The 57,671-nt window shown below is 68.9% G+C and carries 46 protein-coding genes and 1 tRNA gene (2 of these 47 cut by a window edge); 30 read left to right on the top strand and 17 right to left on the bottom strand.

Translation table 11 applies throughout. The features are described from left to right. Positions 1-1,466 carry the 5' portion of a sensor histidine kinase gene (locus tag VMT40_RS14100; protein WP_326358424.1) on the bottom strand. It extends 781 nt beyond the left edge of the window, so only the first 1,466 of its 2,247 coding nucleotides appear in the window; the start codon lies at positions 1,464-1,466; the stop codon falls past the left edge of the window. Positions 1,467-2,019: 553 nt separating this feature from the next. On the opposite strand from VMT40_RS14100, the gene VMT40_RS14095 reads away from it, so the two are divergent. Together VMT40_RS14095 and VMT40_RS14090 are read left to right on the top strand one after the other, a co-directional pair. Next, positions 2,020-3,468, top strand: coding sequence for a lipase maturation factor family protein (locus VMT40_RS14095; RefSeq protein WP_326358423.1), 1,449 nt, complete (start codon positions 2,020-2,022; stop codon positions 3,466-3,468). A gap of 6 nt (positions 3,469-3,474) precedes the next feature. Beyond that, positions 3,475-4,230 (top strand): hypothetical protein, encoded by a 756-nt coding sequence (locus VMT40_RS14090; protein ID WP_326358422.1) that lies wholly within the window; start codon positions 3,475-3,477, stop codon positions 4,228-4,230. A 4-nt stretch (positions 4,231-4,234) separates the two neighbouring features. Here the strand turns inward: VMT40_RS14090 and VMT40_RS14085 are convergent, their stop codons facing one another. After that, the gene (locus tag VMT40_RS14085; protein ID WP_442789983.1) at positions 4,235-6,424 is read right to left on the bottom strand and encodes a phosphocholine-specific phospholipase C; all 2,190 of its coding nucleotides are present in this window, start codon (positions 6,422-6,424) and stop codon (positions 4,235-4,237) included. A 211-nt stretch (positions 6,425-6,635) separates the two neighbouring features. Here VMT40_RS14085 and VMT40_RS14080 point away from each other — a divergent pair, with 211 nt between their 5' ends. From VMT40_RS14080 to efeB, 3 genes are all read left to right on the top strand, one after another. Next, on the top strand, positions 6,636-7,130 hold the full coding sequence (locus tag VMT40_RS14080) for a GtrA family protein (protein WP_326358421.1): 495 nt from the start codon (positions 6,636-6,638) through the stop codon (positions 7,128-7,130). A 64-nt stretch (positions 7,131-7,194) separates the two neighbouring features. After that, positions 7,195-9,291 carry an iron uptake transporter permease EfeU gene (efeU, locus tag VMT40_RS14075; protein WP_326358420.1) on the top strand — a complete coding sequence of 699 codons (2,097 nt, stop codon included), beginning with the start codon at positions 7,195-7,197 and terminating at the stop codon, positions 9,289-9,291. 17 nt (positions 9,292-9,308) lie between these two features. Beyond that, complete coding sequence (gene efeB / locus VMT40_RS14070) at positions 9,309-10,541, top strand: iron uptake transporter deferrochelatase/peroxidase subunit (RefSeq protein ID WP_326358419.1); 1,233 nt, start codon at positions 9,309-9,311, stop codon at positions 10,539-10,541. On the opposite strand, the gene VMT40_RS14065 is transcribed toward efeB, so the two are convergent. From VMT40_RS14065 to VMT40_RS14050, 4 genes are all read right to left on the bottom strand, one after another. Then, entirely contained in the window at positions 10,538-11,524 is a 987-nt protein-coding gene (locus tag VMT40_RS14065) for a lactonase family protein (RefSeq protein WP_326358618.1), read from the bottom strand. The two genes, efeB and VMT40_RS14065, sit on opposite strands and share 4 nt — an antisense overlap. Positions 11,525-11,529: 5 nt before the next feature. Next, positions 11,530-12,915, bottom strand: coding sequence for a sugar porter family MFS transporter (locus VMT40_RS14060; protein ID WP_326358418.1), 1,386 nt, complete (start codon positions 12,913-12,915; stop codon positions 11,530-11,532). A gap of 173 nt (positions 12,916-13,088) precedes the next feature. After that, positions 13,089-13,892: an NAD-dependent epimerase/dehydratase family protein gene (locus VMT40_RS14055; protein ID WP_326358417.1), complete on the bottom strand. Its 804-nt coding sequence runs from the start codon at positions 13,890-13,892 to the stop codon at positions 13,089-13,091. Positions 13,893-13,909: 17 nt separating this feature from the next. Continuing rightward, the gene (locus tag VMT40_RS14050) at positions 13,910-14,734 is read right to left on the bottom strand and encodes an IclR family transcriptional regulator (RefSeq protein WP_326358416.1); all 825 of its coding nucleotides are present in this window, start codon (positions 14,732-14,734) and stop codon (positions 13,910-13,912) included. Positions 14,735-14,951: 217 nt separating this feature from the next. Between VMT40_RS14050 and VMT40_RS14045 the strand changes: the two genes are divergently transcribed. Genes VMT40_RS14045 through VMT40_RS14025 form a run of 5 tightly spaced genes read left to right on the top strand, consistent with a single transcriptional unit; the run spans position 14,952 to position 20,699 of the window. Then, positions 14,952-15,830: a LysR family transcriptional regulator gene (locus VMT40_RS14045; protein ID WP_326358415.1), complete on the top strand. Its 879-nt coding sequence runs from the start codon at positions 14,952-14,954 to the stop codon at positions 15,828-15,830. A gap of 18 nt (positions 15,831-15,848) precedes the next feature. Next, positions 15,849-16,763, top strand: a complete 915-nt coding sequence (kdgD, locus tag VMT40_RS14040; protein WP_326358414.1) for a 5-dehydro-4-deoxyglucarate dehydratase — start codon at positions 15,849-15,851, stop codon at positions 16,761-16,763. Between the two features lie 10 nt (positions 16,764-16,773). Beyond that, positions 16,774-17,937, top strand: coding sequence for an L-talarate/galactarate dehydratase (locus VMT40_RS14035; protein WP_442789962.1), 1,164 nt, complete (start codon positions 16,774-16,776; stop codon positions 17,935-17,937). Between the two features lie 18 nt (positions 17,938-17,955). Then, positions 17,956-19,434, top strand: a complete 1,479-nt coding sequence (locus VMT40_RS14030) for an aldehyde dehydrogenase (NADP(+)) (protein ID WP_326358412.1) — start codon at positions 17,956-17,958, stop codon at positions 19,432-19,434. Then, positions 19,431-20,699, top strand: a complete 1,269-nt coding sequence (locus VMT40_RS14025) for an enolase C-terminal domain-like protein (RefSeq protein ID WP_326358411.1) — start codon at positions 19,431-19,433, stop codon at positions 20,697-20,699. The genes VMT40_RS14030 and VMT40_RS14025 overlap by 4 nt, the downstream gene beginning before the upstream one ends. Here the strand turns inward: VMT40_RS14025 and VMT40_RS14020 are convergent. Then, positions 20,680-22,137 (bottom strand): FAD-dependent oxidoreductase, encoded by a 1,458-nt coding sequence (locus VMT40_RS14020; protein WP_326358410.1) that lies wholly within the window; start codon positions 22,135-22,137, stop codon positions 20,680-20,682. The two genes, VMT40_RS14025 and VMT40_RS14020, sit on opposite strands and share 20 nt — an antisense overlap. A gap of 520 nt (positions 22,138-22,657) precedes the next feature. On the opposite strand from VMT40_RS14020, the gene VMT40_RS14015 reads away from it, so the two are divergent. The 10 genes from VMT40_RS14015 to VMT40_RS13970 are packed head-to-tail and all read left to right on the top strand — an operon-like array spanning position 22,658 to position 35,130. Further along, on the top strand, positions 22,658-25,171 hold the full coding sequence (locus VMT40_RS14015; protein WP_326358409.1) for a sensor histidine kinase: 2,514 nt from the start codon (positions 22,658-22,660) through the stop codon (positions 25,169-25,171). Next, complete coding sequence (locus VMT40_RS14010) at positions 25,168-25,593, top strand: roadblock/LC7 domain-containing protein (protein ID WP_442789961.1); 426 nt, start codon at positions 25,168-25,170, stop codon at positions 25,591-25,593. Before VMT40_RS14015 ends, VMT40_RS14010 begins: the two co-directional genes overlap by 4 nt. Then, positions 25,590-25,946 (top strand): DUF742 domain-containing protein, encoded by a 357-nt coding sequence (locus VMT40_RS14005; RefSeq protein ID WP_326358408.1) that lies wholly within the window; start codon positions 25,590-25,592, stop codon positions 25,944-25,946. Before VMT40_RS14010 ends, VMT40_RS14005 begins: the two co-directional genes overlap by 4 nt. Further along, positions 25,927-26,511, top strand: a complete 585-nt coding sequence (locus VMT40_RS14000; protein ID WP_326358617.1) for a GTP-binding protein — start codon at positions 25,927-25,929, stop codon at positions 26,509-26,511. Before VMT40_RS14005 ends, VMT40_RS14000 begins: the two co-directional genes overlap by 20 nt. A 14-nt stretch (positions 26,512-26,525) precedes the next feature. After that, positions 26,526-28,307, top strand: a complete 1,782-nt coding sequence (locus tag VMT40_RS13995) for a gamma-glutamyltransferase family protein (protein WP_326358407.1) — start codon at positions 26,526-26,528, stop codon at positions 28,305-28,307. A 57-nt stretch (positions 28,308-28,364) separates the two neighbouring features. Then, the gene (locus VMT40_RS13990) at positions 28,365-30,002 is read left to right on the top strand and encodes an ABC transporter substrate-binding protein (protein ID WP_326358406.1); all 1,638 of its coding nucleotides are present in this window, start codon (positions 28,365-28,367) and stop codon (positions 30,000-30,002) included. 5 nt (positions 30,003-30,007) lie between these two features. Next, the gene (locus tag VMT40_RS13985; RefSeq protein ID WP_326358405.1) at positions 30,008-31,654 is read left to right on the top strand and encodes an ABC transporter substrate-binding protein; all 1,647 of its coding nucleotides are present in this window, start codon (positions 30,008-30,010) and stop codon (positions 31,652-31,654) included. Between the two features lie 6 nt (positions 31,655-31,660). Continuing rightward, complete coding sequence (locus VMT40_RS13980) at positions 31,661-32,617, top strand: ABC transporter permease (protein ID WP_326358404.1); 957 nt, start codon at positions 31,661-31,663, stop codon at positions 32,615-32,617. A gap of 16 nt (positions 32,618-32,633) precedes the next feature. Continuing rightward, the gene (locus VMT40_RS13975) at positions 32,634-33,488 is read left to right on the top strand and encodes an ABC transporter permease (RefSeq protein WP_326358403.1); all 855 of its coding nucleotides are present in this window, start codon (positions 32,634-32,636) and stop codon (positions 33,486-33,488) included. 10 nt (positions 33,489-33,498) lie between these two features. Then, on the top strand, positions 33,499-35,130 hold the full coding sequence (locus VMT40_RS13970; RefSeq protein WP_326358402.1) for an ABC transporter ATP-binding protein: 1,632 nt from the start codon (positions 33,499-33,501) through the stop codon (positions 35,128-35,130). Here the strand turns inward: VMT40_RS13970 and VMT40_RS13965 are convergent. Both VMT40_RS13965 and VMT40_RS13960 read right to left on the bottom strand, forming a co-directional pair. After that, positions 35,114-35,887 carry an EI24 domain-containing protein gene (locus VMT40_RS13965; RefSeq protein WP_326358401.1) on the bottom strand — a complete coding sequence of 258 codons (774 nt, stop codon included), beginning with the start codon at positions 35,885-35,887 and terminating at the stop codon, positions 35,114-35,116. The genes VMT40_RS13970 and VMT40_RS13965 overlap by 17 nt on opposite strands. Positions 35,888-35,903: 16 nt before the next feature. Next, on the bottom strand, positions 35,904-36,416 hold the full coding sequence (locus VMT40_RS13960; protein ID WP_326358400.1) for an STM3941 family protein: 513 nt from the start codon (positions 36,414-36,416) through the stop codon (positions 35,904-35,906). Between the two features lie 125 nt (positions 36,417-36,541). Here VMT40_RS13960 and VMT40_RS13955 point away from each other — a divergent pair, with 125 nt between their 5' ends. From VMT40_RS13955 to VMT40_RS13945, 3 genes are all read left to right on the top strand, one after another. Beyond that, positions 36,542-37,276 carry a spermidine synthase gene (locus tag VMT40_RS13955; protein ID WP_326358399.1) on the top strand — a complete coding sequence of 245 codons (735 nt, stop codon included), beginning with the start codon at positions 36,542-36,544 and terminating at the stop codon, positions 37,274-37,276. Between the two features lie 146 nt (positions 37,277-37,422). After that, a complete protein-coding gene (locus VMT40_RS13950; RefSeq protein WP_326358398.1) occupies positions 37,423-37,632 on the top strand; it encodes a hypothetical protein in 210 nt (69 codons plus the stop codon). A 73-nt stretch (positions 37,633-37,705) separates the two neighbouring features. Next, positions 37,706-38,521, top strand: coding sequence for an alpha/beta fold hydrolase (locus VMT40_RS13945; protein WP_326358397.1), 816 nt, complete (start codon positions 37,706-37,708; stop codon positions 38,519-38,521). On the opposite strand, the gene VMT40_RS13940 is transcribed toward VMT40_RS13945, so the two are convergent. Together VMT40_RS13940 and VMT40_RS13935 are read right to left on the bottom strand one after the other, a co-directional pair. Then, the gene (locus tag VMT40_RS13940; RefSeq protein WP_326358396.1) at positions 38,490-39,332 is read right to left on the bottom strand and encodes an MmyB family transcriptional regulator; all 843 of its coding nucleotides are present in this window, start codon (positions 39,330-39,332) and stop codon (positions 38,490-38,492) included. The genes VMT40_RS13945 and VMT40_RS13940 overlap by 32 nt on opposite strands. Before the next feature lie 389 nt (positions 39,333-39,721). After that, positions 39,722-39,803: transfer RNA gene (locus VMT40_RS13935), tRNA-Leu, on the bottom strand. Between the two features lie 389 nt (positions 39,804-40,192). On the opposite strand from VMT40_RS13935, the gene VMT40_RS13930 reads away from it, so the two are divergent. After that, entirely contained in the window at positions 40,193-49,537 is a 9,345-nt protein-coding gene (locus VMT40_RS13930; protein WP_326358395.1) for a polyketide synthase, read from the top strand. A 148-nt stretch (positions 49,538-49,685) separates the two neighbouring features. Beyond that, positions 49,686-50,108 carry a holo-ACP synthase AcpS gene (acpS, locus tag VMT40_RS13925; protein WP_326358394.1) on the top strand — a complete coding sequence of 141 codons (423 nt, stop codon included), beginning with the start codon at positions 49,686-49,688 and terminating at the stop codon, positions 50,106-50,108. A gap of 17 nt (positions 50,109-50,125) precedes the next feature. On the opposite strand, the gene VMT40_RS13920 is transcribed toward acpS, so the two are convergent. After that, positions 50,126-50,764: a TetR/AcrR family transcriptional regulator gene (locus tag VMT40_RS13920; RefSeq protein WP_326311905.1), complete on the bottom strand. Its 639-nt coding sequence runs from the start codon at positions 50,762-50,764 to the stop codon at positions 50,126-50,128. A gap of 290 nt (positions 50,765-51,054) precedes the next feature. On the opposite strand from VMT40_RS13920, the gene VMT40_RS13915 reads away from it, so the two are divergent. Further along, positions 51,055-52,380: a hypothetical protein gene (locus VMT40_RS13915; protein ID WP_326358393.1), complete on the top strand. Its 1,326-nt coding sequence runs from the start codon at positions 51,055-51,057 to the stop codon at positions 52,378-52,380. Between the two features lie 91 nt (positions 52,381-52,471). Here the strand turns inward: VMT40_RS13915 and bcp are convergent, their stop codons facing one another. Next, the gene (gene bcp, locus VMT40_RS13910) at positions 52,472-52,945 is read right to left on the bottom strand and encodes a thioredoxin-dependent thiol peroxidase (RefSeq protein WP_326358392.1); all 474 of its coding nucleotides are present in this window, start codon (positions 52,943-52,945) and stop codon (positions 52,472-52,474) included. 162 nt (positions 52,946-53,107) lie between these two features. On the opposite strand from bcp, the gene VMT40_RS13905 reads away from it, so the two are divergent. After that, entirely contained in the window at positions 53,108-53,332 is a 225-nt protein-coding gene (locus tag VMT40_RS13905; protein ID WP_326358391.1) for a DUF3618 domain-containing protein, read from the top strand. Between the two features lie 188 nt (positions 53,333-53,520). On the opposite strand, the gene VMT40_RS13900 is transcribed toward VMT40_RS13905, so the two are convergent. Further along, the gene (locus VMT40_RS13900) at positions 53,521-53,826 is read right to left on the bottom strand and encodes an excalibur calcium-binding domain-containing protein (protein ID WP_326358390.1); all 306 of its coding nucleotides are present in this window, start codon (positions 53,824-53,826) and stop codon (positions 53,521-53,523) included. Positions 53,827-54,215: 389 nt separating this feature from the next. Here VMT40_RS13900 and VMT40_RS13895 point away from each other — a divergent pair, with 389 nt between their 5' ends. Then, entirely contained in the window at positions 54,216-54,680 is a 465-nt protein-coding gene (locus tag VMT40_RS13895) for a MarR family winged helix-turn-helix transcriptional regulator (protein WP_326358389.1), read from the top strand. A gap of 3 nt (positions 54,681-54,683) precedes the next feature. Here VMT40_RS13895 and VMT40_RS13890 read toward each other — a convergent pair whose 3' ends face one another. Next, the gene (locus VMT40_RS13890) at positions 54,684-55,715 is read right to left on the bottom strand and encodes a crotonase/enoyl-CoA hydratase family protein (protein WP_326358388.1); all 1,032 of its coding nucleotides are present in this window, start codon (positions 55,713-55,715) and stop codon (positions 54,684-54,686) included. 51 nt (positions 55,716-55,766) lie between these two features. Then, positions 55,767-56,081 carry a hypothetical protein gene (locus tag VMT40_RS13885; protein ID WP_326358387.1) on the bottom strand — a complete coding sequence of 105 codons (315 nt, stop codon included), beginning with the start codon at positions 56,079-56,081 and terminating at the stop codon, positions 55,767-55,769. A 129-nt stretch (positions 56,082-56,210) separates the two neighbouring features. Between VMT40_RS13885 and VMT40_RS13880 the strand changes: the two genes are divergently transcribed. After that, positions 56,211-56,600 carry a VOC family protein gene (locus tag VMT40_RS13880; RefSeq protein WP_326358386.1) on the top strand — a complete coding sequence of 130 codons (390 nt, stop codon included), beginning with the start codon at positions 56,211-56,213 and terminating at the stop codon, positions 56,598-56,600. Positions 56,601-56,627: 27 nt separating this feature from the next. Beyond that, positions 56,628-57,485 (top strand): GNAT family N-acetyltransferase, encoded by an 858-nt coding sequence (locus VMT40_RS13875; protein ID WP_326358385.1) that lies wholly within the window; start codon positions 56,628-56,630, stop codon positions 57,483-57,485. Positions 57,486-57,536: 51 nt separating this feature from the next. Here the strand turns inward: VMT40_RS13875 and VMT40_RS13870 are convergent, their stop codons facing one another. Then, positions 57,537-57,671, bottom strand: partial view of a MarR family winged helix-turn-helix transcriptional regulator gene (locus tag VMT40_RS13870; protein WP_326358384.1) — the final stretch only. 312 nt of this gene lie beyond the right edge of the window; 135 of the gene's 447 nt are visible here — the last part of the coding sequence; its start codon lies beyond the right edge, outside the window; its stop codon occupies positions 57,537-57,539.

The following is a 57,671-nucleotide window of genomic DNA, read 5'->3' as shown; positions in this document are numbered from 1 at the left end:
ACGGCCCAGCCGGACGCCCCGATGGACCAGTTCGCCCCCGCCAGCACGGCATCCACCGGCAGCCACGCGGTGAGCACCAGGGAGGCCGCGATGGCGACACCCATGAGCGCCACCGTGACCGGCTCGCGGCGACGCGGAACGAGTGCGGCCAGCGCGCATCCCACGGTGACGGCGACGAGAACCGCGTTGACCGCGGGTGGCGGGGTCGCGGCTGCCGTGGTGAGTGTGGATTGCAGGAGCGTGTCGGCCACCGCGATGCCCACCATGCCGTGCCCGAAACTCCGGCCGAGCCGGTCGATTCCGGCCGCTGCCTCGGTCTCGTCGAACGAGTCGTCCCCGGCGGCAAGGGATTCGGCGACCGGCCAGCGCAGCCGGATCTCGGTACCGCTCCCGGGAGTGCTGGTGATCTCGGCGTCGCCGCCCACCTCGCGCAAGCGCTCGACGATCGAGTGCCGAATGCCGTGGCGGTCCTGCCCGGGTGTTCCGTCGAACCCGACGCCGTCGTCGGCAATGACCAGACGGCCCGCGTCGGCCTCGACGACGACAGCGCTGGCGTGCGCGTGCCGATCGATATTCGTGAGCGCCTCCCGGGCAGCGGCGGTGACCGTCCACGCCAGCCCGCGGGGGATCGGTAGCGGCCCGTCGATCCGCAGTTTCACCGGTGTCGCGCACTCGGCGGCCAACTCGCGCAACGATTCCGACAGATCGGCCTCGGACTCGTCGCCCGGCACCGGGATACCGGACTCCAGCACGGTGAGGTCGCGCGCCGCCTGCCGCGCGATTCGCTCGGGATCCGCGGCCGCGCCCTGCCCGACCATGAGCAGGGTGGCCGCCGCGGTGTCGTGCATGACCGCCCACTGCTCGTGCTCGTAACGCCGCCGCGCCGCCGCCACCTGGCTCGCGACGCGGGAGTCGGCGGCCGCGGACACGGTCTGATCGTGCACGGTCGCGGCGCGCAGCACGACCCGGCGCACACCCACCGCCAGCAGCCATTCCACCAGCAGATAGGCGACGGCCAGATCGGAGAGGAAACCCCACGGCGTCAGCCCGGGCGTCTGGCGATTGGCGTAGTAGAGCAGCAGCAGGACCAGCACGGTCACCGCGGCCGACACCCGGACCCGCTCGGCGATACCCACCGAGATGACCGTCGCCGCAACGACCTTGACATCGATGAGGTCCTTGGTGCCGATGCCCGAGGCGGCGACGCTGACCGTGCCCAGCAAATAGGTCGCCACCACCGCGATATCGGCCGCGGTCCACCACGGCCCGAGCCGCCGCCCCCACAGTCGGCTGGCGGACCACACCGCCAGCAGGATCGTGACCGCCCGGCCCACCGCCGGATCCGGGACCCCGCTCGCCAGATGCACGACCGTGAGCAGCAGACAGGCCGCGTGTCGGAATCGAATGGCCAGCCATCTGGCCTCCTGCGCGACCGCGGCGTGGGTCGGGTCGGCGTCGCGCAGCACCCGGTCACGGTACCGGACCGCATTCGAACCAGCATCGCATCCGCGGACCCGGATCGCTGTCCGTCGAATGTCGGACAGACAAGGACGGTCCGATTACGGAATGGTCGATCGTGCAGACCGGTGTGCGGGTCCGGCCCGCCCCGCCGCTGCGCCCGCGGCCGTTGGCGGGCGGGGAGTCAACGGCCGCCGGGGTCGACACTGTGTCATGGGTAAGCGCCGTAGCCGTGACCTCGCCGCGACCCCGCCGGGCGATCCCATGGGCCCGGCCTCCCGGATCTCGCGCCGTCGACCGCATAGGCTGTCCAGTGATTTCGCACAGGTAGTCCTCCCTATCACGACGCTGTCTTAGGAAGAGGCCCCGATGAGTTCCGAAATCCTGTCGCTCGGTTCGTCCGCGTTGAATCTCGCGAGCACCGTCACCGGCATCGTCGCGAATGTGGTCGGCATCATCAGAGCGTTCATTCCGATCTGATCCATGCCGACCGGTACCCGTACCCGTCCGAAAAACGGGTATGTGAGATGAGATGACACAGACCGGCCCGGGAGGCACGGGATGGAGTGGTTCATCGCACCGGAGTACTGGTTCGCGCGGCAGGTGATCGAGCGCGGGGTCGCCGCGATCTACGTGATCGCGTTCGTCGCGGCGGCCCGGCAGTTCAAGGCGCTGCTCGGTGCGCACGGTATGACGCCGGTCCCGCGCTATGTGGCGCGGCGGCCGTTTCGGCTGTCCCCGAGCCTGTTTCACCTGTACTACTCCGACCGGTTCTTCGCGTCGGTGGCGTGGGTCGGCGCGTTGGTGTCGGCCGCGCTGGTGGGCGGTGTCGCGGATCTGCTGCCGCTGTGGGCGGCCATGGGCGTCTGGCTGCTGGTGTGGGTGCTGTACCTGTCGATCGTCAATGTCGGCCAGGTCTGGTATTCGTTCGGCTGGGAGTCGCTGCTGCTCGAAGCCGGGTTTCTGGCGGTCTTCCTCGGCAATGACCGGGTGGCCCCGCCGGTGCTGGTGGTGTGGCTGGCGCGGTGGCTGGTGTTCCGGGTGGAGTTCGGGGCCGGACTGATCAAGCTGCGCGGCGATCGGTGCTGGCGGGATCTGACCTGCCTGTTCTACCACCACGAGACCCAGCCCATGCCGGGGCCGCTGAGCTGGTTCTTCCACCATCTGCCCCGTCCCCTGCACCGAATCGAGGTGGCGGCCAACCACTTCGCGCAATTGGTGGTGCCGTTCGGGTTGTTCGCACCGCAGCCGGTGGCGAGCGTGGCGGCGGCGATCGTCATCGTCACGCAGCTGTGGCTGGTGCTGTCGGGCAATTTCGCGTGGCTGAATTGGTTGACGATCGTGCTGGCCTGGTCCGCGGTCTCGAATTCGAGTGTGGTGAAGGTGTTTCCGATTCCGGACACGCCTGAGCTGCCGGACTCACCGCTGTGGTTCACGGTGCTTGTGTTCGTCTTCGCGGGCTGCACGGTGGCGCTGAGCTATCTGCCGGTGCGCAATATGTTGTCGAGTCATCAACGGATGAATCAGTCCTACAATCCTTTTCACCTCATCAACACCTTCGGTGCCTTCGGCAGCATCGACCGCATCCGCTACGAGGTGGTCGTCGAGGGAACATCCGACCTCGAGCTCACCGAGCGCACGCACTGGCGCGAGTACGAGTTCAAGGGCAAACCCGGTGATCCGCACCGACTTCCACGCCAGTGGGCCCCTTACCATCTGCGTCTGGACTGGCTGATGTGGTTCGCGGCCCACTCGCCGACCTATGCCCGTCCCTGGTTCGGTCCCTTCCTGGAGCGCCTGCTGCGCAACGACCGCGCCACCCTGCGCCTGCTGCGCCGCAATCCGTTCCCGGACGCGCCGCCCCGCTTCGTGCGCGCCCGCCTCTACGAGTACCGCTTCACCACCGCCCGCGAATGGCGCGAGACCCGTGCCTGGTGGGTGCGCAGCGTGGTGGGCGACTATGTGCCACCGATTTCTCCGGGGCGCGCATCCCTCGCGCGGCGGACATAATGCGGCATGGGATTTTTCCGTCCGCGCGCTCCGGTGGACGAGCTGGAGCGGATCTGGATCGAGGAGATGCTGCGCTGGTGCGCGGCGGAATTCGGGCCGCGCACGCTGAGCACGCCGGTGATCCTGCCGACGGACGACTATTTTCCCGGGGCCTACAGCGGAACGGAATCGCAGGTGCGGGCGGTGGTTCAGCGAGTGGCCGGATACATGGGGGTCGGCCGGGATCGTTTTGTGGTGGAGTTCGATTCGGCGACCGACGCGATGCCCCCGGACCTGCCCGCCTTCCTGCACGTGCCCAGCCACGGCGAGGCCGGACACTATCGGCTCGAGCACGGGCGCGCGGTGGTGTCGCTCGAGCTGTCCCGCATGCGGTCACCGGTCACCCTGGTGGCGACCGTCGCGCACGAACTGGCGCACGAGCGGCTGCTGGGGGAGCGGCGCATCGATGCCGATCGACACGACGGCGAACAGCTCACCGATCTGACGACGGTCTATCTGGGCCTCGGCGTCTTCAATGCCAATGCGGCGTTCCAGTTCTCGCAGAACCATCGCGGGTGGGGCTGGCAGCGCCTCGGGTACCTGTCGCAACCCATGTACGGCTACGCGCTGGCCTGCTGGACGGTCATGCGCGGGGATCCGAAACCGACGTGGGCACACCACCTCGACACGAATCCCCGCGTCTACATGAAACAGTCCCTCAAATACCTGCGCGCCAACCCCGACGCGCTACCCGAATGGCATTCCGCCGCCTTCGAGTCCTGATCGGCTAGCCGGTACTGCTGGGGCGGCCGTTCTCCAGGTGACCGGCGAAGTGTCTGCGCCAGTGGGAGTTTCCGGAAACGGTCAGGGTCAGGTCGTACCAGCCCTCGTCGAGTGGTGCGGGGAAGTCGTGTGTGGATCCGGCATCGATGGTCGTCTTGGATCCGCTCACCTCGATCGTCACCGCCGAGGATCCGGTATTGCTCACCGTCACAACGAACGTGGGCCGATCGGCACTGCCGCCCACCGCCGCCGTCGCGCCGATGCCCGCGGTGTCGGCCCCGCCCGTCGCCTCGACGAGGAAGCCGTTGGGCGCGTGGACCGCGAAGTCGTACGCGCCGCCGAGCTGGAAGCGTTCCTGCGCGGTGCCACCGGGATCCACGACGGTCTGACGCACCGAATTGTCGTGGTAGGCATAGGTTTGGAACGGCATGGCCACCCTGCCCTGATTGCCGAACCGGACCGTCGCGCCGCCCGCGCTCGCCTCCACCCACGCGACCGGCTGATACGGCAACGCGCGCGCCTTCGCCCGCCCGCCGTCCTGGACCGGCATCCGCTGCCCGGCCGGTGACGGCGGGGTCGCCTTGGGCAGATTCTTCTGCCCGGCCGCCCGGGCCCGTTCGGCATTCGCGTCGGGCAGGGTGGGAATGCTGTTGTCGCGCTTGCCGAAATCGAAACAACTGGTCAGATCGCCGCACACGGCCCGCCGCCAGGCGGAGATATTCGGCTCGGCCACACCCGTCCACTGCTCGAGGAATTGCAGCACCGAAGTATGGTCGAACACTTGGGAATTCACCCAGCCACCCCGGCTCCACGGCGAGATAACCAGCATCGGCACCCGCGGCCCCAGCCCGATCGGGGCCTGACCACCCAGCAGCGCGCCCGCCCGGCTGATGAGGGTGTCCATCACGGCCGAACCGGAACCCGAACCCGAGCCCAGACCCAACGTCGCCGATCCCGAATTCAGGTCGCCGCCGGTGATTTCCAGCGCGGCCAGGATCTCGTCGGGGGTGCCGGGCGGCGCGGTGGGCGGCACCACGTGATCGAAGAAGCCGTCGTTCTCGTCGTAGTTGACCAGCAGGACCGTGGACTCCCACAGTTTCGGGTTGTCCCACAACGCCTTCAGCACCCGCTGCAAATACGCGGCACCGTCGGCCGGGCGGTAGGCCGGATGCTCGGAGTACCCGGCGGGCGCGACCACCCACGACACCTGGGGCAGCTTGTTCGCGGCACAGTCGGAAATGAACTGCTGCAGAACATAATCGACATCGGTGCCGTCGGTGCCCGCGGGCGCGGGCGTCATACCCGTGGTGGTCACATTGGCGCGCTCGGCCAGCTGCCGAATCGCCGGGTCGGCGGACTTGGCGGCGTCGTGATAGGCCTGGAACAGCCACAGCGGATTGTCCCCGAAGTCCGCCAGGAAGTCGCCGCCGCTGTGATTGTCGGCGTACACCTGCCACGAAATCCCGGCCTGCTGAAGGCGTTCCGGATAGGTGGTCCAGCGATACACGGGCCGATAGTCGGGCGGATTACTGACCGCGGGCCCGCCCAGGCTCCCGCGCGGATCGATGGTGCCGGTCCAGTGGAACAGTCGATTCGGAGTCGTCGGACCCTGAATCGAACAGAAGTAGTGGTCGCAAATGGTGAAGGCCGCGGCCAGCGCCCGATGGAACGGAATGTCGGCCTCGGTGAAGTAACCCATCGTCATCTTGGACTTCGACGCGATCCACGAGTGATAGGCCCCGTCGGCCCACGCCAGATGTGTGGTGTTCCAGTCGTGCGCCAGATCGCCGAGGTCTTGCCCGTCCACGCGCGTGGTGTCCACATGCCACGGCAGCAGGAATCCGGTGCTGCTGAAGGCATCCGGCTGATGGAACGCGTCCCGCGTCCCGGCCCCGCCACCGCTCCCGCTGTCCGCCGAGCCACTGCTGCTCCCGCTGGCGCTCCCGGTCCCCGCCGACCCGCTCGCCAGATCGGTGCCGACGCCCGCGCCCGCCGCAGTGTCCATCGCCAGCTGCAGCACCGGGTCGTACCCGCCCGACGGCAAGCGCACCGCCCGCTTGTCCCCGAAACCTCTTACGCCGCTCATGGTCCCGAAGTAGTGATCGAAGGACCGGTTCTCCTGCATGAGGATCACCACATGCTCGATCTGCCCGAGCGTGCCCGCGCGCCGGGGTTCCGCCAACGCCTCCGCCATGCCCTCCGGCAACCCGGCCACCCCGGCCGCGCCCGCGGCCAGCATCGAACCCAGCACCGTCCGCCGATTCGTCTCGGCGAATCTTGGCCTCATCACTTCTCCGATCGGTCACCTGTTCCCAGCCACTCTCGGCGCGGGAGACGCTACCGGGGCGGCACGGAATTGGTCCGGTGATCACCTGGGGGTCATCTGGCGATGCGACGGTGATCCGGTGACGACGCAAGCGGTGGCGAGACCGGGTCGGGCGGTCCGGTGGTTTCACCGGGCGTGCGAGGTGGTGGTCGCGGCGCTGCCGTTCGGGCTCGGACGGTTCGTGGCGCCGACCTTCGTGGGATATCTGGCGGTGAGCGGATTCACCTTCGCGACGGACCTGTTCGTGCTCACCGCCCTGCACGGGTGGCTCGGGGCGGCCCTGCCGCTCGCGGTGACCGTGGCCTACTGCGCGGCGTTCGCATTGAGCTATGTGCTGAACCGGACGCTGAACTTCGCCTCGCATGCCGCGGTCGGGCCGCAGGTGGCGGTGTACGTCGTGGTGGTCGCGGTGAACTACCTGGTGTTCATCCTCGGCGTGACCAGCGTGGTCGCGGCACTGGGCCTGGACTATCGACTCGCTCGAATCGTGGGCGGACTCGGCGAGGGCCTGTTCATGTACGCCTCGATGCGGCTGCTCGTCTTCAACCCTCGACGATCGCGCGACCAGCGCTGACGCGTCACCGAAAGTTCGACGGGCCCGACTGGACCCTGAGATAGGTATGGCTTACCTTTGGCCCGTGAGCGTTGCCGAGGCTGTGCCCAATCTACTGATCTGCCTGCGAGAGGGACTCGAGGCGGGTCTGGTGGTGACCATTCTGCTGGCCGCCGTGCGGCGGCTGGCGACGCCGGAGCGGCCGGTCTCGACGACGCCGGTGTGGCTGGGCGTGCTCGGGGCGGTGTCGGTGGCGGGCAGTTTCGCCGCCGTGCTGACCTATTCGACGGCCGCGCTGACCAGTTCGGCGCGGGCCGCGGTCGCGGGCGTGCTGAGTGTGCTGGCGGTCGCCTTGGTCACCGCCATGATCTTCTGGATGCGGCGGACCGGTGCCTCGCTGTCGGGACAGCTGCGGGGTGAGGTGGCGCGGGCCGCCGGGCTCGGCGCGGGTGTGCTCGCGGTGACGGCCTTCCTGGCGGTCGGGCGCGAGGGGCTCGAGACCACGCTGTTCGTGTGGACCGCCATCAAGGCGGCCGGATCCACGGCCGCGCCCCTGGTGGGTGCGGCGCTCGGTCTGCTGATCGCGTTCGCGCTGTGCTGGTTGCTGTTTCGCCAGTCGGTGCGGTTGAACCTCGGCGTCTTCTTCAATCGGACCGCCGTGCTGCTCATTGTGATCGCGGCCGGGGTGCTCGCGTACGGTCTCGGCGATCTGCAGGAGGCGGGCTGGCTGCCGGGCGCGCGCTGGATCGCCTTCGACCTGACCGCGCACATCGATCCGAACTCGTGGTGGGTGTCGATCATTACCGGCGTCACCAATCTGTCGCCCAAGATGACGGTGCTTCAGGTGGTCGCGTGGATTGCCTACCTGGCCACCGTGATTCCGCTGTTCCTCCGCGCGGGCCGCACCGAGCCGACCGAACCCGCGAAGGCCGAGCCCGCGACGGCCGAACCCGCACCGGCCGCGAGTGCGTCGGACGACGAAGCGCACCACGCGGATTGGTGGGAGCGCGTGGCCGGTCCGCGCCCGGTGCTGGTCGGCGCGACGCTGGTGCTGGTCCCCGTGGTGGCGGCCGCCGTCGCCATCGCACTGCTGCCCTCGGCGGATTCCGGTACCGCCCGGAAGGTCACCGTGACCGCCGATCACTGTGCGCCGGAATGGACTTCCGCGGTGACCGGCACCCAGACCATCTCCGTGCACAACTCCTCCGGCAAGTCCGGCGAGATCGATCTGGTCGACGCCGACGGCGCGATCGCCGGTGAGATCGAGAACATCGGCCCCGGCACCACCGCCGAGCTGACCGCCACCCTGAATCCGGGCAGCTACACCATCGTGTGCCTGCTGTCGGGCAGTCCCGCGCTGTCCTCGCCGCGCGTGCAGGCCACCGGCCCGCAGACCGACGCGCCCCAGGCGTTCAAACCCATTCGGGCCAGCGATCTGCGCGGCCCCAATGACGCCTATCAGAGCTATGTGCGGCAGGTGCTGCCCCGGCTCACCGCGGCGGTCGGCGCGGTCGGGCGGGATCTGCGGGCGCGCAATATCCCGGCCGCGCAGGCCGATTGGCTGCTCGCGCAGCAGGAGTGGGAGCGGGTCGGCGCTTCCTACAACAGCTTCGGCGATGCCGGGACCGCCGTGGACGGGCTGCCCGGCGGCCTGCCGGAGGGTGTCGACGATCCGGGCTTCACCGGGCTGCACCGTCTCGAATACGGCCTCTGGCACGGTCAGTCGCCCGAACAGCTGCTGCCCGTGATCGACAAGCTCGGTGCCGATATCACCGCCATCGGGGACAACCTGACCAGCACCGATATCGCGGGCAAGCCCACAACCTTGCCGATCCGCGCCCACGAGATTCTGGAAGACGCGCTGCGCGACCATCTTTCGGGCCTCGACGATCTGGGCGCGGGCGCGGCGTATCCGATGACGCTGGCCGATGTCGAGGTCACCCGCGCCGTGCTGGATCAGCTCGGTTCGCTGCTCGACACCCGCGATCCGAAACTGCGCCCCGAGCTGACCGCCAAGCTCGACACCCTGCGCACGGCCCTGCTCGCCACCCAGGACAACGGCCGCTGGCGTGCCCCCGCGCAGACTCCGCACGCCGCCCGGCAGGCCGTGCTGGCCGCGATCGGCGGCGCGTTGGAGTCGCTGGATCGCGTGCCGCGCCTGCTGGAAACCCGAGCGAACTGACCCGAAGGATCACACCAATGACTGTCAGCCGCCGCCGCTTCCTCTCCGGTGCCGCCGCGGGCGCCGCCGGAACCGCCCTGACCGCGGGTGTCCTCGTCGAGGGCGCGCGCGTGGATGCCGCCGCCGCGGGCGGGCACGCCACGCCCACACCGGTTTTCCCGTTCCACGGCGAGCATCAGGCGGGCATCCTGACGCCCGCGCCCGCCGACAAGCAGAGCGCGTCCTGCTTCGCGGCCTTCGATGTGACCGCCGCGAATCGCGCGGAGCTCACCGAGCTCATGAAGACGCTCACCGGCCGCGCCCGGGCGCTCACCGCGGGCGGCCCGGCACCGGACCTGGGCGTGGGGGAGCCGCCCGCCGACAGCGCGGTATTGGGGCCCGACATTCCCGCCGACGGTCTGACCGTGACGACCGGGGTCGGCGCGAGCCTGTTCGATCAGCGCTTCGGGTTGGCCGACCGCAAGCCCGCCCACCTGACACCCATGCGGACCTTTCCCGACGACTCACCCGATCCGGCCTGGATGCACGGCGATCTGCTGATCCAGCTGTGCGCGCACAATCCCGACACCGTGCACCACGCGATTCGCGACATCACCCGCCATACCCGGGGCGCGCTCCAATTGCGGTGGAAGATCCAGGGTTACAACTCGCCGTCCCGTCCGTCGGGGACCGGTCGCAATCTGCTCGGCTTCAAGGACGGGACCGCGAACCCGGTCGGTTCGACGGCCTCGGATCTGATCTGGGTCGACAGCGCCGACGAACCCGCGTGGACCACGGGCGGCACCTATCAGGTGGTCCGGCTGATCCGCATGCTGGTCGAATTCTGGGACCGCGTCTCGATCGCCGAGCAGGAGAACATGTTCGGCCGCCGCCGCGAATCCGGCGCACCCCTGGACGGCAACAAGGAAACCGACATCCCCAACTACGCCGCCGACCCGGACGCCACCGTCACCCCGGCCGACGCCCACATCCGCCTGGCCAACCCTCGCACGCCCGAGACCGCGAATCAGCAGCTGCTGCGCCGGTCCTACAACTACGACCTGGGCATCGATCCCAATGGCAATATGTCCGCGGGCCACATCTTCACCTGCTTCCAGCAGGACATCCAACGCCAGTTCGAAACCATCCAAACCCGCTTGGCCGGTGAGCCTTTGACCGACTACGTCCAGCCCTTCGGCGGCGGCTACTTCTTCACCCTGCCCGGTGTCAGGGATGCTCGGGACTGGTATGCCCGCGGCCTGTTGAGCTAGACGATCTCGACCCAGTTGGGATCGCGGCCCACCCGGTGGCGGCCGAGGGCGGTGAGCGTGCCCGTACGGGGATCGATGGCGTGCACGGTGAGGCTGTCCGAGTCCTGTCCGGCCGCCACCAGGTATCGGCCGCCGGGGTCGATATCGAAGCCGCGCGGACAGGTTTCGGTGGCGGTGTGCCCGAGTGGGCGCAGCGCGCCGGAGTCGGGGTCGATGCCGAATCCGGCGAGGGTGCTCGAACGGCGTTCGGAGACATAGAGATAGCGACCGTCGGGGGTGCAGCGCAGCTCGGCGGTCCACGGGTCCGTGCCGCCCTCGGGCGTGGCGTTGTAGATGTCGATGGCGGTGAGATCGCCGGTGCTGGCATCGAAGTGGTAGGCGCCGACGGTGCCGTCCAGCTCATTGCTGACGTAGACGAATCGCCCGCTCGGGTGGAACAGCAGATGTCGTGGCCCCGCACCGGGTTTGGTGCGGACGGACGCGTCGGGTTCGGGCGTGAGGAGCCCGCTGTCGGCCTCGAATCGGTACCGCAGGATCCCGTCACCGCCGAGCGCGGTCGCGAACACGAACCGATTGGTGGGGTCGGTGACGATCGAATGCGCGTGCGGCGGTGTGGCCAGGACCGTGACGGGTGGGCCGACCCGGCCATCGCCGCGCAGGGCGCTCACCGAGACGACACTGCCGGTGTAGGAGGCGGCGAGCAGGTACCGACCACTGCGGTCGACCGACAGATACGCCATATTGTCCGGCAGCGGCACCGTGGCGAGCTCGGTCAATTCCCCTGTGCTGGAATCGATATCGAAGCAGGCTACGGAGTACGGCTCCGAGCGCAGCGAGGCATACAGCCGCTGCCCGTCGGCCGTGACGGCCAGCGGCATGACCGCGCCGCCGACCGGGATCGTCCGCACCGGCCGCAGCGTGCCGTCCGGATCGAGCCGGAGTGCGGAGATCTCCGCACTACCGGCATTCGACACATAGACCATGCTGGTCACGCGGCGGCCCCCGGGACCCGCGCCCGCAGGTCCAGTTCGATCTGTTCCAGGCTGCGGCCCTTGGTCTCCGGCACGAACCGGCGCACCAGGACGAACAGCACCACGCTCACCGCGGCGAAGATCCAGGCCGAATACGCCAGTCCCAGATGGTCGTTCATGACCGGGAACAGGAAGGTGATGGTGAAGGTGGCGGCCCACAGCACGGTGCTGGCGGTGCCCATGCCCACGCCGCGCACGCGCAGCGGGAAGATCTCGGCCATCATGACCCACACCACCGCGCCCCAACCGAGTTCGTAACCGACCCAGTACAGATTGAGCAGCACCAGCGCCACGATGCCGGTTCCGGTGCCCTTGTCCATGCCGAGCACGGCCGCGCCCAGCAGGAACAGCGCCAGCGCCATGAGCACATTGCCGATGAGCAGCAATGGTTTCCGGCCCCACCGGTCCACCACCAGGAACACCCAGGCCGTGAAGATGACCTTCACCGTGCCCATGATGATCGACGCGAGCAGGGAGTTCGAGCTGGTGAGTCCGAGATCCTTGAACATGATGGGCGCGTACAGGTTCACCGCGTTGGTGCCCGCGAACTGTTGGCCGACGGCGAGGATGAGGGCCACCAGGAGAGCCGGTCGAGCCCAGGGCGCCAATAGATCTCGGAAGCGGCCCTGCTGGGCGGCGTCGAGCCGGATCACCTCGCGAATGCTGCCGAGTTCGGCCTCGATATCGTCGTCGCGGTGGGTCTGCTCGAGCACGACGCGAGCGTCCTCGTCGCGTCCGGCCTTGACCAGCCAGCGCGGGGTCTCCGGCATACCGATCAGGCCGAAGAACAGGATGACGGCCGGGACCGCGGCCAGGGCGAACATGAGCCGCCAGTTCTGCGCGCCCGACAGCGCCCAGTCGATGATGTAGGCGATCAGGATGCCCGACACGATCATCAGCTGATTCAGGGTCGAGAGCGCGCCGCGCACCCGGGTGGGGGCGAGTTCGGACAGATAGGTCGGGACCGTCGCCGACGAGCAGCCCACCGCGACACCGGTAATGAACCGGGCCACCACCAGCACACCGAAACTCGGTGCGGCGGTACAGCCGAGCACACCGACGGTGAAGACCGCGGCCGCCACCATGATGGACCGGCGGCGGCCCCAGCGATCGGTGATGCGGCCCGCGCAGGCCGCGCCGAGAATGGCCCCGGCCGCCAGGCAGCCGCCGACCACGCCCTGCGCGACCGAGCCGAGGTGCCACAGCGGCTTGATGAACAACAGGACCCCGGAGATGACGCCGAGGTCGTATCCGAAGAGGATGCCGCCGAGCGCGCCGAAGAAGTAGAGATACGAAACGCTGATTCGCCTCGGCCGGGCGAGCGCCGTTGCCGACTGCTGCATGGGGGTGCTTCCTTCACTGCCAAACAAGTGTGCTCAGGGTCACCCGTATGGCGAAGGCAATACGCATTCTGATTCAAATTCGGTATCACGCAATGCATTCACATATGTGAATTGTCCACTCTCGGGGGCTCTCAGGGGCGAGCCCCTGAAACCCCGAAGAGCCAGTGGCGGATTCAGATCGGGTTGGCGATACCGAGGGGAGTGGTACAGAAGGCACCGCCGAGGAACTCACCCACCTCACCGGCGGGCATATCGCTGGCGAATTGTTCGGCGTCGTCGCGGCTTTCGTAGCCGATCTCCCGCGCCTCGCGCAGGGACACGATCGAGCGGCTGTTGTTCGAGACGCCCCAGGCGATGCGGTAACCGGGTTTGTCCGTGGCCACACAGGATTCGAGCAGGCGGGCGCAGTCGTCGGGGGAGAGCCAGAGGGAGAGCTGGCGGACATCGGCGGGGCGTTCGAAGCAGCTGCCGATGCGCAGGCAGGTCACGTCCATGCCGAAGCGGGAGTGGTACAGGCTCCCGAGGGCCTCGATCGCGGCCTTGCTCACCCCGTAGTAGGTGTCGGGGCGGGGACTGCTGTCGCCGGGGAGCCCGTCCGGGCCCGCCTCGCCGATGCGGCGGAAGCCGACGGCGTGATTGCTCGAGGCCAGGACCACGCGCGAAACACCGGCCGCGCGTGCGGCTTCCAGCACGGTGCGGGTGCCGTCGATATTGATCTCGAGCATGCGCTCCCAGCTGTCCTCACGGCTGAGACCGCCGAGATGGATCACCGCGTCGACATCGCGGCAGGCGGCGGCCATGGCCTGCGGATCGGTGATCGATCCGGTGACGAGCTCGACTCGCTCGCCGGGGGCCGCCGGATCGAGCGGCGCGATATCGAGCAGTCGCAGCACGCGACCGGCGCGGGCGAGCCTGGGGCGCATCAGTTTTCCGACGACACCGGCCGCGCCGGTCAGCAGAACGCGTTGGTCGGACATGGTGAGACTCCTTGGGGTCAGCGGATACCGGCACGGCGCAGGCCGCGCGCGAGGTCGGTGGCGGCCTGCGCCAGCGCCGCCCCGATGCGGTGCTGTTCGCCCTCGGTCACCCGGTCCAGGGGCATGGAGCAGCTGAGTGCGTCGGTGGCCGGAATGCGGTAGGGGACAGCGGCGGCCACGCAGGCCACCCCGGCGGTGCCCTCCTCGCGCTCGGTGGCGTAGCCGCGGGTGCGGACCACCTCGAGTTCGGCGCGCAGCACGTCGCGGTCGGTCACGGTGTGTGCGGTGAGCGCGCCCAGGCGCGGCGGGAGCAGTCCGGTCAACTCCTCGTCGGCGAGCTCGGCCAGCAGGGCCTTGCCCAGGGCGGTGGCGTGCGCGGGCAGCGCGCGGCCCACCCGCGAGACGAGATGGGCCGAGCTCCGGGATTCGCGCGTCTCCAGATAGACGACCTCGGTACCGGCCAGCCGGGCGTAATGGGTGGTGAAACCGGTTTCGTCGCGCAGTCTTTCGAGCAGCGCGGTGGCGTGGGGCATGGCCGGATCGCGGTCCAGGTAGGCGGTGCCGCAGACGAGGGTGCGCACGCCCAGCCGGAAGCGGGTGCCGGTGTCATCGGCGTCGATCCACCCGGCATCGCGCAGCGTGCGCAGCAGGGCGTGCAGGCTGGAGCGGGGAAAGCCGGTGGCCTCGTGCATTTCGGCGAGCGAGAGCCAGGATCGGTTGGCCGCGAACACTTCCAGCAGCGTGATGGTGCGGCGCGCGGACTTCACCCCCGCCGTGTCGGTCTCGGGCCTGCGGGCCGAGTCGGGTTCGGCGGGCTGATCGATCCGGCCGGGGCGGGGCATGGCTCTCCTTCGATGGGAATGAGTGCGAGGCTAGTTCGCTTCGAGACTGTTCTCAATCGCGAATTCCTCCCTATAGTCAAAGCAATTCACATATGTGAACTCGAATTCGATACCGCTTCAGCATCGGCCGATGCTCGATTGATGTTGGACCGGTATCACCGGACTCGCCTAGCCTCCAGGGGGAGGTGATCGAGGCGAACCGAGGAGGGCCACCGCCATGTTGTCCCTGGAGCAGGTGCGCGGTTTCGTCGTGGTCGCCGAGGAGGGCAGCTTCCGCCGCGCGGCCGAACGCCTGCGCATGACCCAGCCCCCACTCAGTCGTCAGATCCAGAAGCTGGAGCGCGATATCGGCGTGCAACTGCTGGATCGCACGCAGCGTCAGGTCGAGCTGACCCCGGCGGGCGCGGTCTTCCTGGCCGAGGCGACCAGGCTGCTGGCCCTGGCCGAGGCCGCACCGGGCGCGGCGCGGCTGGTGGCGGCCGGGCACACCGGCACCGTGCGCATCGGCTTCACCGCCACCGCCGGATTCGGCTTCCTGGGACCGTTTCTGAATCGGATCTCGCGCGCGCTGCCCACCGTGGAGTTGGCGCTCAGCGAGGCCGTGAGCGCCCAGCAGTTCGGCGAATTGGCCAGCGGCAAACTGGATCTCGGACTGTGCCGCCCGCCCTTCGAGCGCACCGAGTTCGACGGCGTGCTCGTGCACCGGGACCCGCTGGTGCTGGCCGTGCCGCAGCGGCACCGGTTGGACGGCGAGGCCGTGACCGTCGCGGAGCTCGAGGGTGAGCGGTTCCTGGTGTACGCGCCCGGACCGGCCCGCTACTTCGCCGAACTCATGGCGCGGGTGCTGTCGGGGGTGTCCCACGAGGTGGGCGATCGGGTGACCCAGGTGCACACCATGCTCGCGCTGGTGGCCGCCGGACGCGGTGTGGCCCTGGTGCCGGAGACCGCCAGCCACCTGCACCCGGAGGGCGTGCGCTATCTGCCGCTGACGGGCGTGCGCGAACGGGCCGAGCTGTACGCGGTCTGGCGTCGGCAGCCGAGCAATCCGGCCCTGCGCCGCGTCGCGGACCTGCTGGAGACCTGGCACGACGCCTGAACATTCGAGGAGGAAACCATGTCATCGATATCGGCCGAGGAACTCGGCGCGGTGCTGGGGCGGGGACTGCTGTCGTTCCCGGTCACCCATTTCGACGCCGACCTGGCCTTCGACGAGCCCGCCTATCGCGAGCACATCGGGTGGCTGGCCCAGTACGACGTGGCCGGGCTCTTCGCCGCGGGCGGCACCGGGGAGGGCTTCTCGCTGACCTCGGCCGAGATCGACCGGGTGCTGCGGGCCGCGGTGGCCGAGACCGCGGGCCGGGTGCCGGTGATCGCACCCGCCACGGCGGGCACGGCCGTGGCGGTCGAACAGGCCAAGGCGGCGGAAGCTGCTGGTGCGCAAGGGATTCTGCTCCTGCCGCCGTATTTGACCGAGGCCGGTCCCGACGGTCTGGTCGAGCATGTGGCGGCGGTGTGCGCGGCGACCGCGCTGGGCGTGATCTTCTACAGCCGAGCCAATGCCGCCTGTGACGACGTGACCGTGGCACGCATGGCCGAGCGGTGCCCGAACCTGATCGGCTTCAAGGACGGCGTCGGCAATATCGAGACCATGACCCGCATCTACGCGCGGCTGGGCGATCGGCTCACCTATATCGGCGGGCTGCCCACCGCCGAGACCTTCGCCCTGCCGTACACCGAAATGGGTGTCACCACATACTCTTCGGCCATCTTCAACTTCGCGCCGGAGTTCGCGCTGGCGTTCTACAAGGCGGTGCGGGCGCACGATCGCGAGGAGGTCTACCGCAGGCTGCGCTCATTCGTGCTGCCGTACCTGGATATTCGCGATCGTGCGCCCGGCTACGCGGTGTCGATCGTCAAGGCGGGGTTGCGGGCGGTGGGGCGGCCCTCCAGTCGGGTCCGGCCACCCCTGACGGATCTGACCGAATCCGAGCTGGCCGAGCTGACCGAGCTCGTCGCGACCATCGTGTGAAGGACCGACGGTGAACACCCGGAACAAGAGGAACGAAAGCGCTTCGGGCACAGCGATTGTCGACCGGATCACTTCAATCGAGATCTCGTCGGTGCGGCTGCCCCTGCCCACCGGAATCAGCGATGCGAAGGTGCTGACCGGCCGTCAGCGGCCCATGACCGAGGTGGCGGTGCTGTTCGCCGAGATCGGCACCGAGGCGGGACTGACCGGCATCGGCATCGGCTACTCCAAGCGGGCCGGGGGACCCGCCCAGTTCGCGCATGCCCGGGAACTCGCGCCGGAACTGCTGGGCGAGGATCCCAGTGACATCGGCAGGCTGTGGGACAAGCTCATGTGGGCCGGGGCGTCGGTCGGTCGCGGCGGGCTCGCGGCACAGGCGATCGCGGCCTTCGATATCGCGCTCTGGGATCTCAAGGCCAAGCGGGCGGGGCTACCGCTGGCGAAACTGCTTGGCGCGTATCGGGATTCGGTGCGCTGCTACAACACCACGGGCGGATTCCTGCACCTGCCCGTCGAGGAGGTGTTGGAGCGGGCCGCCGCATCGCTGGCGAGCGGGCTCGGCGGGATAAAAATCAAGGTCGGGCATCCGGACCACGCCGTCGACCTGGCGCGGGTCACCGCCGTGCGGGAGAAGATCGGCGATGCGGTGCCGCTCATGGTGGACGCCAACCAGCAGTGGGACCGGACCGCGGCCCGGCGCATGTGCCGCGCCCTCGAACCGCTGGGACTGGAATGGGTCGAGGAGCCCTTGGACGCCCACGATTACACCGGCCACGCCCGGCTGGCGGCCGAGTTCGACACCCCGATCGCGACCGGGGAGATGCTCACCAGCCTGGCCGAGCACGCCGAATTGATCGGGGCCGGAGTCGATATCGTGCAACCGGACGCGCCGCGCGTCGGCGGCATCACCCGGTTTCTGGAGATCGCGGCGCTGGCCGGTCGCGAACATCTCACGCTCGCACCGCATTTCGCCATGGAGGTGCACGTGCACCTGGCGGCCGCCTATCCGAGCGAACCGTGGGTGGAGCATTTCGAATGGTTGGAACCGCTCTTCGACGAGCGTCTCGACATCCGTGACGGGCGCATGCACCTGTCGTCGCGGCCCGGTCTCGGCGTGACGATCAGCGAACAGGCCCGCGCCTGGACCGTCGACCGTCACCGGTTCCGATCCTGACATGCCTTGGAGGACACCATGATCGATGAAACTCCCGGCCCCGATATCGACCGGGTCATCACCGCCGCGCAGGTCGCCGCCGAGGCGCTGGCCACCACGACGCCCGCCGAGCGGGCGCGATGGCTGATGGCCACGGCCGACGCGCTCGACAAGGCCGCCGCGGACTTGATCCCGGTGGCGGTGCGGGAAACCCGGCTGCCCGAACACCCTCGCCTGCATTCGGAGTTGGTGCGCACCGTTTTTCAGCTGAGACTCTTCGCGCGGGTGCTCGAGGACGGTGAATTCCTCGACGCCGCCGTCGATCACGCCGATCCTGACTGGCCCATGGGCCCGCGGCCGGACATTCGGCGCGCCATGGTGCCGATGGGTCCGGTGCTGGTCTTCACCGCGAGCAATTTCCCCTTCGCGCTCAGCGTGGCCGGACACGACACCGCCTCGGCCCTGGCGGCGGGCTGCCCGGTGGTGGTGAAGGCTCATCCCGGGCATCCGGAATTGTCCGCGCGCACCGGCGATGTGGTGGCCGAGGCCCTGGCGCGGGCCGGTGCGCCCGCCGGGACGTTCGGCATGATCGCCGGTGTCCAGGCCGGGGTGACGGCACTGCGGCATCCCGCCATCGCGGCGGCCTCCTTCACCGGCTCGGCGGCGGGTGGGCGGGCGCTGTTCGATATCGCCAATGCGCGACCCCGGCCCATTCCGTTCTACGGGGAGTTGGGCAGCGTGAACCCCGTCCTGGTGACCCCGGGCGCGGTGCGCAAGCGCGGCCGAGAGATCGTCGAGGGGTTCGTCGGTTCGTTCACCCTGGGTGCTGGACAGTTCTGCACCAAGCCTGGGCTGCTCCTGCTTCCGGCGGGCCACGGCCTCGACGAAACACTGCGCGGTGCGGTCGAATCCGTGTCGGCACAGGCGATGCTCAACGAACGGATCGCCGATGGCTATCTCGCCGGAGTCGACAGACTGCGCGAACATCCCTGCATCACCGTGCTTTCCGGGCCGGAACTCGGCGATGATCCCTTCCGGCCCACCCTGCTGAAGGTGGCCGCCGCCGACTTCACCCGCGCCGCCGCGGAACTGGGTGCCGAATGCTTCGGGCCGACTTCGCTGATCATCGAATACGACGGCGATGCCGAGCTGCGGGCGGTGCTCGACGCCCTCGAACCCGGTCTCACCGCGACCGTGCATGCGCAGGATTCGGAAACCGAGCGGGTGCGGGCACTGCTGCCGACCCTGACCCGGCTGGCGGGCCGCCTGCTCTGGAACGGCTGGCCGACCGGCATCACCCTGTCCTGGGCACAACAGCACGGCGGCCCCTATCCCGCCACCACCGCACCGGGTTTCACCTCCATGGGCACGGCCGCCATCGCGCGGTTCCTGCGCCCCGTCGCCTGGCAGGGCTTCCCGGACGCCCTGCTGCCGCCAGCCCTGCGCGAGGACAACCCGTGGGCTCTGCCGCGGCGCATCGACGGAATCCGGGTCACCGGAGAGGAGAACGAGCGATGAGCAGAGCATTCCCCCGCATCACCGAGGTCCGGCTGACCCCGATCCTGATCGCCGACCCGCCGCTGCTCAATCGATCCGGCGTGCACCAGCCCTATACGCCCCGGCTGATCGTCGAGGTGGAAACCGACGGCGGCGTCACGGGACTGGGCGAAACCTACGGTGACACCGTGTATCTCGACCGGGCGCGGGAGCTGTCCCGGGATTTGATCGGCAGGTCCATCGGTGCCGTCAACGCCATCGCCAGCATCGGCCGCTCGGCGAGCACCCTGCTCGACGCCGAGCCCGCCGCCAGCGGACTCCGCGGCGCGCTCACCACCGACAAGGTCCGGTTGAGCGTGCTGTCGGCCTTCGAGGTGGCCGTCTTCGACGCGCTGGGACGGCATCTGGGCGTGCCGGTGCACACGCTGCTGGGCGGCAAGGTGCGCGACGCCGTCGACTATTCCGGCTACCTGTTCTACAAGTGGGCCGAACATCCGGTCGCCGTGGCCGAGCCCGACGACTGGGGCCCGGCCCTGGATCCGGACGGTGTGGTGCGCCAAGCCCGGAAGTTCCTCGCCCACGGCGGCTTCGGCTCGCTCAAGCTCAAGGGCGGGGTCATGCCGCCGGAGGAGGAGATCGCGGCGGTGCGCGCGCTGGCCGCCGAATTCCCGGGCCTGCCACTGCGCTTGGATCCGAACGGGGCGTGGTCGCTCGAGACGTCGCTGCATGTCGCCGAGCAGGTGGGCGGCGTCCTCGAGTACCTGGAGGATCCGACCACCGCGCTCGACGATCTGGCCGAGCTGCATCGGCGCACCGGTATTCCCTTGGCCACCAATATGGTGGTGACCGCCATGGACGAAGTGCGGCCCGCCTTCGACCGGGACGCCGTCCAGATCGTGCTGTCCGACCACCACTTCTGGGGCGGCCTGCTGGCCACCCGGGATCTCGCCGCGGTCTGCCGGGCCTACGGCAGGTCCCTGTCCATGCACTCCAATACCCACCTCGGCATCAGCCTGGCCGCCATGACCCAGGTCGCCGCCACCGTCGAAGGCCTCGACTATGCCTGCGACACCCACTATCCGTGGCAGGCCGAGGACGTCCTCACCGAACGCCTCGTCTTCCGGGCCGGAGCGATCGCCGTCCCCGAAACGCCGGGCCTCGGTGTGGGTCTGGACCGCGATGCCCTGGCCCGGCTGCACGAGCGGTGGAAGGCGATGCCGCACTACCGCGTTCGCGACGATGTCGCGGCCCTGCGGCGCGCGGGCATCAGGTCTTCAGCACGGTGAGGATGCGATTGTCGGGGTCGATGGTCCGGCGCAGGGCGGCCAGGCGCGGATAGTTCTGGGCGTAATAGCGGGTGAGGGGATCGCCGGGCTCGAGGTAGTTCACGTACGCGCCCGCCGAGACGGGGGAGAAGAGGCCGTGCGCCGCCGCGACCCAGGCCGCGGCGGTGTCGTGCGGGATCGGTTGATAGGCACCCCATTCGACCAGGGCGGCGTGCGCGCGCCAGGGGAAGGCGGTGGCGGTGGGCGCGGTGTCGCGGATGGCACCGTCGAGGGTATTGAGTTGGACCCAGCCGGTCCCGCCCGCCCGGGAGAAGGTGGTGAGGGCCTCGACAATGCGGTCGATGGCGTCGGGGGTGAGGTCGGCGACGACGTCGGAACCATTGGTGAAACTCGCTCGGGGCGTGGTGGGGCCACCGCCCGCCAGCGCGGTGATGGTGTCCATGTGGCTCAGGGTTTGGCTGTCGACGGTCAACGGGGACGAGCCAATGGCGTCGGTCACTGCGGCGGCGGTCGGGCCGCCGGTTCCGGCCGGGCAAACCACCTGCATCCAACAGTCCAGTTCGCCATTGCCGTCGGCGTCGACACTGACGTCGGCCCACTGCTCCCGGTCGGCGGACGCCAGCCAGCGCGACCATCCGGCGATCACCTGCGCGACTTTCTCTCCCGGAAAGGTCAGTCGCACAACATCTTTGGCCGTGGCCGGAATGGTGTTGTAGGTCAGTGAGGTGACGACCCCGAACAGCGGACCACCGCCGCGCAGCGCCCAGAACAGCTCGGGTCGCGAGGTGGCCGAGACCTCGGCGGCGGTGCCGTCGGGCAGGACGAGGGTGGCCGCCGCAAGGCGATCGCAGGTGAGACCGTGCGCGCGGGATTCGAAGCCGAGGCCGCCGCCCAGGGTGAGGCCGGAAATGCCGACGTCGGGACACATGCCGGTCGGAATGCTCAGATCGAAGCGGTCCAGGCTCTGGTAGACCTCGTACAGAGTGTGACCGGGGCCCACAATCGCCTGTCCGCCATCGACATTCACCCCGGTGAGCTGCCGGACGTCGATGATCATGGCGCCTGTGGCCGTCGAAACCCCGGCGTAGGAGTGCCCGCCGGAGCGCGCCGCGACCGGGAGGCGGTATTCGGCCGCGAAAGCCATGGCCGCCGCCACGTCCGAGGTGGTCGCGACTTGCACTATGGCAGCGGGTGTTTCACCGTCGAATCGAGTATTGAACACCTGCTTGGCCGCCGCGTACTCGGCGTCGCCGACACAGCACACCCGCCCCGCGATGCGGCGCTCCAGCTTGCTCCAATTCGGTTTCGCCACACCGGGGCCGGAGGAGATCGAGACCGGATCCGCGGCCGACCCGCCCGCTAAGCCCCACCCGGCCACCGCGATTCCCAGTGCACCGCAAAGGAATCGGCCGCGGGTGAGGCGAGGATCGGATCTCATGTCGCGCACGTGCCCTCCAGGCTGGTGATCTAGCCGGAAACCCATGGTGGGCACATTGTGCCGAGGCCGACGGGCCGCGGCGCGCGTTCGGGCAACGCCTAAGGCAACTCACAGGCAACCGTGACCGAACTGTCCGCGAGTCGGCCCTTGGCGGAACATGTCCGTCGGTTCCGCATCCCGGGAGGCGCGGTCGTAGGATAAGCCTCAGCCTGATTCCATTGCGCCGACCGTTCGTCTCCTGCTCACCTGCGCGCCATCTCACAATGGCAGGGTTGCCGGGTTCGCCCGGTCGTCCTACCATTCTCCCGCGGTCCCGCTCGGTGGGATGGAAAAAAACTGTCGGGCAATAGGATTCGAGATTCCGCGTGGACCCCCGCGAGCTCGGTCTAGAGTTTGGCTCGATCATGCGGAGGAGTTGCGGTTAGTGCGTTCAGGTCTACGGGGCTTTGTCTCTGGGGGGATTCTGCGGCCGCGGACAATTCGTGGACAGCTGTCTCGAATCCTCGCCTTCGCTTTGATTTTGGTTGTCATTTTGCTGGGCGCGACCGTCGACCGCGCCTTCGCGGATTACAGCGAGTCCGAGAACACCTCGCGGGCGGTGACATTGGCCCTGCGGGTGCAGGACCTCACCGACCAGATTCAGCGCGAACTCGGCCTCAGCAATGGCCTGCTCGGCGGTGACACCGGCGAGCAGCAGCGGCTGAAGGCCCAGCGGGCCAGCGTCGACGCGACCCTGGCCGCGGTCAAGACCGCCGCCGACTCCGACGCCCCGGGCGCGGATCAGGTCCGCGCCGCGCTGGGTCAGCTGAACCTACTGGCCAACACCAGGACCCAGATCGATACCCACCGGATCAGCCGACCGGTGGTGCTCCAGTTCTACAATGACGCCCTGGCCTCGCTGAACCGGCTGGCGCTGGGCCTGGACCAGGCCTCCGATCCGGACCTGCAGCGTGGCCTGCAGGCGTTCTACGCGCTCGGCGCGGCCAAGGAACAGTTCGACAAGGAGCGCGGATTCCTCAACGGCGTCTTCGTCGCGGGCCACTTCTCCGGCGGCGAGTACGGCCAGTTCATGGAGATCCGCGCCGCCAAACAGGATGCGCTGCAGCTGTTCTCGCGGCTGGCCGGAAAGAACCGCCAGGGCGATCTGGACGAGGCCATGCGCGGTGACAATGCCATCGCGGCCGATCAGGCCGAGAGTGTAGCGCTGGCCTCCGGCGACGGCCCGCTGGTCCGCCCGGTCGACGCGGCGAACTGGTGGTCCCGCATGACCGGCCTCATCGAGGGGCAGCGCACCGTCCAGCAGGCCGTCGGCAATGACATTCAGGCCCGCGCCAATACCCTGCGCAATGCCGCGCAGACCCGACTGATCGCCTTCCTGGTCGGTGTCGCCATCGCCGCCGTGGCCATGATCGCGCTGGTGCTGACCTCGGTGCGAGATCTGGTGCGGCCCTTGGCCGCGCTGGCCGGGGAGGCCGACGATGTGGCGTCGCGGCGATTGCCGCAGGTCATCGACGCCTGGTCGCATGTGGAGGACACCCCGCCGGACGCACCGGAGCCGGTGCGCACCCCGCCGGGGGCCAGCACCGAGATCGCCGCCGTGGCAAGCGCTCTGGACCGCGTGCAGACCACCGCCTTCGAACTCGCCTCGCAGCAGGCGCTGGTGCGCCGCAATACCACCGAGTCCATGGGCAACCTGGCCCGGCGCAATCAGAATCTGGTCCGCCGCCAGCTCGCGCTGATCAGTGAGTTCGAGCGCGAGGAACTCGACCCGCAGGGCCTGGCCAATCTGTTCGAACTCGATCATCTGGCCACCCGCATGCGCCGCAATGCCGAAAGCCTGCTGGTGCTGGTGGGGGAGGGCACCCCGCGCGGGCTCGGCGAGCCGATCGGCCTGATCGACGTCATTCGCGCGGGCATGTCGGAGGTCGACGACTACCGGCGCGTGGTGCTGCGTCGGGTCGAGGACGTGCTCATTGTCGGGTCGGCGGCCAGCGAGTTGTCGCACATGCTCGCCGAGCTGATCGAGAACGGATTGGCCTACTCGCCACCGGATCTCGAGGTCGAGGTCTACGGCCGGATGTCGCCGCAGGGCTATCTGCTCGCGGTGCTCGACAATGGCGTCGGCATGTCGGCCGAGCAGCTGGCCCAGTCGAATGCCAAGCTGCGCGGCGAACAGGACTTCATCGTCGCCTCGACCCGCTACCTGGGCCACTACGTGGTCGGTCGCCTGGCCCAGCGCCTGGGCATCAGCGTCGAACTGCAGGCGTCCCCGGTCAACGGCATTGTCGCCCGCCTCACCCTGCCCCCGGAATTGCTTGCCACCGAGCAGGATCAGCACCGCACCACGGTCCAGGCGCTGCTCCCGGCCGACACGCTGGAACCGAGGTGGGGCGCGGATTCCGAAGCCGCGCGCGCCACGACTCCGACCGCCCGGCATGCCGCACCGTCGAACCCGGCGGCCCTTCCCACCGGATCCGCGCGCACGCCCGCGGGGCCCGCGTATCCGCCCGCCGAGCCGGTGCACACGCCCGTCGGCTTCGCGGACACCTCCGGAGGTCTCCCCGTCGTCCGGGAGAGCGCGAGTCCGCCCGTCGCCCCGGCCGAGCGTGCGAGGCCGACCGGCGAATACGCCATGACGACCGGTGAATTCAGGGCGCTGATCGGTGACTACGAGCCGACGGGTGGTTTCGCAGCCCACCCGTCCGCCCCGGAGCCTCGGACAGCGCAGCCACCGGTGGCGGCCGAGCCCGAGCCCGGGTCGCTCACCACGCGCAATGGATTGACCCGGCGCAACAAGCGTTCTCGCGGCACCGAGCAGTCGCAGGCGCGGCCCGCGCCGCGGCCGGAGCCCCTGGACGCGCCGGATCCCGTGCCGTACACCGATCGCTCCCCGGCCGAGACCCGCAGCATGCTGACGTCCTTCCGGGCCGGGCACGAGCGGGGCGCGACGACCCCGCAAACCAACGATATCCATACGCGCGCAGGCGATCCGGCCTCGACCGCGTCCGTGTCCACCGCAGAGGAGATCTGGTGACTGTCCTGCCGAGCACCGAGCCGCATGCCTTCAGCTGGATGCTGGCGAATTTCGTTCGAAATACCGCGGGGGTGCGCGATGCGGTCGCGGTGTCCTCGGACGGCCTGCTCATCGCCATGTCCGAGGGCCTGGATCGCGCCGCGGCCGATCGCCTCGCGGCCATGGTGTCGGGTCTGACGGGTATCGCCCGGAGCGCCTCGCGCAGTTATTCCTTCGAGGGCCTCAAGCTGATCATGATCGAGATGAAGCGGGGCTTCCTGCTGGTCACCGCCATGGGGACCGGCAGCTGCCTCGGGGTCATCGCCGACGGCCGCTGCGACGTGGGTCTGGTCGGCTACGAGATGTCGGCGCTGGCCGAACGCGCCGGAGCCCTGCTGGATCCGGCCCTGATCGCCGAATTGCGAGAGGGCCTACGCAGATGAGGGACTTCGACCCGGGCGAGAGTGTCGCCAACCGGCGCGATTTCGTCCGCCCCTTCATTGTCACCGGCGGTCGCACCACCCCGATGATCGACGGCCTGCGCATCGAAACCCTGGTGCAGGCACCGCCGTCCGCGTTGTCCGCGCCCCTGCAGCTCGAGCAGCGCACGGTCGTGCGGCTGTGCCAGCAGCCGCGCTCGATTGCCGAAATCGCCGCCGAACTGCATGTTCCGGTCGGCGTCGCCAAGGTGGTGGTGAGCGATCTCGCCGCCGCCAACTACGTGACCGTGCGCGAATCCACGGAACTGTCCATTGCCGCGATCGAGAGGATCAGGGATCTTGTCCGGGCACTCTGAGTTGCGCCCACCGAGTCTGCCGTCCTCGGTGAAGGTCGTTGTGAGCGGCGGATTCGGGGTCGGCAAGACGACCTTCATCGGCGCGATCTCCGAGATCGAACCGCTGGTCACCGAGGCCGCCATGACCGAGGCCGGGATGAATGTCGACGACGCCGGGCGGCGCGCGGACAAGACCCAGACCACGGTGGCGCTCGACTTCGGCCGCATCACCCTGGACCAGTCGGTGATCCTCTACCTGTTCGGCACCCCCGGGCAGGAGCGGTTCGTGTTCCTGTGGGACGACCTGGTCGACGGCGCGCTCGGCGCGGTGATCGTCGTCGACACCAGCCGGATCGACGACTGCTTCCCGGTGCTCGACTACTTCGAGGAGACCGGCACGCCGTTCGTGGTGGTGGTCAACCGCTTCGAGAACGAGCGGCGCTTCGACCTGGACGAGGTGCGGGAGGCGCTGGAGCTCGAGCCCGGCATTCCGCTGGTGGAATGCGATGCGCGCAGCCGGGATTCGGTGAAGAACGTGCTCGTGGCCCTGCTCGAGCAGGTGCTGTCCCTGTATGTGGCGGCGTGAAGGAGATTCGGCCCTTGTTCACCACCCGTCCCACCCTGCAGGGCACCTTCGGCATGGTGTCCTCCACCCACTGGCTGGCCTCCGCCGCCGCCATGGCGGTGCTCGAGGCCGACGGCAATGCCTTCGACGCCGCCGTGGCCGCCGGATTCGTGCTGCATGTGGCCGAGCCGCACCTCAACGGCCCGGCGGGCGAGGTGCCGATCATCTTCGCGACCGCCGACGGACCGGCCCGGGTGCTGTGCGGGCAGGGTCCGGCACCCGCGGGCGCGAGCATCGAGCACTACCGTGGGCTGGGATTGGACCTGGTGCCGGGCACCGGTCCGCTGGCCGCCGCGGTGCCCGGCGCGTTCGACGCGTGGATGCTGCTGCTGCGCGACCACGGCACCAAGACGCTGGCACAGGTCCTGTCCTACGCCATCGGCTATGCCGAGCACGGGATTCCGGCGGTGGAGAACATCGGCCGCACCGTCGCGGAGGTCGCGGAGCTGTTCGCGACCGAGTGGACCACCTCGGCCGCGGTGTACCTGAAGGACGGCAAGGCTCCGGCTCCCGGTGCGCTGCTGCGCAATCCGGCGCTGGCCGCCACCTGGCGGCGGGTGCTCGCCGAGGCCGAGGCGGCCGGACCCGGCCGCGAGACGCAGATCGACGCGGCCCGGCGGGTGTGGCGCGAGGGCTTCATCGCCGAGGCGCTGGCGGCCGCGGCCGCCCGGCCCGCCATGGACACCTCGGGCGAACGGCACGCGGGCACCCTGACCGCCGCCGATATCGCGAATTTCGAAGCCACGTACGAGGATCCGGCCACCTACACCTGGAACGGCTGGACCGTCGCCAAGTGCGGACTGTGGAGTCAGGGCCCGGCGCTGCTGCAGCAGCTGGCGCTGCTCGAGGAGGTCCCCGAGTACGGCACGCCCGAGTACTACCACGTGCTCATCGAGGGTTCGAAGCTCGCCATGGCCGATCGTGAGGCCTGGTACGGCGACAATCCGCGGGTCTCGCTGGACGCGCTGCTCGCACCCGAATACAACGCCGAGCGCCGAAAGCTGATCGGCGACAAGGCCTCCGCCGAGCTGCGTCCGGGCAGCCCGGACGGCCTGACCCCGCGGCTGGCCGAGTTCGTGACCTCGAATGCCGCGGCGGCGGTGCAGGTTCCGATCGGGGCGGGCGAGCCGACGGTGGGTTCCAATGGCGCGACCAAGGGCGACACCTGTCACCTCGACATCGTGGACCGCTGGGGCAATATGGTCGCCGCGACGCCGAGCGGCGGCTGGCTGCAATCGAATCCGGTCGTCCCCGAACTCGGCTTCCCGCTCGGCACCCGCCTGCAAATGGCCTGGCTGGAACCGGATCTGCCGAATTCGCTGACCCCGGGCCGCCGCCCGCGCACCACGCTGAGCCCGTCCCTGGCCCTGCGAGACGGCCGGGCCGTCATGGCATTCGGCACGCCGGGCGGCGATCAGCAGGATCAGTGGAGCACGCATTTCCTGCTGGCCGTGGCGCTGCGCGAACAGGTGCGCGGCGGCCTGGACCTGCAGGGCGCGATCGACGCGCCGAACTGGCATCAGGAGAGCTTCCCGGGATCGTTCTACCCGCGGACCGTGAATCCCGGTGCGGTGGTGGTGGAGTCGCGGATCGGCGACGAGGTGATCGAGGAACTGACGCGGCGCGGGCACCGGGTGGCGGTGGGCGGCGCGTGGTCGGAGGGCCGATTGTGCGCTGTCGCACGCGATCCCGAGACCGGTGTGCTGTCGGCCGGGGCGAACCCACGGGGAATGCAAGGTTACGCGTCGGGGCGTTAAACCTGAATCCTCCGTTCCGAGACGAGTTTTCTAAAACGTTCGAGTAGGTTGTTGCACATGCACGTTCGCCTGTCCAGGCTGTTGGTGTTTCCCGTGGTCGCCGTCGGTATCGCTGCTCTTGCCGCTTGTGGCTCGGTGCAGAAGTCCGACGGATCCGCGACGCACACAGATGATTTCGGCACGCCCGTCGGCACCCAGAAGGTGCGCGACGGGGGTGAGCTCGTCATGGGGTTGTCCTCGGAGCCGGACCGGCTCGACCCCACCACCTCGAGTTCGTTCTACACCCGCTACGTGATGAACTCGATCTGCGAAAAGCTCTACGACAACGACTCTTCCGGCAATCTGGTCCCGCAGCTGGCCACGGCGCTGCCGACGGTGTCGGAGGACGGCCTGACGGCGACCATTCCGGTGCGCACCGGCGTGAAGTTCGCCGACGGCACTGCCTTCGACGCCGCGGCGGTGCAGACCAGCCTGCAGCGGCATCTGAGCCTGAAGACCTCGCAGCGCACCAGCGAGATGGGGCCGATCGCCTCCATCGATGCCAGCGGGCCATCGACCGTGGTCATCCACCTTCAGAAACCCTTCACCCCGCTCACCGCCGCCCTGGCGGACCGCGCCGGAATGATCATGTCCCCGACCGCACTCGCCGCCGAGGGCGACAATTTCGGTGACAATCCGGTGTGCGTGGGTCCGTTCAAATTCACCAAACGCGTTCCGCAGACCTCCATCGAGGTGGAACGGGACCCGCTGTATTACGACGCGCAGCACGTGCACCTGAACAAGATCACTTATCGGATCATGGTGGACGCCAATATTCGCGCCGCCAATCTGCGATCGGGCGATATTCAAGTCGCGGACTATATTTCGCCACAGGACGCGGGCACGCTGAAGGACGATTCGAAACTGCGCCTGCTGCGGAGTCGATCTCTGGGCTTTATGGGCGTGTATGTGAATCTCGGGAATGTGGATGGGGCCGGTAAGCCGGTCAAGCCCATCGACACCCCGCTCGCCAAGGACGCCCGGGTGCGAGAAGCCTTGTCGCTGAGCATCGATCGCCGCACACTGGTCGATACCGTCTTCGACAAGTGGTACGAGTCCACCTGCTCGCCGATCGTGCCGCAGACCACCTACGCCACCGCCGCCGTCGACGACTGCCCCGCCTACGATCCGGCGAAGTCCAAGCAACTGCTGGCCGAGGCCGGGGTGCAGACGCCGTATCCGATCAAGCTGGCGGTCCAGACCTCCCAGGATCGGCTGCGCTATGCCCAGGCCCTGCAGAACAGCGCCGCCGCGGGCGGTTTCCAGATCGAGATCGTGCCCACCGAGTACTCGACGCTGCTGGACATGCAGAAGCGCGGCAACTACGAGGCCATGCTGCTGGGCTGGTCCGGCCGTATCGACCCGGACGGCAATATCGCCCGCTTCGTGACCACCGGATCCAGCGGCAACTACAGCGGATACACCTCCCCGGCCGTCGACGATCTGCTCGGGCAGGCGGCCCGCACCGCCGACACCGCCAAGCGCGCCAACCTCTACGAGCAGATCGTGAAGCAGCTCCAGAAGGACAACCCGTACCTCTACACCTACCGCGAGCGGTACCTGACCGCCCACTCCACCGGGGTGACCGGCGTCGAGATGTATCCGGACGGCGTCGTGCGCGTGGCCAAGGCCGCGTTCCTGGGGGACAAGGGCTGAGTGCCATGCGCTTTCGCCTAGTCCCACGTCGGGCGCTGCGGGCGCTCGCGATCGGAGCGGTCGCCGTCGCGGCGGCGTCCTGCTCCCACACCCACACGACGGTCCAAATCACCACGCACGCGGACGATTACGGCCAGCCCGTCGGCACGCAGCCGGTGCGCGAGGGCGGTGATCTGGTGATGGGCCTGTCCAATGACCCGGACCGGCTCGACCCGTCCACCTCGAGCTCGCTCTACATGCGCTATGTCATGAGTACCATCTGCGAAAAGCTCTATGACAACGACGCTTCCGGCAATCTGGTGCCGCAGCTGGCCACGGCCCTGCCCAAGTTCTCCGACGACGGGCTGACCGTCACCATTCCGCTGCGCACCGGCGTCAGGTTCGCCGACGGCACGCCGTTCAACGCCGACGCCGTCGAGGCCAGCCTGGAACGGCACCTGAGCCTGCCCGGATCGCAGCGCACCGGCGAGATGGGGCCGATCACCGGGATCGACGCCGAGGGTTCCTCGACCGTGGTCATCCACTACAGCGCGCCGTTCGCGCCGATTACCGCGGCGCTCGCGGACCGCGCCGGAATGATCATGTCGGCGGCGGCGCTCAAGGAGGAGGGCAAGGACTTCGGCGACCATCCGGTGTGCACCGGGCCGTTCAAGTTCCGGGAGCGCGCCACCGGCAGTTCCATTGTGGTGGAACGGGATCCGCTGTACTACGACGCGCAGAACGTGCACTTCGACACCATCACCTACCGGATCATGCCCGACGCCAAGGCGCGCGCGGATGCCCTGCGCACCGGGTCGATTCAGGTCGCGGACACCATGTCGCCCCAGGACGCCGACGCGCTGAAGGCCGATCCGCGACTGCACCTGCTGGTGTCGGGATCGTTCGGGTTCCAGGGCTTCTACCTCAATATCGGCAACCAGGACGGGGCCGGTAAGCCGGTCAAGCCCCTCGATACTCCGCTGGCCAAGGACGCCCGGGTGCGGCAGGCGCTGTCGTTGAGCATCGACCGACAGGCGTTGGTGGACAAGGCGTTCAAGGGTTGGTACGAACCCGCCTGCACGCCCATCGCGCCCCGCACCTCCTATGCGACCCTGGCCGACACGTCCTGCCCGCAGTTCGATCCGGACCGGGCCAAGAAGCTGCTCGCCGAGGCCGGTGTGCAGACGCCGTACCCGATCACGATGCAGGTGATGAACGTCTCCGACCAGCTCGACTACGCGCAGCAGTTGCAGGCCATGGTCGCCCGGGGCGGTTTCGATCTGCGGCTCGTGCCCACCGAATACTCGGCCCTGCTGGCCGCGCAGAAGAACGGCACCTACGAGGCGCTGCTGCTGGGCTGGTCGGGGCGATTGGATCCGGACGGCAATATCGCGCGCTTCCTCACCACCGGATCCAGCGGCAACTACTCCGGATTCAGTTCCGCCGCACTGGATGACGTGCTGGGCTGGGCGGCCCACACCACCAGTCCGGCGCGGCGCGGGGCGCTCTACGAGCAGGCGGTCACGCTCATCCAGCGCGACAACCCGTACATCTACACGTACCGGCTGCGGAATCTGACCGCGCACTCGGATCGCGTGACCGGCATCGAGGTGTACGCCGACGGTGCCGTGCGCCTGGGCAAGGCCGCCTTCGTCTCGGATCGGAACGGCTGAAACACCGTGTGGCAGTATGCGTTCCATCGCCTATGGCAGTCCGCCGTGACGCTCGTGCTGGTGTCGATGATCGTGTTCGCCGGGGTGCGCGCCCTACCGGGCGATCCCGCGACCACCATGGCGGGCCCGGGCGCGGACCAGGCCGCCGTCGACGCCGTGCGGGCCGACCTGGGGCTGGATCGGGCGCTGCCGGTGCAGTACCTGGAATTCGCCCAGCACGCGGTGACCGGTGACTTCGGGCGCTCGATCCGGACCGGAACGCCGGTGCGGCACATGATCGCCACCACGCTGCCGGTCACCGTGCAACTGGCGGTGTACGCCATGCTGATCGCGGTGCTGGTCGGGGTGATCGGCGGGGTGCTCGCGGCGGTGTACCGGGGGCGCTGGCCGGAATGGGTCGTCAATGGCTTCTCGCTGGTCGGGCTGTCGGTGCCGACGTTCTGGCTGGGCATCCTCGGGGTGCTCTACCTGTCGGTCGGGCTGGGCCTGTTCCCCGCCTCCGGATACGTTTCGCTGGTGGAGAATCCGGTGCGCGGCCTCTGGTATCTCACGCTGCCCGCGCTGGTCTTGGGCGTGACCCACGCCGCGGTGGTGCAGCGCCAGACCCGGTCCTCGATGGTGGAGACGCTGTCGGCCGACTTCGTCCGCACGGCACGGGCCAAGGGGCTCGGTCCGAGAGCGGTGATCCTCCGATATGTCTTGCGCAACAGCCTGATCGTGGTGACCACGGTGATCGGATTGCAGCTCGGTCTGCTCATCGCGGGCGCGGTGGTCACCGAGCGCGTCTTCGGTCTGCCCGGGATGGGGAAGTTGACCGTGGACTCGGTGTTCACGCGCGACTATCCGGTGATCCAGGCGGTCGTGCTCGTCGTGTCGACGTCCTACATCGTGATCAATCTGCTGGTCGATGTGCTCTACACGCTGATCGACCCGCGCGTGCGAGTGTCGGGAAGGACGCAATGACCGTCCAGGAGACCGAATGACCGTCCAGGAGACCGCGATTCGCGGGCGGGCGCTGCGGCGGCTGTGGCACAACCCGCTGGGCAAGTTGGGCGGCGGACTGCTGCTGATCGTGCTCGTGGTCGGTGTCTTCGCGCCCCTGCTGGCTCCCTACGGGCCCGCCGAGGTGCATTTCCAGGCACCGTTCCAGCGACCCTTCACCGTCGGATTCGCCTTGGGCACAGACGATCTGGGCCGTGACATCCTGTCCCGGGTGCTCTACGGCACCCGCGCCTCGCTGGAGGTGGGCGCGCTGGCGGTGGCGTGCGCCGTGGCCTTCGGTGTGCCGATGGGACTGCTGGCCGGGTACTGGCGCTGGCTCGACCTGTTGCTGTCGCGGGTCGCGGACGTGCTGCTGGCCTTCCCCTTCATCATGATCGCCGTCGGATTGACCGCGATCTACGGCGGCGGACTGACCCAGGCCGCGATCGCCCTGGGTGTGGCGCAGGTGCCGGTGATGATGCGCGTGGTGCGTGCGGAAACCCTGCGGCTGCGGGAAACCGACTTCGTCCTCGCCGCCCGCGCCGCGAATGTCGGGCACGCGCGCATCCTGCGCGAGCACATCCTGCCGAATGCCCTCGGCCCGATCATCGTGCAGGCCACCGTCATCATGCCGACCGCCGTGCTCGGCGAGGCGATCCTGTCGTTCCTCGGGCTCGGCATCACGCCACCCGCGCCCAGCCTGGGCATCATGCTCTCCGACGCCCAGCAGACCCTGCTGCGCACGCCCTGGCCGGGCATCTTCCCGGGCCTCATGCTGTTGCTGATCTGCCTGGGCTTCAACCTTTTCGGCGATGCCCTGCGCGATGCGCTCGACCCGAAGACGAGCCGCTGAGGAGGCCGCGATGACCGAATCACTCTTGGAAATCAGTGATCTGCGGGTGGCCTTCGGGGGCGTGACGGCGGTGGACGGGGTGGATGTCAGCCTCGCACCGGGGGAGCGGCTCGCGGTGGTCGGCGCGTCCGGATCCGGCAAATCGACACTCGCACACGCGATCATCGGACTCCTGCCCGGGGCCGGGCGGGTCACCGGCGGCAGCATTCGTTGGCGCGGTGAGGATCTCGCCGCCGCCGACGCGAAGCGCCTGCGGCGGTTGCGCGGTCGGGAGATCGGTCTGGTGCCACAGGACCCGATGTCGAACCTGAACCCGGTCTCGCGGATCGGCACGCAGGTGTCGGAAACCCTGCTGGCGCACGGGCTTTACGGCCGACGTGCGGCACGCGATCGAGCCATCGAGCTCCTGGCCGAGGCGGGTCTGCCCGAACCGGCCCGCTGCGCCCGGCAGTATCCGCACGAACTCTCCGGCGGCATGCGCCAACGCGCCCTGATCGCCATCGGCCTGTCCTGTCGACCGGACCTCCTGATCGCCGACGAGCCGACCTCCGCGCTGGACGTGACCGTACAGCGCCAGATCCTCGACCACCTCGACAAACTCACCCGCGAACTGGGCACCGCGCTGCTGCTGGTGACCCACGATCTGGGACTGGCGGCCGAGCGGGCGGACCGGGTGCTGGTCATGTCCGACGGGAAGATCGTCGAATCGGGGCCCGCCCGAGAGATATTGGCAGAGCCCGAAGAGGAGTACACCCGACGGCTGGTGGCCGCGGCTCCCGCACTGATCGCACCGCGGTCCGGCTCGCGGCCCGCGATCGAGGACGGCGCAACGGCTTCGACATCCGCCGACTCCGATTCCGCTCCGGTACTGGAGGTTTCGGGGCTGAGCAAGGAATACCGGGTGCGCGGCAGTAGCAATCGCCGCGTAGTCGACGACGTCTCGTTCACCATCGCCCGCGGCCGCACCACCGCCATCGTCGGCGAGTCGGGCTCGGGCAAGACCACCACGGCCCGCATGGTGCTCGGCCTGCTGCCGCCGACCTCCGGCGCTGTCCGCCTCGACGGCACCGAGGTGGTGGGCCTGCGCGGCGACCGGCTCCGGGTCGCGCGTCGCGCCATGCAGCCGGTCTTCCAGGACCCGTACTCGTCCCTGGATCCGATGTGGACCATCGAACGCATTGTCGCGGAACCCTTGCGCGCCTTCGGTTTCGGTGATCGTGCGGCCATCCGGGCCCGGGTGCGGGAACTCCTCGATCAGGTGGCTCTCCCGCCCGCGCTCGCACAGCGTCACCCCCACGAGCTCTCCGGCGGTCAGCGCCAGCGCGTCGCCATCGCGCGCGCCCTCGCCATCGAGCCCCGCCTGGTGGTCTGCGACGAACCCGTCTCGGCCCTGGATGTCCTGGTGCAGAAGCAGATTCTGACCCTGCTGTCCGACCTCCAGGACCGCCTGGGCGTCAGCTACCTGTTCATCTCCCACGATCTGGCCGTGGTCCGGGCACTGGCCCACGACGTCATCGTGATGCGCGCGGGCCGGGTGGTGGAGCAGGGTCCGGTCGACCGGATACTCACCGAACCCACCGACGACTACACTCGCCGCCTGCTCGCCGCGATTCCGGGAGCCGCTCTCACGGCCGCGCTCTGATCGCGTCGATACTCGGTTCCCGCAATAGTTCCCGGGACAGCAGCGTCGCGCCCGCGATAGCACCGGGCATGAGGAAGACGGCCACCACCGGCACCAAGAAGGCCACCGCCAGCGGAACGCCGAAGCCCCACGCCAGCAGGCGACGAGAACGCAACAGCGCCAACTGATCCCGCAGCTGCATGCCGCGGCGCTGCAACGCCACCGAGGTCAACTCCTGGACGAGGAAGAAGCCGGTCACGAAGATCGCGATCACCGGCACCACGGTCTGACCCACGACCGGCACGAAACCGAGCACGAACAACAGCAGCGCCCAGAGCAGGGCGCGAATCAGAATCCGGATCCCGTCGCGAACGGCGATCCACAATTCCCGCGCCAGCGACAACCCCGATTCGGGTGCGGTGCCGTCCGGCGAGACCGAGCGATCGACCCGCTCGGACAGCGCGTCATAGAAGGGCTGCCCGACCAGCAGCGCGGCGGCCGTGAACGTCACCACCGCCACCAACACCACCAGCGCGATCATGGCCACGGTGAACAGGCCCCGGAACAATCCCAGCCACGGGCTCGGCCAGCCATTGGCGAACGAGGTGAGCGAGTCGGTCAGATCCCCGCCCCACACCACCATCGCCACCACGGCACCGACGTACAGCACCAAGGTGATGAGCCCCGGCAACACCCCGAAGGCGTACTGCCGAGGATGCCGGGTCATCCATCGCTGCCCCGAGAGGAGATACCCGAGCCCGGCCCCGAAATCGCGCATGCCGGGACGATAGCCGCTACGACTCGATGACGAGGTTCGGATGGTGGCGGCGCATGGCCTCGGCGAGATCCTGCAGCGAGGCCGGGACGGTATGGGCGGAGATGGTCACGGGGCTCAGGCCGAAGCCCCGGTTGGCTTGTCCCAGTGCCCGTTTGAGGAGGGGCCCGCGGTTCAGGTAAGCGTCCGGATCGTGCAGCAGGACCTCGAGGAAGCCCTGCCAGCCGATCTGTTGGAAGCGAATACGCTCGATCTCGGCCCATTCGAGGGAACCGCGACTGTGGTGGGTGATGCCCGCGGCGGTAATGGTCAGTTCGGGCGAGCGACGGACCAGATGCAGCATGGTGACGGCGAGGTAGGTCAGGAAGAAGCAGACCGCGAGCAGACCCACCACCATCGCGCTGGCCTCACCGGTCTCGAACAGCTTCACGCCGAACTGGACGAAGAGGAAGGCTCCCAGTGCGTGCAGCAGGGTGCGCGGCTTCGACGACTGGAAGACGGTCGCGGTGGCGTGGGCGTCGGGGGTATTCACGGTCCCTCTCCGAGGATCTCGCACCGCTGGGGTGCGTCGGCGTAACCCACTCACGCTAGCCATCGACCCGGCGAGCTGAATCGGTCGCCCAATCAGTCGGGTCGCGGCCCTGCCATCATGTACCGATGAGTAACTGGCTGGAGGCACCCGCGAGCCGCACCGTGCGGTTCGGCACCGCCGAGTTGCGGGCCGACGCCGAACGGCCGGGCGGTTGGCTGCTGACCGTCAATGGCATCGCCCAGTCCTACGTCGACCTGGACGATCCGACCTTTCTCGAACTCGAATACGTCCGCTACCTCGGCTATGTGGTCGACGCCCTGGAACCGTCCACCGCCCCGCTGGACGTGGTGCACATCGGCGCGGGCGGAGCCACCTTCCCGCGCTACCTCGCCGCCGTGCGACCCGGCTCCCGCCACCTGGTCATCGAGGCCGACGAGGCCCTGGCCGAATTCGTGGACGAGCGCCTGGGTTTGCGCTCCATACCGGGCCTCGAACTGCGCCTCGCCGACGGCCTCACCGAAATCGACACGCTCCCACCGGCTTCCGCGGACCTGGTGATCGCCGACGCCTACGAGGGCCTCCGCCTGGCCCGCGGCATCACCGGGGCCGCCTTCACCACCGAGGTCGCCCGCGTGCTCCGCCCCGAGGGCGTCTACCTGCTGAATCTGGTCGGCACCCGCCACAACCTGGACGCCATCCGCGCGATCTTCCCCCACCGGGTCCTGCTCGACGGCGATGTCTTCGCCGACTACAACGGCAACCAGGTCCTGGCCGCCAGCCGCGTTCCCCTCCCACTCGAGGCGTTGCGTCAGCGATCCGGCCAAGCCATGCCCCCGGTCCGCGTCTCAGTCGACGGCTGAAAAGCGTTCCGCGCGTGGCCCAGCACACGAACCGTGCGGTTCGTAAGTGTCGATGGCATGTCCGGCTGTGATTGAGTGCTGGAGTGGGAGACGAACTTTCAGCTATCGGCGGTCGTCGTGACACTGGTGCGAGTCGTCAGCGCCCCGTGAGCCTGGGTGGGCGCATCGACAATCTCGGCACCTATCGATTCCTGTGCCCCACCCCGGGTTGCCGGTGGTACCGCGACGAGAACACCACCCACACCAACCCGGACTGGCGCGAGCGGGTCGAGGCCGCGATCGACGACCACCTCGCCGCCAAGCACCCGCACTGGATCCATCCGGAATACGATCGGCTCGAACCCGACGAGACATAATGCCGGACCTACCTCTGCACAGAGTGTGCCCCGGGCCGCGACAGCGGGCCGAAGGCGCGGTTAGGCTACGGCAATGCCGTACGTCAGTACCGATGGGGCTCGCGTCTTCTACACCGACTCCGGTGGTCACAGCAGCTCGGTCGTCGTGTTGAGTCATGGATTCTTCATGGACCTGTCGATGTTCGCGCCGCAGGTGGAATACCTGGAAGCCAAGGGCTTCCGGGTGCTGTGCTGGGACGCCCGCGGGCACGGCGGCACCGTCGCCGAACCGAATCGGCCCTTCACCTACTGGGATTCGGCACGCGACCTGTTGGCCGTCATGGACGCGGCGGGCGTGGACCGGGCCATCCTGGGCGGAATGTCGCAGGGCGGCTACACGATTCTGCGCACCGCCCTGCTCGCCCCCGAGCGCGTGCAGGGGCTGATCCTGCTCGACACCGAGGCCGGTGACTCGTCCGAGGAGCAGCGGGCCGACTATCGCCAACTGTTCGACGCGTGGACGAATCCCGAAGTGCCGCTGGCGAATCTGGCCGACGGCCTGGCGCCGCAGCTGATCGGCGGCACGGCGGCCGACCAGGCGCCGTGGCGCGCCAAATGGGCGGTCAGCGACCGTTCGGCCATTACCCAGGCCGCCAACTGCCTGATCGAACGGGAGTCCCTGCTCGACCGATTGGACGAGATCACCTGCCCGGCCCTGGTGCTGCGCGGTGAATTCGACGGCTCCAGCACCGCCGACAAGTCCGCCGCCCTCGCGGCCGGACTGCCCGGGTCCGGTCCGGTGACCACGATCCTCGGCAGCGGCCACGCCGCCAACTGGACCGACCCCGAGCCGGTCAACGACGCGATCGGCGGATTCCTCAGTCGGCTGGCGAATTCGTCGGCCCGCTGAAGGCCTCGCGCATCCCGATGAACCACTGAAACGGTGCGTCCACACTGGGCACATCGGTGATCCGGACCCGCACGCTGTAGGGCTTGCGGGTCACCGGTTCCCGCAGGTGCATCAGGGGCTGATGGCGTTCGAAGTCGACGCGCTCGGCCAGATACATCGCCCGGAAGGGCTCACACGAGCTGAGCCGATCCAGCAGGTCCAGCGCCCACTGCGGGTTCTGGTACCTGCCCATGTGCCACCGGAACCAATTCACGGTGAGCCGGGCCTCGTCCTCCCATTCGATCATCACCCGGCGCGACTCCGGGACGAGGAAGAACCAGATCAGAATGTTCTCCACCTCCGACAGGCGGGGAAACGCGCGGTCGTAGGCTTCGTTGGCCCACAACACGTTCCAGCGCTCGTCGACATATCCCGACAGATGCGGGATCAGCCCGTCACCCGCCGCGCGCAGATCGTCGGAGATCAGTTCCCGCATGCGGGCGACCGGCATCGGGGTGTGCGTGCGCGGGCCCGGAGTCTTGGGCGCCGCGAGATTGTGCATGTGCTGCCGCTCGGCGGGCGTCAGCCGCAGCGCGCGGGCGATCGCGTCCACCACCTCGGGACTGGGCGCGGTCTTCTCGCGCTGCTCGATCTGCGCGATATAGCTCGCGCTGACATCACACAGACCGGCCAGCGCCGGACGGCTCAGGCCGCGGGGATGATCCGGGTATCTCGGAGCCGTGCGATGGGTTCGAACGAAGTCGGCGAGGTTCGGAGCCAATAACCGCTCGACCTCGGCCTCCTCCCGCAGCGCGGTGTAGCCAGCTTTCACGGCAGCAGAATACTCTCCGGTAAGCACCACGGCCCGAACGAGATTGCGCCCCGAGGCCCCGGAAACCCCTGTTGGAGTGGGTATCCCGCGCGCATTCCGCATCGACCACCGGCCAGAGGTACCTCTGACCAGCGTGCCCTCGCCATCTTTACCGCCGTGATCGCGCCGTGATCTGATTTCCCAGCCCCCGCCTCACCCCCAGGGAGGACGGGATCCCGCTGCGAGGGCTGCGCGAAGGGGGCGCAGCCCTCGCGCGCGGACGGCATTCCTTCGTTCTGTGATCCCCGCCCCATCCCGGTTGCCCACCGGTTGCGCGCATCTGAAAAGCGCTGGCGGAGTCGAGCTTCTGCGGTGTCGAGGGCGGCGCGGCGCGCCCTCGATCTTTGTTGTGCGCGAGGCGGGACTTGAACCCGCACGTCCGAGGACACCAGAACCTAAATCTGGCGCGTATGCCAATTTCGCCACTCGCGCTAACGGTACGACCGTCCAAACTTTACCGGGTCTAACGGGGATCGCGAAGTACTGGGGGAGCGTGGCGTACTGGTCGGTAACCCTAGCTGGGATTATAACGATTTGATAAACCTCAATGTGAGGGAGCCTCATATTTCCTTCACGGGTGTAACTGAGCTCACCAGCGGGTTCAAACATGAGGGAGGGTCATGTTTCGGAGCATTCTGGTACGGACGTACGTAAATACCGGGCGGTAGAGACCCTGGGGGTAACCAAACATGAGGAGATCCTCATGATTTTGTGCCATCCTCGGCGTCTACCAGGGCCTGCGGGCCGAGGGGATACCTGCGCACCGTGAGCGCGGCCCAGTCCTGTTGATGGGGGCCGCCAGGAGAAGGAAGTCGATTGTCTTGACGATCAACGAGAGCACCGGGACCGGATCGAAGGCCAGGGCGGCGGGGAAGTCACGGGAGAGTGGGGTCAGGTCGTCACTGTTGGACCGGTTGCTGGGAGGCGCGCCGTACGCCCTCGCATTCGGTGGACAGGGGGCGCAGTGGCTCAGTGAACTCGAGGAGATCGGGCGCGATTCGGCGCTCGAGCCGGAGCTCACCGCACTGGTCAACGAGGCGGCCGCCAAGCTGGAGCCGGTCGCGTCGCAGCTGCTCGTAGTCCGTCCGGTCGGTTTCGATCCGATCGCGTGGATGCTGGAAGAAGAGATCGCCGATCCGGAGCTGGGGGAGGTGTCGGGAGCGCCGTCAGCGCAGGTGTTGCGCTCCGCCGCCGTCTCGATGCCCGGTGTGTTCCTGACCCAGGTCGCCGCGCTGCGCGCGCTGCGCCTGCAGGGCCTCGACATCGTCGCGCACGCGCCCGCCGCCGTCATCGGCCACTCGCAGGGCCGCATCGCCGCCACCGCCGCCGAGGCGCACGGGCAGCGCGATGCCGAACTGCTCGCGGTGGCCCAATTGATCGGTGCCGCCGCCGGACTGGTCGCCCGTCGCCGCGGACTGCTGCCGGTGGGGGAGAAGTCCCCGATGGTCGCCGTCTCCAATGTCGATCCCGAGGCGCTGCAGGCCGTCATCGACGAGGTCATGGCCGGGGTCGCCCCCGAGAAGGCCGCCGTGCTGTCCATTCGCAACGGCCGCCGCCGCGCGGTGCTCAGCGGCCCGGTCGCCCAGCTGGACCGCGTGCGCCAGCGCGCCGCCGAGATCAATGCCGAGCAGGCCCGCGAGCGCGACGCCAAGAAGCGCGGCGGCGCGGTCTTCGCCCCGGTCTTCGAGGACATCCCCGTCGAGGTGGCCTTCCACCACCCGGCGCTGGCCGAGACCGTGGAGCTGGTCAAGGGCTGGGCGCAGCAGTGCGGCCTGGACGCCGAGCTGGCCGCCGCCCTCACCCAGGAGGTACTGGTCGATCCGATCGACTGGGTCTCCATCGTCGACAACACCGTCGCCGAAGGCGCGCAGTGGATTCTGGACCTCGGTCCCGGTGATCTGCTGTCCCGCCTCACCTCCGGCACGCTCAAGGGCACCGGCGTCGGCGTGCTCGCCGCCTCCACCCGCCCGGGCCAGCGCAGCCTGTTCACCCCCGGCGCGGCCCCCGAGGTGGCCCCGGCGTGGAGTGAGTTCGCGCCCAAGCCGATTCGCCTGCCCAATGGCCGCATCGTGGTCGAGACGGCGTTCACCAAGCTCACCGGTCGCTCCCCGATCCTGCTGGCGGGCATGACCCCCACCACGGTCGACGCGAAAATCGTCGCGGCCGCGGCCAATGCGGGCCACTGGGCCGAGCTGGCCGGTGGCGGTCAGGTCACCGAGCAGATCTTCGCCGACCGCGTCGAGGAGCTGAAGAGCCTGCTGCAGCCCGGTCGCGCGGTGCAGTTCAACTCGCTGTTCCTGGACCCGTACCTGTGGAAGCTGCAGCTGGGCGGCAAGCGCCTCGTGCAGAAGGCCCGCACCGCCGGTGCCCCGCTGGACGGCGTCATCGTCACCGCCGGTATCCCCGAACTCGAAGAGGCCGTTGCCCTCATCGAGGAGCTGACCGAGGTCGGCATCACCCACGTGGCGTTCAAGCCCGGCACCGTGGCCCAGATCCGCGCCGTGCTGCGCATTGCCGACTCGGTGCCCGGCTACCCGGTCATCATGCATATCGAGGGCGGCAAGGCCGGTGGCCACCACTCCTGGGAAGACCTCGACGACCTGCTGCTCGAGACCTACGCCGAGCTGCGCGGCCGCGACAATGTGATCGTCTGCGTCGGCGGCGGCATCGGCACGCCCGAGCGCGCCACCGAATACCTGACCGGCGAATGGTCCACCCAGCACGGCTATCCGGCCATGCCCCTGGATGGCGTGCTGGTCGGCACCGCCGCCATGGCGACCCTCGAGGCCACCACGGCCCCCGAGGTCAAGCAGCTGCTGGTCGACACCCCCGGCACCCCCGATTGGGTCGGCGCGGGCACCGCGTCGGGCGGAATGGCTTCCGGCCGTTCGCAATTGGGCGCGGACATTCACGAGATCGACAATGCCGCCTCGCGTACCGGCCGCCTGCTGGACGAGGTCGCCGGTGACGCCGAGGCCGTGGCCGCGCGCCGCGCGGAGATCATCGAGGCGCTCAACGTCACCGCCAAGCCCTACTTCGGCGACGTCGCCACCATGACCTACCTGGAGTGGCTGGAGCGCTACGTCGAGCTCGCGGTCGGCCTGGACCGCCGCAAGGACTTCGACTGCGGCGCCGACTTCTCCGACGCCATCGCCGACGCCACCCGCTCGGTGTGGCTGGACATCACCTGGCGCGACCGGTTCGCGGAAATGGTGCGCCGCACCGAATCCCGCCTGAACCCGGCCGACCGGGGCGAGATCGCAACGCTTTTCGCCAGCGACGACGCCTTCGAGGCTCCCGTGCAGGCCATTTGCACCCTGAAGGAGCAGTACCCGGCCGCCGCCGAGACCGTGCTGCACCCGGCCGACGTCCCGTTCTTCGTGAGCCTGTGCAAGACCCCCGGCAAGCCGGTCAACTTCGTCCCGGTCGTCGACCAGGACGTACGCCGCTGGTGGCGTTCGGATTCCCTGTGGCAGGCCCACGATCCGCGCTACAGCGCCGACCAGGTGTGCATCATCCCCGGCACCGTCGCCGTCGCGGGCATCACCCGCGTGGACGAGCCGGTCGGTGAGCTCCTGGACCGCTTCGAGCAGAACACCGCCTTCGCCCTGGTGCGCGCGGGTGTCGTCCCGGCCGCCGTGGACGGCCGCCGCCGCGCCGAGGTCGCCAACGGCCTGCTCGACATCGTGCTGGCCGCACCGGATGTGCAGTGGGCCGGACGCACCACCGTCAACCCCATTCACCGCCTGGGCAACCTGGACGAGTGGGAGATGAACGGCAAGGGCGCCAAGCACCCGCGCACCGGTGCCACCCTGTCCGCCACCGAAGGACCCGAAACCGATTCCGCCTATGTAGAATTGGCCGTGCCGCTGCTCGGCAAGGACGCCGTCAAGATCCGCATCACCGTCCCGTCCTCCGTGTACAACGGTGGCGCGCCGGTCATTACGGAGGACGACGCCGAGGCCGCCATGTCGGCGCTGCTGTCCGTCGCGGCCGGGCAGGCGCTGCCCGAGGTCAAGGACGTCGACGGTGTCAAGGTCGCCCGCGTCAATGTGGCCTGGAGCCCGGACCTGATCGCCGACCACGCCGGTGTCACCGGATCCGGTCTGCCGGACTCGCTGAGCACCATCGGCCGCACCGTGCCCGACGTGCTGGTCGGCGCCTGCTGGCCCGCCGTGTTCGCCGTCCTCGGCGCGACCCGCACCGCCGCCGGGCAGAGCGTCATCGAGGGCATGCTCGACCTGGTGCACCTCGATCACCAGATCGAGCTGAACGGTGAATTGCCCGCCACCGCAGCAGTTCTCGCGGTCCGCGCCGAATCGGTCGAGACCCTCGACACCGATCTGGGCCGGGTCGTCGAGGTGCGGGTGCGCATCTCGGGCATGCTCGACAAGCCCGAGACCGGCATGTCCATGCCGACCGTCGCCACCCTGACCGAGCGCTTCGCCATTCGCGGTCGCACCGGCTCCGCCGAGCTGGCCGACCCGCCGCGCGCGGCCGGTTCGCTCTCGGCCGAGGCCACCGACACCCCGCGTCGCCGTCGCCGCGACGTGGCCCTGGTCGCCCCGCGCGCCATGGGCGCCTTCGCGCAGGTCTCGGGTGACTTCAACCCGATCCACACCTCCGAGAACGCCGCCAAGCTGGCCGGTCTGGGTTCCCCGATCGTGCACGGCATGTGGCTCTCGGCCGCCGCGCAGCACGCCGTCTCGGCCATCGACAGCAATGACAAGGTGCCCCCGCGCACCATCACCGCCTGGACCACCCGCTTCCTGGGCATGGTCCGGCTGGGTTCCGCGGTCGACGTGCGCGTGGAACGCGTTGCGGTGGACCACGGTTCGGAGATCGTCGAGGTCTCCTGCCGGATCGACGGCAACCTGGTGATGACCGCCACCGGCCGCATCGCGCCGCCGAAGACCGTCTACGCCTTCCCGGGACAGGGCATTCAGGCCAAGGGGATGGGGCTGGAGGCACGCACTCGCTCCAAGGCCGCCAAGGAGATCTGGGACGCCGCCGACAAGCACACCCGCGAGGCGCTGGGCTTCTCGATCCTGGCCGTGGTGCGCGACAACCCGACCTACCTCAAGGCGCGCGGCGTGGAATACCGCCACCCGCAGGGCGTGCTGCACCTGACCCAGTTCACCCAGGTGGCCATGGCCACCCTCGGCGTGGCCCAGGTCGCGGAGCTGCGCGAGGCCGGTGCCTTCATCGAAGGGGCAATGCTCGCAGGGCATTCCGTCGGTGAGTACAACGCGCTGGCCGCCGCCGCGGGCGTGCTGCCGCTGAACGCGGTGCTGGAGGTCGTGTTCCAGCGCGGTTCGGCCATGCACGAGCTGGTGCCCCGGGATGCCCAGGGCCGCAGCGACTACCGCATGTGCGCGATCCGGCCCTCGCAGATCGGCATTGCCGACGACGAGGTCATCGACTGGGTCAAGGGCATCGGCGAGCGGGCCGGGGAGTTCCTCGAGGTCGTCAACCTCAACCTGCGCGGCTCGCAGTACGCCATCGCGGGCACCGTGAAGGGTTGCGAGGCACTGGAAGCCGAGATCGAGCGGCTGCGCGCCGAGACCGGCGGCAAGCGCGCGTTCGTGCTCATCCCGGGCATCGACGTGCCGTTCCACTCCACCGTGCTGCGCGCCGGTGTGCCCGAGTTCCGGGCCAAGCTGCTGGATCTGCTGCCGCAGGACCTCAAGCCCGAGCTGCTCATCGGCCGCTACATCCCGAACCTGGTGCCCAAGCCGTTCAACCTGGAGCGCGAATTCATCCAGGAGATCGCGGATCTGGTGCCGTCCGAGCCGCTGGCGGAGGTGCTGGCGAACTGGGAGGAGCGCTCCGCCAACCAGGTCGAGCTGTGCCGCGTGGTGCTGGTCGAGCTGCTGGCCTGGCAGTTCGCCAGCCCGGTGCGCTGGATCGAGACCCAGGACCTGCTGTTCACCGATGTCGAGCACGGTGGCGTGGGCGTCGAGCGGTTCGTCGAAATCGGTTTGGCCGCAACGCCGACCGTGGCGAACCTGGCCGCGAACACGCTGAAGCTGCCGCAGTTCGGCAACGCGGTCGTCGAGGTGCTCAATATCGAGCGCGAGCGCGGCATCGTCTACTCGACCGACACCGATCCGGCTCCGGTGGAGGAGGTCGAGGAGGCCCCCGCCGCCGAGACCGCCGCTGCCGCACCGGCTCCGGCCGCCGCCGCCCCGGCCCCCGTGGCCGTGCCGACCGGTGGTCCGACCCCGGACGACATCGCCTTCACCGCCGCCGACGCCACCCGCGTGCTCATCGCGCTGTGGACCAAGCTGCGCATGGACCAGATCGGTCCGGTGGACACCATCGAGGGCCTGTGCGACGGCGTGTCCTCGCGCCGCAACCAGCTGCTCGTCGACCTCGGCGCGGAGCTCTCGCTCGGTGCCATCGACGGTGCCGCGGACGCGGACATGGGCGCGCTGTCGGCCACCGTCGACCGCCTGGCCCGCACCTACAAGCCGTTCGGCTCGGTGCTGTCCGACTCCATCGGCGATCACCTGCGCAAGGTCTTCGGCCCCTCCGGCAAGCGCCCCGCCGCCATCGGCGAGCGCGTGAAGAAGGTCTGGGGTCTGGGCGACGGCTGGGCCAGCCACGTCACCGCCGAGGTCTCCCTCGGCACCCGCGAGGGCCAGTCGGTCCGCGGTGGCGATCTGGGCGGCCTTGTCTCGGGCGGACTTTCGGATGCCGCGTCCGTGGACGCCGCCATCGACGCCGCCGTGCAGTCGGTGGCCGCGCGTCGCGGTGTCGCGGTCTCCATGCCGTCGGCGGGCGGCGGTGCCGGTGGCGGGACCGTCGACGCGGCCGCGCTGGGTGAGTTCACCGAGCAGATCACCGGCCGCGACGGCGTGCTCGCCCAGGCGGCCCGGGTGATCCTGGAGTCGCTCGGCCACGTCGAGCAGGCGTCCGCGCCGGAGGCCACCACCGACACCCTGGTGGATCTGGTGTCGGCCGAATTGGGTTCGGACTGGCCGCGTTTGGTCGCGCCCGCCTTCGACGCCAAGAAGGCCGTGCTCATCGACGACCGGTGGGCAAGTGCCCGTGAGGATCTGGCCCGCCTGTGGTTCGGCAACGACGGCTCCCTCCCCGCCGAGCCCGAGGTGGACGGCTACTACGGTGCCGGGGAAGCCGTTGCGGCCCAGGCCACCTGGTGGCGCAACCGGGCCATGAAGGAGGCCCGCTCGGTGCTGGCCGGTGTCTACGGCGCGATCGCCGAGGCCGCCGTGTCCACCACCGAGGCCGGTGCCTGGTCCTCCGACATCGCCGTGATCACCGGCGCCAGTAAGGGTTCCATCGCGGCGGCGGCCACCGGTCGACTGCTCGCGGGCGGTGCCACCGTCGTGGTCACCACCTCCAAGCTGGACGACGAGCGCCTGGGCTTCTACAAGCAGCTCTACCGCGACAACGCCCGCCACGGTGCCGCCCTGTGGGTGGTTCCGGCGAACATGGCCTCCTACACCGATATCGACGCGCTCATCGAGTGGGTCGGCACCGAGCAGGTCGACAATGCCGGTGGCGCGAAGGTGCTCGTCAAGGATGCGATGACCCCGACGCTGCTGCTGCCCTTCGCCGCGCCCCGCGTGGCCGGTGACCTGGCCGACGCCGGTGCCCGCGCCGAAATGGAAATGCGCGTGCTGCTGTGGTCGGTGGAGCGCCTCATCGGCGGACTGTCCAAGCTGGGCGCCGACCACGATGTGGACGCGAAACTGCATGTGGTGCTCCCGGGTTCGCCCAACCGCGGCATGTTCGGCGGTGACGGCGCCTACGGAGAGTCCAAGGCCGCCCTGGACGCCATCGTCGCCAAGTGGCGCGCGGAGAAGTCCTGGGCCGAGCGGGTCACCCTGGTGCACGCGCTGATCGGCTGGGTGCGCGGCACCGGCCTCATGGGCGGCAACGACCCGCTGGTCGAGGCCGTCGAGAAGGCGGGCGTGCACACCTGGTCCACGCTGCAGATGGCGGACGAACTGCTCAAGTGGTGCAGCTCGCGGGCCCGCGTGGTGACCGCGGCCGGACCGCAGCAGATCGACCTGACCGGCGGTCTCGCCGGGGCCAAGCTGGATCTGCCCGAACTCGCCCGCGAGGCGCGCGAGCAGGCCGAGGCCAAGGCGGCCGAGGAGTCGGAGGGCACGGACGCCGCGACCATCTCGGCGCTGCCCGCCCCGCCGACCCTGAGCTCCAAGCTGCCGACCCCCGAATGGGGCGCGGTGACAGCCGATCTCGACGACATGGTCGTCATCGTCGGCGCGGGCGAGCTCGGCCCCTACGGTTCGGCGCGCACCCGCTTCGAGATGGAGGTCTCCGATCAGCTCTCCGCCGCGGGCGTGCTGGAGCTGGCCTGGACCACCGGCCTGGTCACCTGGGAGAACGATCCCAAGCCGGGCTGGTACGACGTCGAATCCGGTGAGTACGTCGACGAATCCGAGATCGCGGACCGCTACCACGACACCGTGGTGCAGCGGTGCGGCGTGCGCCGCTACGGCGACGACGGCGCCATGATCGACAATGCCGCACCGCTTTTGACCTCGGTGTTCCTGGACAAGGACCTCACCTTCGTGGTCAACAGCGAGGCCGAGGCGCGCGCCTTCTACGCCGCCAACCCGGAGCAGACGCTCGTCACCCCGGTCGACGGCACCGGCGATTGGCAGGTGACCCGCAAGGCGGGCACCGAGATTCGCGTGCCGCGCAAGGCCAAGCTCTCGCGCACCGTCGGCGGTCAGATCCCCACCGGCTGGGATCCCACCAAGTGGGGCATCTCCGCCGATATGGCCAGCTCCATCGACCGGGTGGCGCTGTGGAACATCGTCTGCACCGTGGACGCGTTCCTGAGCTCGGGCTTCAGCCCCGCGGAGCTCATGAGCTGGGTGCACCCGGCCATGGTCGCCAACACCCAGGGCACCGGCATGGGCGGCATGTCGTCGATGCGCTCGCTCTACATCGACAACCTGCTCGGTGAGCCGCACGCCAACGACATCCTGCAGGAGGCCCTGCCCAACGTCGCCCTGGCGCACGTGGTGCAGAGCTACGTCGGCTCCTACGGCGGCATGATCCACCCGGTCGCCGCCTGCGCGACCGCGGCGGTCTCCGTCGAGGAGGGCGTGGACAAGATCAAGCTGGGCAAGGCCGACCTGGTGGTCGCCGGTGGCTACGACGATCTCGGCATCGAGGGCATCGTGGGCTTCGGTGACATGTCGGCCACCGCCGACTCGGCGGCCATGTCCGCCAAGGGCATCAGCGACCGCTACTTCTCCCGCGCCAACGACCGTCGCCGCGGCGGCTTCGTCGAATCGCAGGGCGGCGGAACGGTCTTGCTGGCCCGCGGCTCGGTCGCCCTGGAAATGGGTCTGCCGGTGCTGGGCGTCGTGGCCTACGCGCAGTCCTTCGCCGACGGCGTGCACACCTCGATTCCGGCTCCGGGCCTCGGTGCCCTGGGTGCCGGTCGCGGCGGGCCGGAGTCCAAGCTGGCCAAGGAACTCCGCAAGCTGGGTGTGAGCGCGGACGAGATCGCGGTGGTGTCCAAGCACGACACCTCCACGGCCGCCAACGATCCCAACGAGTCCGAGCTGCACGAGCGGCTGGCCACCTCGCTGGGTCGCTCGGAAGGCGCTCCGCTGTTCGTGATTTCGCAGAAGACCCTCACCGGTCACGCGAAGGGCGGCGCGGCGGCGTTCCAGATGATCGGCCTGTGCCAGGTACTCGAGCAGGGCGTCATCCCGCCCAACCGCAGCCTGGACTGCGTGGACGAGAAGATGGCCCAATACCCGCACCTGGTGTGGCTGCGCGAGGCGCTGGAAGTGGGAGATCGCTTCCCGCTCAAGGCCGGTCTGGTCACCTCGCTCGGCTTCGGGCACGTGTCCGGCCTGGTCGCCATCGTGCACCCGCAGGCGTTCATCGAGGCCATCGCCGACGCCGAGGCGCGAGAAACGTACCGGCGCAAGGCCGAAGAGCGTCAGCTCGCGGGCCGTCAGCGCTTCGTCGAGGCCATGTGCGGCGGGGCCCCGCTCTACGAGCGGCCCGCCGACCGCCGCCTCGGCGGAGATGGCACCCCGGCCAAGAAGTCTCGTCAGCTGGAAGCCGATGTGCTGTTGTCCCAGCAGGCGCGGCTCGGTGCCGATGCGGTCTACGTGGCCGTTCCCCAAGGACCGGCCTGCCAGTAAATAGCCCCTGGCAGGTCTGATACGGCGGGCTCGCGTTACTCGACGCGAGCCCGCCGTTCCATGTGCGCGGGCTACGGTGCCGTAGGTCCGCTGGTATGTTCGCAGCCAATTCGACTGCACCTCACGAGAAATCTAGGAGTCCCGCACTGTGACGATCCTGGGTATCGGCCTGGACTTGGTCACCATCTCCGAGTTCGCCGAACAAATGGAACGCACCGGAACCACCATGCTCCGGGAGAGTTTCACCGCCGGGGAACGGCGCTACTGCCAGAGCAGGGGCACCGATCCGGCCCGCAGCTACGCCACCCGCTGGGCGGCCAAGGAGGCGGTCATCAAGGCGTGGGCCAGCTCTCGCTTCGCCCGCAGCCCGCAGATCGGGGACAACCCGTACCCGCTCATCGAGGTGGTGAACGACGCCTGGGGGCGGCCCAGCATCAAATTGCACGGGCTGGCAGCGGAATTCCTGCCCCGGGTGCGAGTTCACCTGTCGCTCACCCACGATGGGGACACCGCGGCCGCCATGGTCGTCTTGGAGGATCCGGGCGAACTGGCGGACCTGATTCGCGACTAGTCCGGCCTGATCCGCGACTAATCCGGATCGAAGGTCGTGCGCTGTCCGCCCGATCGCGATTCCTTCTCCGCGATCAGCAGATACGCCACCATGAGGCGCTTGAGCTCGGCGACGGCGTCCTCATGGGCCAGCCCGTCCTGCACCGAGAAGTTCAGCATCGAGTACACGACGTGCACCAGCACCTGCGCCATCATCGAGCGCCGACCGCGGGGGGTGCGCGGCATGAGCGGGCGCAGCATCTGCGACACCGCCTCGGCGAACTCCTTCTCGTGGATCGCGCCGGTCGCGCGGGTGGACGGCGTGGACTGCATGGCCAGCCACACCTCGCGCCGCGACGGGTCGGTCATCCACAGATCCGCCAGGTGATCGACCAGCTGCGTCATGTGCCGCAGCCAGTCCATGGACGGGATCTCGCCGTGGAAGTCCGACAGCTCCTGCGAAACCGCCACCAGGTCTTGACGATTCAGCTCGCAGACGATGACGTATTTGTTGGCGAAGAACTGATACAGCGTGCCGATCGGCACCTCGGCGCGGGCCGCGACCTCTTCACAGGTGAACGATTCGAACCCGACCTCGACGAGTAATTCCCGGGAGGCCTGCAACAGGGCGTCGAACTTGCGTTTTGATCGTTCCTGCGTCGGGCGGCGACGGGGCATCAGCTCCTGTGGATCGTCCTGCAGCTCCAACGCAGGGTCCGGTCGTCGCGTCGACCTGGTTCCCGTGCGTGCTTCCACGTTCAACAGCCTACGGGTAGCGACACGCGCATGACACGCTGCGGTACTTCGTGTGTCACCGCGTCCTACCCATCCGAGCCGCCTTCGGCGTCGAAGACCCATCGCAGCTGCGTCTCAGCTGCGGGCTATCCGCTGGGCGGGACTCCGCTGGGTGCGTATCGAAATCCGGGATTCGAAAACATTGTCGGCATGACGACGTTGGAAGGCTGATTGTGGTTGCTTCTCTGTCTGCTCGTTCCGCGGTAACCATCGGCGTCTCCACCGAGCGCGGCACCGTGCGCGCCGTGGCGTTGGCCGATGACGGCGACAAACTGCACGAGCGCGTGGTGCTCGAGCGTGTCGTCGAGATCGGCGGGGATGCGAAGGCGGACTTGGCCGTCGCGGTGGAGTTGGTGATGGAGGACATCGCCGACAAGATCGGCGCCGATCGCGAGATCCTCGGCGCGGCCGTCGCCTACCGCGATGCCGCCGAGCGCCGGGCCATTGTCACCAAGCTGGCCTCCGGGCCCTGGCACGACGCCTCGCTGGTGTCGGCCAAGTCCGCGCACCTCGCGGTCGCGCGGGCCATCACCTGGGTGGACGAGTTCGAGGATCTGGCCATCTGCGAGGTGGTGCCGGGCTTCCAGGCCTTCTCGCTCATCTCGCCGGACCGGAGCCGGGTGCTCGCCGCGGTGACGCTGAGCGGCGGCGCGGCCACCGAGGAGACCATGCGGGCCGCGGTCACCGCCGCCTGGGACCAGTTCGACGCGGCCGGGGTGAAGCCGGACGCGGTGGTGCTCATCGGTTCGGCCGCAACCGAACCCGCGGTGGTGGCGGCGCTGGAGTCGGGCTTCGGGGCGCCGGTCATCCCGTGCGGGGTGGCGGCCATCGCGCCCGCGATCGGTGCGGCCCTGGCGGCATTGCCCGAGGCCGAGTTCGCGGGCGAGGCGGCCGAGCGCATTCGCCGGGCGCGCGGCACCGCGGCGCTGTTCGCGGCGGCCAGCGTGCTGGCGGGCGGATTGGTGGCCGGTGGCGTCTACGCCGCGGGCAGTGATTCCAAGAAGGTGCCGCAGCCCATGCTCATCGACTCCCGGGTCTCGGCCGACGCGCACACCGGGGGCGCGCATCCGGTCGGTGATCAGGCCGCGCCCCCGCCGGATTCCGGCTCGGCCGGTGCGCCGATGGACGGCACACCCGGCATGGTCACCCCGACCGACGCGGCCACCCCCAACCCCGATCAGCCCACGCCCGAGCTGCAGCCGAGTGATCTGGTGACCATCGACCCGGCCACCCTCAATTGGGGCCCGCACTCGGACGGTACGAAGTTCGGCACCCACCCCAAGCCCTTGATCAAGGCCGCCCCCGAGCCGGAGGTCAACTCCAACTCGGACTCCATCATCCCGGCCCCCACCCACGCGGTCGGGGCTCCGACCGAATCCGGCCTGTTCCCCGGCGAACTCGCCCCACCCCCATTAGGCACCCAGGAATTCTCCACCTGGTGGGACAACCACTGGCGCATGATGCTCCAGTGGGCCGCGCAAATGATGCCCAAGGTCTAGCGGTCGCTCCCGACATTTCTCGCATGAGCCCCAGCCGAATCCGGCCGGGGCTCACTGCATTGACGGAAGTTCAGACTGCATTGACGGCAGTTCAGACCGAGAGGTCGCGGCGGAGTTTGGCGACGTGGCCGGTGGCCTTGACGTTGTATTGGGCCACTTCGATCTTGCCGTTCTCGTCGACGAGGAAGGTGGAGCGGATGACGCCGGTGACCTTCTTGCCGTACATCATCTTTTCGCCGAACGCACCGTAGGCGCTCAGTACTTCCTTGTCCGGGTCGGACAGCAGCGGGAAGGTGAGCTTCTCGGTGTCGCGGAACTTGGCGAGCTTGGCGGGCTTGTCGGGGGAGATGCCGACCACCTCGATGCCCGCGCCCTCGAGTTCGGCCAGGTTGTCGCGGAAGTCGCAGGCCTGCTTGGTGCAGCCGGGGGTGCTGGCGGCCGGGTAGAAGTAGACGATCACTTTGCGGCCGCGGTAGTCCGACAGGGAGACGTCCTTGCCGTCGGCGTCGGGCAGGGTGAAGGCGGGCGCGGTGTCGCCGGGACTGAGTCGGTGATTCTCGGTCATGCCGCCACGCTAGTCGACGGGCTCGAGGCGGTGTTGGCGATACACTCCTGAGCAGGTCGGCTCGCCCGCCTCCGCGTCGCCCCGATGCGCAGGCGCCTGCGCGACCGACCCCGAGACGACAGCGCCGCCTGCCCAGCGCGGCTATCCAGACAGGAGTGTGACGTGGCGAGAGACACCGAGGCGATCGAGCGCGAGATCGAGGCGGCACGCAACCGGCTCGCAAGCACCCTCGACGAACTCGCGGTCCGCACCGACCCCCAGCGCCTGGCCGACAACGCCAAACAGTCCGTCATGGCCAAGCTCAACGAGCCCAAGATCAAGTACAGCCTCATCGGCGCAGGCGCCCTCCTCGCCACCCTCATCGTGGTGAAGATCTTCCGCCGCTAGCGAATGCCGACTGACGCAAAGAGAGCGGCCCCGGTCCGATTGGACCGGGGCCGCTCTACTTGTTCGGGGCTCCTCTGAGAGTTCGAGAGTCGCAACCCTTCCCGATTGGGGTTTCAGGGGTTTACCCCTGAGAGTTACGAGAGTTGTTTCAACTCTCGGGGTTACTGCTTCGGCGCGTCAGCGGCGAATCAGACCGTGGGGCAAGCCATGCCGGTGCCGTCGGGATCCAAGTGGGGGCTGTAGCCGGGCTGGCCGCGGAAGAGCGGAGCCACGCCCGCGGCGCGGGCCTGGTCGCAGTTCTGGTAGACCGGACCGCCCGCGGAGCCGGTCTGGGTCAGACCCGCGGAACCGGTGGCGGCGGAACCGGTGTCGATGGCGGACGAGCCGGTGCCCGAGGACCCGGTGGGGACGTCGGCAAGGGCGACGGCGGTCGGGGCTGCGATGGTCGTCAGGCCCGCGACGCTGGCGGTGACGAGAAGCCGTCGAACGTTCATGTATTCCTCAATGTCGGCGCAATAGGGTGGTAACTGGCCCGGTTCGGCGCGGATTGCCACCGCCGCCGCAGGCGATTGCGGCGCGGTGACCGGTCCGGGCTCGGCGTCGAGTGTTCTGGCGCAACGTTGCATTGTCAACCGGATGAGCTATCCCTCCAGGTGAATTAGGGGATTTGCCCCGAACGCCCGGAACCTCTTCTGCCGGAATATGTCTCATTCGTCCTGCCCGGAAAGCCGCTCTCGCATTGACGATTTCCGCCAGAACTACGCAAATCGAACGGCTTGTACTGTACGTCAGCACGCCGTTAGCGGCCCGCGTCGAAGAGCCGGGAGGTTCCTGTGGATCCTTATGGTGTCCGTGTCAACTATCCGTCGATAGTATGGAGCCCATGACGCGCTGGCTGACCGACGAGGAACAGACGACCTGGCAGTCCTACATCCGCATGCGGCAGCGGTTGGACTCCGCGATCTCCGCCGGTCTCGCCCAGGACGGCCTGTCCTTCTCCGACTACGAGGTCCTGGTCGCCCTCTCCGCCGCCGGTGGCCAACTCCGCGCCAAGGAACTCGGGGCCGAGATCTGCTGGGACAAGAGCCGCCTGTCCAAGCATCTGTCCCGCATGGCCACCCGCGGCCTGGTCGACCGCTGTCAGGCCGCCGACGACGCCCGCGGCCGCGAGGTCCGCCTCACCGACGCGGGCCGCCACGCCCTCGAGGCCGCCGCCCCCAATCACGTCGAACTGGTCCGCCGTCTCTTCATCGACGACATGACCCCCACCGAATCCGCGGCCCTGCGCTCCCTCGCCGACCGTGTCGTCGCCGAGGTCGAACGCACCGATATCGAAGGCATCGGCTGAGGCTCAGTCCTTTTCCCGCTCGAACTGCGCGCGTTTCCAGTCGCCGAAGGGCTCGTCGCGTTCGCGGACGGCTTCGCGGAAACCGGCGGTGGCGGAGCGCAATTGGAAGGCGTAGCCCTCGCGGGTGTGGCGGGAGATGCCGTCGAAGACGGTGCTGATCATGCCGGAGTTGAGCACGCCCTGGTTGAGCAGGGCGCTGTTGAGGGCCAGTTTGGCCATGATCAGCTGGTTGATCGGCACCCGGGAAATGCGTTCCAGCAGTTCCTCGGTGCGGGCGTCGAGCTCGTCGGCGGGCGGGGCCTCGATGGCCAGGCCCCACTCCAGCGCCTGCTTGCCGGTGAGGCTGTCACCGGTGAAGAGCATGCGTTTGGCGCGCTGGTCGCCGACCCGGTGCGCCCACATGCCCGCGGCGGGAATGCCCCAGGTGCGGGTGGGCGGGTAGCCGAAGCGGGCGTCGTCGGCGCAGATGATCTGGTCGGCGAACAGCGCGATATCGGTGCCGCCCGCGATGGCGAACCCGTGCACCTTGGCGACGGTCGGCTTGTTGGCGTGCAGCAGGCTGGCGAACCCGCGGTTGAAGCGCGACATCATGGCGTAGTCGACCATGGGATCCCAAGTGCCCCAGGGATTGTGATTGCGCGCCTGCACCACCGGATCGAGCACGGTGCCCTCCGTCGGCTGGGCGCCCTCGGCGGGAGCGAAGCCGTTCTCGGCGAAGATCGACAGGTCGTATCCGCCGCAGAACCCCTTCCCACGCCCGCTCACCACGATCACGTGCACGCGCGGATCCAGATCCGCCCGCTCGACCGCGGCGGCCAGCTCGATGGGAGTGTCCGCGGTGATCGCATTGCCGTGCTCGGGCCGATTGAAGGTGATGCGGGCGATGCGCCCGGTCACCTCGTAGGTCAGCGTGCGACCGGTGTATTCGTTCACCGGCTCGGGGCGGCCCGCGAACAGCGAGTCGTCACCGCCGGTCAGATCCTCGCGCCAGGCCGCCGGGCGCGTTCCGGAGTGGTTCTCGTAATCGGGGGACACTCAAGCAGTGAACCCCGGTTCATTTCTTGCTGTCAAGCCTTCGCGCGGAACCTATTCCCACGGCTTGACCGGCGGTTTCACCCAGAGGATCTTCTCGTCGGCGAACTCCCGCCGCGCCGCGGCGTGCCCGGGATTGCGCGCGGCCCAGGCGTCCTTCTCGGCCAGCAGTCCGGCCACCACCTGCCACGTCTCTTCGGTGCTGGGCGGATTGGTCTCGGCCGCGCGCGCCAGCTTCCGCCGTTGCGCGGCGGGCATATCCAGCAATTCGTCCCCGGTGATCCCGCGCGCCCAGACGTAGGCGGCCAGCCGTCGGGCCTTCTCCTCCCGGCTGCGACTGGCGTGATCGGAGTGCGCGTAGTCGGCCATATCTCCCAACCCCGCAGGTAGTTGACGATGTCTTTGCCCGACCCTACCCGAGCGCCGGGTTATGGTTTCCGGGCAGTTGGATGGCCGCTCCACCGACGAAGGGCTCCCGCCCGCTGAAAGGACACCGCCGTGACCGCGCCGATCGCGCTCAGCTGCGTCACCATCGACTCCGCCGATCCGCGCAGGCTCGCCGAGTTCTATGCCGCCCTGCTGGATTGGCGAATCATGCACTCCGAGGACGGGTACGCGCTGATCACCGATGGCAAGTCGGTGCTGTGCTTCGGTTTCGTGGAGGGGCACGCGGCCGCGCCGTGGCCGGACAACCCGACGCAGCCCAAGCGGGTGCATCTGGATCTGAATGTCGCCGATATCGACCAGGCCACCGATCTGGCGGTCTCCCTGGGCGCGACGATTCCGGAATTCCAGCCGGGCCTCAATCCGGACTGGGACAACCAGCTGCCGTGGGGCATCGTGCTCGATCCCGAGGGGCACCCCATCTGCCTGAATCTGCGTGAGTAGCAGAGGTTTTGCGGCTACCTTGGTGGCATGCCGGATGCCGTGCGTATCGATGATCTCGTCATTGCCCGCGCCACGCCGGGGGAGTGGGCCGCCGTCGTGGAATGGGCCGCCGCCGAGGGCTGGAATCCGGGCGCGCGGGATGTGACCGCGTTCTTCGCGCAGGATCCGGACGGGTTCTTCCTGGGCCGGGTGAACGGTGCGCCCGCCACCGCGGTGTCGGTGGTCAACTACGGCGACGAATTCGCCTTCCTGGGTTTCTATCTCGTGCGGCCCGACCTGCGCGGGCACGGATTCGGGCTGGCCACTTGGGAATTCGGGCTGAAGCACGCGGGGGACCGGGTCGTCGGGTTGGACGGCGTCCCGGATCAGCAGGACAACTATCGACGCAGCGGCTTCGAACTCGCCTATGGCAGTGCGCGATTCATCGGCGTGCCGCGATTGCCCCTACCGGACAACTCGGTCACGGCACTGTCGCCCGCGGATTTCGCCGTCCTACACCCCTACGATTCGGCCTGCCATCCGGCGGACCGCCCTAATTTCCTCACCGCCTGGCTGACCGAACCGGGGCACCGGACGTTCGCCCGCATTGTCGACGGCACGGTGACCGGCTACGCCACATTGCGCCCGGCCCGCGAATCGCTGCGTGTCGGCCCGCTGTTCGCCGACACCCCCGCCGACGCCCGTCAGCTGCTCGCCGCGCTGGCCGCGCATGCGGCGGGAATGCCACTGGCCGTGGATGTTCCGCTCGGCAACGAGGCGGCCGTGCGATTGATGGAAGAGGCCGGATTGCGGCCGAGCTTCGAGACCGCCCGCATGTACACGGGACCGGTTCGCCCGTATGCCCGCGAGCGCGTCTTCGGCGTGACCACCCTCGAACTCGGCTGAGTTACGGGCGGATTCGCTCGATTCTCGTAATCGACCGGGCTGTCCTCGATTTCACCAGGACGACGGCCGCACTCGGCCCGGCGTGACAACGCGCGCGAGCGCATTGCGCAAATCCACGGTCGCCTTCGCCCCGAGCGTGGCCGCCCATTGCTCGGTGAATCGCGCCGCCGCGGCATCGGCGGCGCG

It is taken from the genome of Nocardia sp. CDC160 (genome assembly GCF_035818795.1).
Classification (GTDB): domain Bacteria; phylum Actinomycetota; class Actinomycetes; order Mycobacteriales; family Mycobacteriaceae; genus Nocardia.
Note: the sequence above shows the minus strand (reverse complement) of the source record. Positions and strands in the feature narration are given on the sequence as shown.

What these genes read in the sequence shown, in the direction of transcription:
- VMT40_RS14095 (WP_326358423.1), top strand. Translation starts at nt 2,020, where the DNA reads ATGGAGTGGTTCATCGCACCGGAGTACTGGTTCGCGCGGCAGGTGATC.
- VMT40_RS14090 (WP_326358422.1), top strand. Translation starts at nt 3,475, where the DNA reads ATGGGATTTTTCCGTCCGCGCGCTCCGGTGGACGAGCTGGAGCGGATC.
- VMT40_RS14085 (WP_442789983.1), bottom strand. Translation starts at nt 6,424, where the DNA reads ATGGCGGAGGCGTTGGCGGAACCCCGGCGCGCGGGCACGCTCGGGCAG.
- efeB (WP_326358419.1), top strand. Translation starts at nt 9,309, where the DNA reads ATGACTGTCAGCCGCCGCCGCTTCCTCTCCGGTGCCGCCGCGGGCGCC.
- VMT40_RS14065 (WP_326358618.1), bottom strand. Translation starts at nt 11,524, where the DNA reads ATGGTCTATGTGTCGAATGCCGGTAGTGCGGAGATCTCCGCACTCCGG.
- VMT40_RS14060 (WP_326358418.1), bottom strand. Translation starts at nt 12,915, where the DNA reads ATGCAGCAGTCGGCAACGGCGCTCGCCCGGCCGAGGCGAATCAGCGTT.
- VMT40_RS14055 (WP_326358417.1), bottom strand. Translation starts at nt 13,892, where the DNA reads ATGTCCGACCAACGCGTTCTGCTGACCGGCGCGGCCGGTGTCGTCGGA.
- VMT40_RS14050 (WP_326358416.1), bottom strand. Translation starts at nt 14,734, where the DNA reads ATGCCCCGCCCCGGCCGGATCGATCAGCCCGCCGAACCCGACTCGGCC.
- VMT40_RS14045 (WP_326358415.1), top strand. Translation starts at nt 14,952, where the DNA reads ATGTTGTCCCTGGAGCAGGTGCGCGGTTTCGTCGTGGTCGCCGAGGAG.
- kdgD (WP_326358414.1), top strand. Translation starts at nt 15,849, where the DNA reads ATGTCATCGATATCGGCCGAGGAACTCGGCGCGGTGCTGGGGCGGGGA.
- VMT40_RS14030 (WP_326358412.1), top strand. Translation starts at nt 17,956, where the DNA reads ATGATCGATGAAACTCCCGGCCCCGATATCGACCGGGTCATCACCGCC.
- VMT40_RS14025 (WP_326358411.1), top strand. Translation starts at nt 19,431, where the DNA reads ATGAGCAGAGCATTCCCCCGCATCACCGAGGTCCGGCTGACCCCGATC.
- VMT40_RS14020 (WP_326358410.1), bottom strand. Translation starts at nt 22,137, where the DNA reads ATGAGATCCGATCCTCGCCTCACCCGCGGCCGATTCCTTTGCGGTGCA.
- VMT40_RS14005 (WP_326358408.1), top strand. Translation starts at nt 25,590, where the DNA reads ATGAGGGACTTCGACCCGGGCGAGAGTGTCGCCAACCGGCGCGATTTC.
- VMT40_RS13990 (WP_326358406.1), top strand. Translation starts at nt 28,365, where the DNA reads ATGCACGTTCGCCTGTCCAGGCTGTTGGTGTTTCCCGTGGTCGCCGTC.
- VMT40_RS13985 (WP_326358405.1), top strand. Translation starts at nt 30,008, where the DNA reads ATGCGCTTTCGCCTAGTCCCACGTCGGGCGCTGCGGGCGCTCGCGATC.
- VMT40_RS13975 (WP_326358403.1), top strand. Translation starts at nt 32,634, where the DNA reads ATGACCGTCCAGGAGACCGCGATTCGCGGGCGGGCGCTGCGGCGGCTG.
- VMT40_RS13970 (WP_326358402.1), top strand. Translation starts at nt 33,499, where the DNA reads ATGACCGAATCACTCTTGGAAATCAGTGATCTGCGGGTGGCCTTCGGG.
- VMT40_RS13965 (WP_326358401.1), bottom strand. Translation starts at nt 35,887, where the DNA reads ATGCGCGATTTCGGGGCCGGGCTCGGGTATCTCCTCTCGGGGCAGCGA.
- VMT40_RS13955 (WP_326358399.1), top strand. Translation starts at nt 36,542, where the DNA reads ATGAGTAACTGGCTGGAGGCACCCGCGAGCCGCACCGTGCGGTTCGGC.
- VMT40_RS13945 (WP_326358397.1), top strand. Translation starts at nt 37,706, where the DNA reads ATGCCGTACGTCAGTACCGATGGGGCTCGCGTCTTCTACACCGACTCC.
- VMT40_RS13920 (WP_326311905.1), bottom strand. Translation starts at nt 50,764, where the DNA reads ATGCCCCGTCGCCGCCCGACGCAGGAACGATCAAAACGCAAGTTCGAC.
- bcp (WP_326358392.1), bottom strand. Translation starts at nt 52,945, where the DNA reads ATGACCGAGAATCACCGACTCAGTCCCGGCGACACCGCGCCCGCCTTC.
- VMT40_RS13900 (WP_326358390.1), bottom strand. Translation starts at nt 53,826, where the DNA reads ATGAACGTTCGACGGCTTCTCGTCACCGCCAGCGTCGCGGGCCTGACG.
- VMT40_RS13895 (WP_326358389.1), top strand. Translation starts at nt 54,216, where the DNA reads ATGACGCGCTGGCTGACCGACGAGGAACAGACGACCTGGCAGTCCTAC.
- VMT40_RS13885 (WP_326358387.1), bottom strand. Translation starts at nt 56,081, where the DNA reads ATGGCCGACTACGCGCACTCCGATCACGCCAGTCGCAGCCGGGAGGAG.
- VMT40_RS13875 (WP_326358385.1), top strand. Translation starts at nt 56,628, where the DNA reads ATGCCGGATGCCGTGCGTATCGATGATCTCGTCATTGCCCGCGCCACG.